Genomic DNA, 57,671 nt, shown 5'->3' on the forward strand with positions numbered 1-57,671 from the left:
TCTACAACACACTAAGTCTGAAGCAATTAACAGCAATCATGGTAGAATGATTGTTAACGAGATGCATAAAAGACGGCTGAATAGAGGATTCTTTCTTGAGCGAATTAAACAAAAATATTCTGATGTGGGTGGTAATCGCCTTGGTTCTGGTTGGAGTTTTCAGTAAATTTCAAGAACCTACAACATCATCTGCTAACATTCCTTATTCGGCGTTCTTGGAGCGTGTCAATAATAAGGAGATCCGCAACGTTGAGATACGTGGTCAGTCTATTACTGGACAAACAAGTAATAGCGAGACGTTTTCGACTTATGCGCCGATCAATGACCCCAAAATGTATGATGAATTATTGCGTAATAACGTGCTGGTCAAAGTTGATCCGCCAGAAGGACGCAATATCCTTGTCGACATCCTGATCAATACAATTCCATTCCTGATTATTGTCGGACTGTGGATTTACATTATGCGTCAGATGCAAGGCGGCGGCGGTAAAGGCGGCCCGATGTCATTTGGTAAGAGCAAGGCTCGCATGATGACTGAAGATCAGGTGAAAGTGACATTTGCTGATGTCGCTGGCTGTGAAGAAGCTAAAGACGAAGTATTCGAACTGGTTGAGTTCTTACGTGATCCGGGCAAATTCCAAAAGCTAGGTGGAAAAATTCCACGCGGTGTTCTACTTGCTGGCTCGCCAGGTACGGGTAAAACATTGCTGGCTAAAGCAATCGCTGGCGAAGCTAAAGTACCGTTTTTCAGTATTTCAGGTTCTGACTTTGTTGAAATGTTTGTCGGTGTGGGTGCTTCCCGTGTTCGCGACATGTTTGAGCAAGCTAAGAAACATGCGCCTTGCATTATCTTCATCGATGAGATCGACGCTGTTGGTCGTAAGCGCGGTGCAGGTGTTGGCGGCGGTCATGACGAGCGTGAGCAAACACTGAACCAGTTACTGGTCGAAATGGATGGTTTTGAAGGCACAGAAGGCGTAATCGTGATAGCTGCGACTAACCGCCCTGATGTACTTGACCCAGCTCTGTTGCGTCCTGGTCGTTTTGACCGTCAGGTTGTTGTACCTCTGCCAGATGTTCGTGGCCGTGAGCAAATCCTGAAAGTGCATATGCGTAAAGTGCCTATCGGCAACGATGTTAAGCCTGCTCTTTTGGCTCGAGGTACACCGGGGTTCTCTGGTGCTGACTTAGCTAACCTAGTTAACGAAGCCGCCTTGTTCGCAGCCCGTGTGAATAAGCGCACTGTGAACATGGAAGAGTTTGAGAAAGCGAAAGATAAAATCATGATGGGCGCAGAACGCAAGTCCATGGTGATGAACGATAAAGAAAAACGTAACACTGCTTATCATGAAGCGGGACACGCGATTATCGGCTTGAAAGTGCCAGATCATGACCCTGTTTATAAGGTAACGATCATTCCTCGTGGGCGCGCTCTTGGTGTAACAATGTTCCTTCCTGAGGAAGATCGCTACAGCCATAGCAAGCAGTCTCTGGAAAGTCAGATCTCTACTTTATTCGGTGGCCGTCTTGCTGAAGAAATAATCTTCGGCAAAGAAAGTGTAACGACTGGTGCATCCAATGACATTGAGCGCGCAACTGAGATCGCTCGTAACATGGTTACTAAATGGGGACTATCTGAGAAGCTAGGCCCGTTGGCTTACAGTGAAGAAGAAGGTGAGGTGTTCTTAGGACGCGCCACAACTTCACATAAGCAAATGTCTGATGAAACAGCTAAGTCTATCGATCAGGAAGTTAGAACGTTTATTGATCGCAACTATGATCGTGCCGAGACTATTTTGCGCGAGAATATTGATGTATTGCATCTGATGGCTGAAGCACTGATTAAGTACGAGACCATTGATCGCGGTCAGATCGATGAAATCATGCAAGGCAAGAAGCCAACACCTCCAGCTGATTGGAATGATGATGATCACTCCGGTAAAGATGATGGAGATAGTGGTGAGACTGCCACGTCAGAAGATCCAGAAGCTAAAGATGATGAGGTCGTGAACGCTAAGCCAGCGAGCTCTCACTAGGCACTAGTTAACAATCTAATTTTACGATCGTAGAGCGCGACAGGAGCAAACCTCCTCGTCGCGTTTTTTTATGTGTGATTATCGGGAAATATAGACCTTATATACTATTTACACTGATTATTAATTAGTTAATGGCTAACAATTGCCTATATAAGATAATTTTGATACAAACACCCTTATATTTAGTAGATTATTTAGGCTAATAAAAATAAACAAAGGAATTTGTGATGGAAAAGAAATACTTCGGTACTGATGGCATTCGCGGCGAGATCGGAACCTACCCAATGACCCCCGACTTTGCACTTAAACTAGGATGGGCTGCCGGAAAAGTTCTGGCTACAAAAAAGAACCCACTGGTTGTTATCGGTAAAGATACCCGTATTTCTGGCTACATGCTTGAGTCTGCGCTTGAGGCAGGGTTAGTAGCCGCTGGTGTTAGCATTCGATTACTAGGGCCAATGCCAACCCCTGGCGTTGCTTATCTAACCAGAACCTTCCGTGCATCTGCAGGCATTGTTGTGAGTGCATCTCACAACCCTTATCAGGATAACGGTGTTAAGTTTTTCTCTTCAGCAGGCATGAAGCTGGATGACGAAACCGAGCTGGCAATAGAGCGCTATTTAGAAGAAGACCTTGTTACCGTAAAGTCTGACAAACTAGGCAAAGTCGTACGTGTTGATGATGCAGCAGGCCGCTACATTGAATTTTGTAAGCGTGCCTTGCCTAATGAAACATCATTAGAAGGTTTAAAGATAGTTGTCGACTGCGCAAATGGTGCAACCTATCATGTTACGCCGCACGTATTATCAGAGCTTGGAGCGGAGATTATTACTGTAGCAAATTCACCTAACGGCTTGAACATTAATGAAGAGTGCGGTGCTACCTCACTCGATATGCTGTCCAAGCAAGTCCTATTACACAACGCCGACCTAGGCGTTGCGCTAGATGGTGATGGCGACCGCTTAATGCTGGTTGACCACACGGGTGCAACGGTTGATGGTGATGAGATTCTAGCCATCATTGCTAAACACCGCCTGAGTACAGATAGTGCTGGCCAAGATATTGTTGGCACATTGATGAGTAACCTTGGCCTTGAGCACGCAGTCCAAGAGATGGGACTTAACTTCCACCGCGCCAATGTTGGCGACCGCTACGTTATCGAACAAATGATCAAAACCGGCGGTGTACTCGGTGGTGAGTCTTCTGGCCATATTATTGTTCGGGACCGCATCGAAACGGGTGATGGCACGATTGCAGCATTGCAAGTATTACAAGCTATTGTAGAAAGTGGGCGTTCTTTGCACGACCTCAAGCAAGTCATGACCAAATACCCTCAAACATTGGTCAATGTTGAGTTAAGTGGTGTTATTGATATTGCGAATAACGCAGCTATCCAGAAAGCTGTCGCTAATGTCGAAGATCAGCTGGCTCATCGTGGACGAGTGCTATTACGCGCGTCTGGCACACAACCACTCATTCGAGTAATGGTAGAAGGCCAAGATGAGACCGAAACAACAATGCTGGCACATAGCATTGCAGAAGTGGTTAAGCAGCAATCTGGCGGCTGATGCCCTAGCTCTGGAGCCTGCCTCTACCGGAAGGTTATCTTCCACTGCCGACAGATAGCTACACAATAAGTAAAGAGCCCAATATTACGCCTAAAGCAATTACCGCTTTAGGCGTAATGCGTTTAACACCACTAACAATGAACTCAGCGACATTCCAATCGCAGCCATCCACGGTGCCAACAGGCCCAGTGTAGCCATTGGCATTGCCAGCAAGTTATACAAAATTGCCCAAGCAAAGTTTTCTCGGATGATAACTCGTGTTCGCTTTGCCATATGAATAGCCTGAGGAATCGACTTTAAGCTATCCGACATTAACACCATATCGGCAGTGACTTGAGCTAATTGACTCCCCTCACCCATTGCAATCGACACATCTGCGGCAGCCAGTACCGGTGCATCATTCACACCATCACCCACCATAATGACCAACTGCCCCGCATCCTGTTTGGACTTAAGGTAAGCAAGCTTCTGATCAGGTAACTGTTCCGCAATAACGGTATCAATACCTAACTTTTTACCGACATGATCTGCAACAGACTGCTTATCACCACTCAGTAAAGTCACCTGCATTCCTGCAGTTTTAAGGGCAGCAACACATTCGACGGCATCAGCTCGCAGCTGATCTTGCAGCTCTAAAATAACCAGTAACTGCTGCTTATTAGCCATGTAAATTCGGGTATTGACTCCTGCAAAGCCCGCCTTCATTTCTAAATCAGCAGACGTAACGCCATCTGCCAACCAAGGCTCTATAAATTCTTTCGTCCCGATACGATAGACAACACCGTCGAATACACCTTCAACACCTCGACCAGGAATATTTTTCTGATCTTTGCAGACCACTGCCTCTAGAGTACTAGCCGCAATAACAGCACGCGCAATAGGATGTTCAGAGGCACTTTCTAAACCTGCAGCCAGCGCCAACAATGCTTGCTCTGGAGAAAACTCCACCGCGACTTTTGATAACTCTCCCGAACTTTCAGAGCCACTAGCACTCCTAGACCAATCATCAGCAAACCACTGCCCAGATACCTGCAACTGACCTGTAGTCAATGTCCCCGTTTTATCAAATACAACATCTGTTGCTTTTGATAGTCCTTCCAATGCATGCCCACGCGTTGTTAGCACACCCATCCTGGTGAGACTACTAGTGGCCGTAGTTAACGCAACAGGAGTCGCTAGCGACAAAGCACAAGGGCAAGTCACCACCAATACCGCAATCGTCACCCAAAATGCACGATCAGGATCATAAAACCACCACGCCCCAAATACCAACGCAGCCGTAATCAAAATAACCAATACAAACCAAGCTGCAACCGAATCGGCTAAACGCGCCAGCTTAGGCTTTTCCATCTGAGCCCGATCAAGCAAGCGAATAATCGAGGAAAGCACCGTACTCTCACCAACCGCCTGCACCTCAAGCACTAGCGGACTTTCAACATTCACCGTACCACCAGTCAGCGCATCGCCACTATGCTTTAACACTGGAACGCTTTCGCCACTCAATACCGCTTCATTCACCGTACTTTCGCCATCAGCCACTAACCCATCAGCCGGAACAGTCTCGCCTGGCCGGATCAATACCCGATCACCAAGCTGCAACTCAGAAACACTCACTACGCTCGTCGAGCCATCTGCAGCCAAGCGCGTGGCAACCGCTGGCAATAAGCGAACTAACTCATCTGCGACTTTACCCGCATGATGCCGAGCATTCATTTCAAGAAAACGACCCAGCAACAGGAAAAAAGTAAACATGGTGACGGAGTCATAATAAACCTCACCCGCCCCAGTCACTGTAGCCCAAACGCTCGCTGAGTAAGCCGTAATCATGGCGATACTAACCGGCACATCCATCCCCAAGCGGAAGCGCTTTAATTCCCGCCATGCCGAACGAAAGAACACACTGGAGGCAAATAACAATACTGGCGTAGTGATAAATAAACCAATCCAGCGCAATAAGTTACGCGCAGACTCACCCATATCGGCTTCGCCAATATACAAGGCGAGCGCAGTCATCATCACCTGCATCATACCAATACCAGCAATGGCAATACGTCTTAGGGAATGTTTACGCTCTCGCTCGTTAATATTGTGCAAGCGATTGGCATCGAATGGGTGGGCTTGATAGCCGATACTGCGAATCTCAGCCAGTATTTTACTTAAGGGAAGTTGGCTTTTATCCCAGACCACATTAGCGCGATGTGTGGTGAGATTAACCCGAAGCTCCAAAACACCCGGAATCTTTTGCAAATGGTGTTCAATTAACCAGACACAAGCCGCACACACAACGCCTTCAATGATTAACGATGCCTCACTGACAGAGTCGTCGGTATCGCGAACAAAGGATTGTTGAACGGTTTCATTATCAAATAAGGTGAGCTGTTGCAGCTCATCCGGCACTACCGAATCAGGTCTGGCAGAGCATTCAGTACGGTGGCGATAAAAATCATCTAAGCCATTATCAACAATAGCTTGTGCAACCGCCTGACAACCCAGACAGCACATTGCCTGAGGCTCATCATCTATTATAACTGAGAAAGTTGCACCATACAGCGGCAGACCACAGTGAAAGCACTCGCCTGCAGCCGGACGCCATATGCCTGAGTCCATTAACTGCCGCTAGTCTCCGGATCAACGTCAATCTGACCTTTCACTTCATGGAAGTCTTCACCACGCTTGACGCTGACAACAACTGTCCAGCGGCCCGGCACATTCAACGCCGTTTCTGTACCATACACACCGGGTGACAACTCCTTCAATACGAACATCTGATCCTGCTTAGGGTCAGCCGTACTCAAATATTTAGCTTGCACCTCAGCTTCGGTAATACGCGCGCCGTCTTTGTCGGTTACCGTCACTTCAAAAGGCTTTACCTGATTGATGACTGGCGTTTCATCCCAGCCTCCGGCAATTTCCCAGCCGCGCTGCTTTTGTGCCTCAAGGCGCGCAAGATACTCATTATACTGATTCTCTTTCTGGCGGAAATCATGTGCAACAACACCTGGTGCATATTTCTGAGCGATGGCAATGATATTGGAGTCAACAATCGTCAACACCAAAAAGAAGCACACAATACTTGCAGGTGCCCAATGAAACCAACCCAGCTTTGAGCGATCTTTCGAGCCATCCCGAATATAGGTCACGATACCTAATCCGTAAGCCGTCATACTGAAGAAGGCAAAATGGATGGCAAACACGTCAATCCCAGGCCAGTACAAATAGGCTAGTGGAAAGTAAACTGCCCACACAATCAAAACAGTCAACACTGCTGATAGACGACCGCTCCACTTAAACCATAGATGGAATAAGAAGAACAGCAAGAAGGCAGAGGCAATACCAGTGCCCATTGTGATCAGTATATTTACATTTTCCATGACACGACTCTACTCAAGGGGTAATGAATTGTGATTTTTGATAAATCGGCTGCGTAAACTCGCCGCTCACAGGTGTTAGCTTAAACCGGATTGGACGTGACTTATCGCCCTGTACGGCAGCACTGGGTTGGCGTAAACGAATAAACATACGCAAACCTTTACCTGGCTCCAGCTTAACGTGCTTTAAGTGCCCCATATCAACAATACCTTCCGGCAAGCCTTCAACCTCAAGGTTAAACACCGCAGGCTTCAATGTCATATTATAGAACTTAAAACGGTAGCTGTTTTGCACCGAACCATCAGACAAAGTTACGTACAATGGGTTCCTTACTTGCGATACATCAACCGTTAGCTTGTCACTGGCAAGCACACTCCAAACCAGCACAGCCGCAGAGATTAATGTTGCCAAGCCATAACCAATTGTACGCACTCCAAAGCGACTCGTCTTTTTCCCTTCCAAATCATTTTCAGAGGTAAAACGAACTAAGCCACGGGGCCAACCTTGCTTATCCATAATGGTGTCGCAGGCATCAACGCACAATCCACAATGAATACAAGCGATCTGCAAGCCATCACGAATATCAATCCCCATTGGGCAGACCTGCACGCAATAACCGCAATCTACGCAATCACCCACGCCAGACGCCGTACGGTCTTCACGGGTTTTCATCCTTTTGACGGGCTTAGCACGACCCTTCTCACCCTCGCCACGGTTCATGTCATAAGAGACAACCGAGGTATTCTTATCAAACATTGCAGTCTGAAAACGAGAATACGGACAAATGTGAACGCACACATTATCTTTGATGAAGCCTGCGGCCAAATAAGTGGTGGTGGTAATGATTAGTGTCGTCAGGTACGCCGCAAATGGCGCTTGTCCAGTGAAGAACTCAACAATTAAAACACGCGCTTCCGCCCAGTACAGCGTAAAGGTAAAACCACTCCAGAATGCCAGCAGCAACCAAAAGAAATGTGTCGAGCCAACTTTTAGAATCTTCTCCCGATCCCATGGCTGTTTCTTCAACCGTAGCCGTGTAACCCTCGTGCCTTGAATCTTTTGCTCAATCAGGCGAAACGCATCCGTCCAGATTGTCTGAAAGCAGAAAAAGCCACAGAAAATACGCCCTGCAACGGTCGTCACAAAGAACAATAGCACCGCTGCCAGGAACAATAACGCTGCCAACGTCAGTATATCCTGCGGGTGAAACACCATATTAAACAGGTAGTATTTATGGTTCGCCAGATCAAACACAACTGCTTGATTGGGACCAATCTCACGTGACCATGGCATCCATGGCAGTAAGAAATAGACCAGATAGGCCAGAATAAGGATAACAGTTTTGATATTGCGGAAGCGTCCCTTGACGGAACGTGGCTCAATGATCTTCTGATATTCAACGAATTGCAAAGGTGCTTCGTTCATTTCAATCACCGCACGACTTATCTACGGGGCAACGGCGTCACCCCGCAGTAAGTCTATTGTCTAGTTGTTACTGGCCGCCTGCTCGCTTGTTCAGCAGATAAGCGGTCAACACTTTGATTTCAGTATCACTCAGACGAGAACTCCAAGCTGGCATCACACGGTTAACACCATTGTGAATAACCTGCTTAACTAATGCCAAACGCTCAGGGTAAGTCTCAGCAGCAGGTACATTGGCAATCGTCCAGATCTTGTCTGTCAAATTAGCCGAACCTTGAGATTTCATACCCGTTCCAGCTGGGGTATGGCAGTAGTAGCAACCACCTTCCTGGCCTTGGAAAATCTTCTCACCTGCTGCGATTAACTCTGGCTCATCGCCATTGTCACCGGACATGCTTAACACATAGCTGGCAACCTGAGTTAACTGCTCTTCATTAAAGGTTTCTTCGTACGCTGGCATAAAGCCGTTACGACCAATCTTCAATGTTGTTTCAATATCGTGGGCGTCACCACCCCATAACCAATCATCATCGATCAGGTTAGGATAAGCACCCACCACGCCGCCAGCACCACTTTGGTGGCAAGCCGCACAGTATTCACCAAATACACCGTTACCGTAAGACTCAACAAACGCTAGCTTGTCAGCATCTTCAGCAATATTTTCGTAGCTGCTGTTAGCGATAACTTCTAAGTAGCCTTTTTGCGCCATGGCGCTTTTGCCGGTCTGCATATCTTTGGCTAATAGCGCACGCGTGTTCCAGTGAGAAACAACCTCTTCACCTGCATCAGTCTGATAGGTAATCGTGTTGAAACCTTTGAGGAAGCTTCCAGCTACTGGCCAAGATGGATACATAATCCAATAGACTAGGGCAAACACCATCGTCGCGTAAAAAGTCCACAACCACCAACGAGGCAACGGATTACTAAACTCCTGAATGTTCTCGTCCCAAACATGGCCCGTCGTTTTAGCGCCGGTAATGGGGTCTTTATCAATCATTATCTACCACCTTTCTGGGCTGTATCATTCTTGTCATCATCGAGAGGAATATTTTTATACGATTCCAATCGCTCACTCCGTTGCTTGCCGGTATACACATACAGCAGCATACCGATGAACAATGGGAAGAAGATTACAACTGCAGCAACCTTGCTATTTCCCAGATCAGTAAACCACATAAATATCTCATTCATTCCGGCCACACTCCATCACAATGATTATCGGGTTTTAATAAACTCATGCTCATCGTGAGCCTTAAAGTCGATCATGGTGCCCAACACTTGCAAGTAAGCAACCAAGGCATCCATTTCCGTAATCCGCTCAGGAATACCATCACGATTAAAGTTTTGAGCATCATTAATCAGATTCTGATCTGCACGAGTGATGTCTAACTTATCCGCAACGGTCTGACCGAATTTCTTCACGTTCGCATCGTATTCTTCTTTAGTCAGTGAGTAAGGAACACCCACCTTCTTCAGAGCAACCATACGCTCCTGAATATCAGAATAGTCCAGATCGTCTTCCAGCAACCAAGGGTAGTTAGGCATGATCGACTCAGGTACAACCGAACGAGGGCGAACCAAATGCTTTACATGCCATGCATCAGAGTACTTACCACCTACGCGAGCCAGATCAGGACCAGTACGCTTTGAACCCCATTGGAACGGGTGATCGTACTGAGATTCTGCTGCTAGTGAATAGTGACCATAACGCAGCGCCTCATCACGGAACGGACGAATCATTTGCGAGTGACAGTTGTAGCAACCTTCACGAGTATAAATATCCCGGCCACGTTGCTCCAAAGGCGAATAAGGTCTGACCGCTTGAGTACCATCCGCATTACGCACATCTTCGACCGTGTCGTTGATGTAAAATAATGGTGTGATTTCAACCAATCCACCGATACTGATCGCAATCAAAGTGAAGACAATCAGTACGCCGATATTCGTTTCAAAAATTTCGTGTTTCAGTTTCATGTTTATTCCAGCTTCCTTTATGCGTTAGCCGTTTGTCCGAGCGAAGTCGCAGACTCACGCTTTGCCAAACTAATGGTCATATAGATATTGAAAGCCATAATCAACATCCCGCTTACAAAGAACATTCCACCGATTGCACGAGCCACTAACGGAGCATGCATAAAGGTTACGGTTGAAATAAAGGTATTGGCCAAGTTTCCGTATTCATCAAACTCGCGCAACATCATGCCCTGGCCGATACCAGAGGACCACATTGCCGTGATGTACAAAATGATACCCAGTGTCGCAATGAAGAAGTGAATTCTTACCAATTGCGTGCTGTATAGCTCTGTGTTCCAAAGCCTTGGGATCATGTGATAGAACGAACCAATAGTAATCAGAGCAACCCATCCCAACGCACCAGAATGTACGTGTCCTACCGTCCAGTCAGTGTAGTGAGAGAGTGCGTTAACTTCTTTCAGCGCCATCATCGGGCCTTCAAAAGTCGACATTCCGTAGAATGACAATGCAGTGATCATGAACATCATGATTGGGTCAGTACGTAACTTATCCCATGCGCCAGATAGCGTCATAATACCGTTGATCATTCCACCCCAAGATGGCATCAACAACAGGATTGAGAAAACCGCTGCCAGTGATGAGGTCCAATCAGGAATCGCAGTCCAGTGTAGATGGTGAGTACCTACCCACATGTACATGAAGCCCAGCGCCCAGAAGTGAACGATCGATAAACGATACGAATAAACCGGACGACCCGCCTGCTTCGGTACGAAGTAGTACATCATGCCTAGGAACGCTGCTGTCAGGAAAAATCCTACTGCGTTGTGCCCATACCACCACTGTGTCATTGCATCCTGTGCTCCGGAGAACAGGCTGTAAGACTTAGTGCTAGTGAAGCTGACTGGCATCGCCAAGTTGTTGAAAATATGAAGAATTGCAGTCGCGAGAATAAACGCCATATAGAACCAGTTCGCGACATAAATGTGCGGTTGGTTACGACGCATAATCGTCATTGTGAAGACCAGGAAGTAAACCACCCAGACTGCCGCAATCATGATATCCACATACCACTCTGGCTCTGCGTATTCACGCGCCTGAGTGATACCCATGGTATAGCCGATACCGGCGATGATCAGAGCCAAATTCCATCCGTAGAACATGAAACTATGGGCTGATTTGCTACCTGCCAGTCGAACCTGACAAGTGCGTTGAACGACATAAAACGACGTTGCAAATAGTGCGTTACCACCAAAGCCGAAAATTACACCACTGGTATGAACCGGACGCAGACGACCAAATGTGATCTGTGCGATATCGAAATTCAAAAACGGCCACGCAAGTTCTGAAGCGATCCAGACCCCGGTAGTCATCCCCAGTACACCCCAAATGATGGATGCAATTGCGAACTTTTTTACAATGTCATAGTTATATTGCTCAAGCGAGCCGGCAGTACTATGAGCCATGCTATTACCTCAATTTAATTAATCCGTAGCCGAATAAGTGCTAGATTCTTACACTCATAACAATTGAACGTTTTCAGGGCGGCAAGAATACAACACTTCATCTATATCTGTCTTTAGGAACGCGGGATATACTTCCCTAATATCGCAAAAATTCATAGGAATGATGAAAAGCATTGAATTACTAAATGCTAACCCCGATGGCTTGCATTCTATCAGCGGAACAATATCAGCAGCCAGACCAAGCCTGCATTGATCGAAATCAATAAAACGGCAGCTGATCCCATATCTTTTGCACGCCCTGATAGTTCGTGCATTTCCCCACCAAATCGATCAACAACTGCTTCAATGGCCGAGTTTAACAACTCGACCACCAAAACCAGTAACACACTGCCGATCAATAGAATCAACTCGATTGCATCTGAGGCAATCCACAGCGCCAAAGGGATAGCTAATAATAGTACAAAAACCTCTTGCCGAAACGCCTCTTCACCCTGGTAAGTGGCTTTTAATCCCTTCATGGAATATCCAAAGGCATTTACCAGACGTTTCAATCCTAGATTTTTACTATCAGCCATCAATTCAGCACTCTGTTTACGCTTAAAGACTTATCGGTAAGCGTCGATTCCCGGGCAAGAACACACCAGATTACGATCGCCAAATACGTTATCAACGCGACCAACAGTAGGCCAGTATTTGCTGCAATGCAATACACCCTTAGGAAAAACAGCCAATTCTTGTGCGTATGGATGCTCCCAATTGCTGGTCAAATCTTTCAGCGTGTGCGGTGCATTCACTAGAGGATTATCATTAGCCGGCCACTCACCCGACTCTACCTGACTAATCTCTTGGCGAATGGCAATCATCGCATTACAGAAACGGTCGATTTCCATTAATGACTCCGACTCAGTCGGTTCAATCATTAAAGTACCCGCCACCGGGAATGACATGGTTGGAGCATGGAAACCGTAATCGATTAAGCGCTTAGCAATATCTTCTTCCGAAATACCAGACGCAGCCTTCAAAGGACGTATATCGATTATACACTCATGTGCAACCCGACCTTGTGCTCCCTCAAACAAAACAGGGTAATGCGGTGCCAAGCGATGCTTGATGTAGTTCGCATTCAAAATCGCCAACTCAGTTGCACGTTTTAAACCCTGCGCTCCCATCTGTTTAATATAAACCCAGGAAATTGGCAAGATGGCCGCACTACCATAAGGGGCAGCAGACACAGCACTATTCTCTGGCTGCTTACCATCGACTGAGCTTACAACGTGGCTGGATAAGAAAGGTGCCAAATGCGCTTTTACACCAATCGGTCCCATACCCGGCCCACCACCACCGTGAGGAATACAGAATGTCTTATGCAAATTCAGATGCGATACATCAGAGCCAAACTTACCCGGTTTGCATAAACCAACTTGCGCGTTTAAGTTCGCGCCATCCATATAGACCTGACCGCCGTGCTTATGAGTGATTTCACACAACTCAACCACAGCTTCTTCAAATACACCATGGGTGGATGGGTAGGTAATCATCACCGATGACAGGTTTTCAGAATGCAGTTCCGCTTTCGCGCGGAAATCATTCAAATCCACGTTACCATTTTTATCGCACTCAACAATCACCACTTTCAAGCTAGCCATTGCCGCTGAAGCAGGATTAGTCCCGTGCGCCGAGCTTGGAATCAAACACACATTACGATGTGCTTCGCCACGACTGGCATGATAACGGCTGATTGCCACCAAGCCTGCATACTCACCTTGCGCGCCAGAGTTAGGCTGCATGGAAATTGCATCGTAGCCAGTGACTTCCGCTAAGTAAGCATCCAGCTCCGCAATCATGGTGCGGTAGCCGACGGTTTGATCTTTCGGTGCAAACGGGTGGATATCGGCAAACTCAGGCCAAGTCACCGGCAGCATTTCACTGGTCGCATTCAACTTCATGGTGCAAGAGCCCAGAGGGATCATGCCATGCGTCAGTGAGAAATCTTTATTTTCAAGGCGCTTTAGGTAGCGCAGCATCTCTGTTTCAGAGTGATAAGAGTTAAATACCGCATGCGTCAGGTATTCACTTTCACGCTGATAAGCCGCTGGAATACCAGCTTCAGCTTGCTCCATGCACTGCTTGTCTAGCGCATCAATGGATAAACCATGGTTATCGCCCAATAAAACAGTCAGTAATAATTCAATGTCTGCACGGGTTTTGCGCTCATCAAAGCTCACGCCCAGCTTGTCATCATCCAGCAAACGCAGGTTGATGCCTTGCGCTAAGGCTGCCTGATAAACCGCATCGCGCTTGTCGCCCAGCACCAACGTTAAGGTATCAAACCACGTATCATTTAATAACGTGATACCCTTTTGCTGCAAGCCCAGTGCCACCAAGCTTGTCATGCGGTGAATGCGTCCAGCGATTTGCTTCAAACGCTCTGGCCCATGATAGACCGCATAAAAACTTGCCATATTTGCCAGCAACGCCTGCGCTGTACAAATATTGGAGGTCGCTTTATCGCGGCGAATATGTTGCTCGCGAGTTTGCAATGCCATACGTAACGCGGTGTCGCCCTTACTATCGACCGATACACCGATCAAGCGACCCGGCATGGTGCGTTTGAATTTATCGCGAACCGCAAAGAATGCCGCATGTGGACCACCAAAGCCCATCGGTACACCAAAGCGCTGCGCAGAACCCAGCACCACATCCGCACCCATTTCACCCGGTGCTTTTAATACCAGCAAGCTCATTAAATCAGCTGCCACACACACTAGAGCATTTTGCTCATGCGCCTGCGTGATTAGGGGCTCAATATCAACCACCGCACCTGTCGTATTTGGATATTGCAGCAATACTCCGAACACTTCGTGATTGGCTAATTCTGTTGCCGCATCACCAATAATTAGCTCATAGCCAAAGTATTGTGCACGGGTTTTAAGTACATCTAAGGTTTGCGGATGCACTTGCTTATCCGCAAAAAATGCATTGCTTTTAATACGGTTAGAACGCTTACACAGTGCCATTGCTTCAGCAGCAGCCGTGGCCTCATCCAACAAAGAAGCATTGGAAATGTCCATGGCCGTTAAATCCATCACCATTTGCTGGTAGTTCAGTAGGGCTTCCAAACGGCCTTGCGAAATCTCCGGCTGGTAAGGCGTATACGCCGTGTACCAACCCGGATTTTCCAACACATTACGTAAAATAACCGGTGGCACGATCGTGTCGTAATACCCCATACCAATGTATGAAGTATTGACTTGGTTCTGATCTGCCAAACCGCGCAGATAGCCTAAAGCTTCCTGCTCGGTACACGCCGGTTCCAGCGCCAATGGCTCTTTCAGCAAAATTTGTTTTGGCACAGTCTGGCCGACCAGCTCATCCAACGAGCTTGCGCCAACGGCATCAAGCATCGTTTGCACATCGGTGTCGTTCGGACCAATGTGGCGAGAAACGAAGTCATCGGACTGCTCAAGTGTTTGCAGAGAATACTGGGCTGAATTATTCATAAATTACCTTTGTGTCGGGTTTAAACTGACTGACTTAAGCATCAAGCGAAGCAAGATATGCATCCGCATCCATCAGATCGTCTAATTGCTCTGGCGATGACAGCTTCACACGGAACATCCAACCACCTTCAAACGGTGCCGTGTTCACTAGCTCAGGCTCACCATCCAAATCGCCATTGATCGCAACTACTTCACCAGAAACTGGCGCGTAAACATCAGATGCTGCTTTTACAGACTCAACCACGGCGCACTGCTCGCCTGCAGTCAGCTCAGCGCCTTCTTCTGGCAGCTCAACAAATACTAAATCACCCAGTAATTCTTGTGCGTGATCAGTAATACCGACAGTCACAGTGCCATCATCATTGCTTTTAACCCATTCGTGGGAAGCGGCATATTTCAGATCAGTTGGAAGGTTGCTCATTGTGTATCTCCATAGGATAGTTGGTAGCGGATGCCACCAGTCAAAAGGGGTTATTATATAAGCTTAGAGCTGGGATTGCCCATGTCGAACGAATACTGGCTTCACGACTTGAGCCGCCAAGCGCTTACCACGAATTTCAACTTCGCAAGTATCGCTAATGCCAACAGGCACACGAGCCAAGGCAACCGATTTGCCTAAGGTTGGCGAGAAGGTACCACTAGTGATTTCACCCTCACCGGCTACGCAATGCACTTTTTGATGACCACGAAGCACCCCTTTTTCCAGCAATACCAGTCCGACCAGTTTTTGCTGAACACCTGCTTCACGCTCTGCTTGAATCGCATCACGGCCAATAAAGTTACGATCTGCTGGCTCCCATGCAATCGTCCAGCCCATGCCGGAGATCAATGGTGACGTGCTGTCATCCATATCGGAACCATATAAGTTCATACCCGCTTCTAAACGCAAGGTATCACGCGCCCCTAAACCAATCGGCGCTACGCCAGCGGCCAACAACTGATCCCAGAATGAGCCAATCTGCTCATTAGGCACCATGATTTCATAGCCATCTTCACCGGTATAACCCGTGCGTGCCACAAAGTAGTCACCCGCTTCAGCCGCATAAAATGCACCTAGAGCAGAAACCGCTTCAAGGCTTGATTCAGGCAATAAGGACTGAACAGTTTTGATCGCATCCGGGCCTTGAACAGCCAACATAGATAAGTCATCGCGAATGGTAATAGTGACATCGAACGCGCCACTTTGCTGATTTAGCCAAGCAAGGTCTTTATCACGCGTACCGGCATTCACGACTACGCGGTAAAACTCGTCATTGAGGTAATAAACAATCAGGTCATCAATCACGCCACCTTCAGGATTCAGCATGGCGCTGTACAGGGCTTTTCCGGAAGTTTTGAGTTTGGCAACGTCATTGGCTAGCAGGTAACGGAGAAATGCTTGAGATTGAGCACCAGTGATATCAACAACCACCATGTGCGAGACATCAAACATACCCGCTGCAGTTCTGACTTGATTATGCTCCTGAACTTGCGAGCCGTAGTGAATCGGCATTTCCCATCCAGCAAAATCAACAATCTTTGCGCCAGCTTGTAAGTGGTGATCGTATAGTGCAGTACGCTGTGTCATCGGTATCAGTCTCCATAAAAAAGGGGCGGCAGATGTTTTATCATCTGCCGCCCCTCTGTCCTGATACCTGAGATATTCCCTGCGCTGACAGCACAGGTTAAGCCCTTCGGTAGAAGCGGTTACCGCTTCACTCTCCAGAGTTAGCACATCCAACAGTCTTTTATGCCTGAGCGTTTCCGGGCGGAATTGCGTCTTCGGCGGCCGTACACACTAGGTGACGACGCTCTCCTGTATCGTGTAATGCTAAAATCCGAGTATACCTAAGCCCTCAAATAATTTAAAGCGAATTGCTCTGTTACTGGTTAAAAACGGTCTTTGGCGCATCAGCATCCAACATGGCTGCTAAACGATCTGCAGGCATATAACCTGGAATTAGCTGACCTGTTTCAGTCAATAATGCAGGGGTTCCGTTTACACCTAAACGCTGGCCTAACTCGTAAGCATCTTTGACAGGGTTAGCACAGGTTTTGTTTTCAACTGGCTGACGGGCTTTTGACTTAGTCATCGCTGCCTGCTGGTCATCTGCACACCACACGCTAACGATTTTATCGTAAGACGGTGAGTTCAAACCGGCACGTGGAAACGCCAAGTACTCAACAGTGATGCCCTTGTCATTAATCTGCTCGATTTCACGATGCAATTTAGCGCAGTAGCCGCAATCAATATCGGTGAATACGCGCAATACGTGCTTCTCATCCTTCGCTTTAAAGACAACCGGCTTACCCGTAAACTCATCCATCATCTTTTTACGAACATCACGCTGAGCCAGCTCAGACATGTTTTGACGGGTTTGCAGGTCTAACAAGTCGCCACTAATAAAGTACTTCGCATCGGAACTCAGGTAAACGATTTCTGTACCGTACATGACCTGATACAGGCCCGGAATCTGACTTTCGCCAACTGAATCTGGCGGTGATTTAAACGTCTTAATCAGCACTTCATTCAGCTTTTGTGCCACCGCATCTGAATCAACTGCTTTAGTCGTCGACTCAGCCGCAAAACTTATTCCCGCAACCAGACAAAAACTGATTGTCAGTGCCAATTGTTTTAAATTAATCATTGTTAGTTTTAATACCCTGTTTTTTTAAATACGTTAATCAGAATACGCTGTCAGCAGGCTGAATGGATACATTAAAACCATTACCGTCATTTAATAGTCAGCCGCGGGGGTGGTGCAGCTGATGAACTTCCTGCAGACGCGCTTGTGCGATGTGCGTGTAAATCTGAGTGGTTGACAGGTCGCTATGGCCTAACAACATTTGTAAGACTCTTAAATCAGCCCCATGGTTCAATAAATGTGTCGCAAAAGCGTGCCGCAAGGTATGTGGTGACAGCGTTTGTTCAATACCGGCCAGTACGGCATAGCGCTTAATTAGGTACCAAAATGCCTGACGACTCATCCCTGCACCGCGCCGAGTCACAAAGACATCATTGCAAACGCCATGACCTCGCATCAGCTCCGGACGTGACACACTGAAGTATTCATTCACCCAATCAACCGCCACATCACCCAAAGGCACCAATCGCTCTTTACTGCCTTTACCAATCACTCTGACGACACCCATTTGCAAATTAATCTGCGATAAGCTTAGCGTCACTAATTCGGATACTCGTAAACCAGTGGCGTATAGCAATTCAAGCATAGCCCGATCTCGCAGCCCTAACATGTCTTCGATATCGGGCGCCTCCAGCAGCAGATCGATCTGAGTCTCTGACAGCGAACCGGGCAAACTGCGACCAATGCGCGGCGCATCAATTAGTGAAGTAGGGTCTTCGCTGACCGTGCCTTGGCGCACTTGGTAACGATAAAATCGCCGCAAACTGGATAACACACGCGCCATACTGCTGCTCTTAGCCCCCGCTTTACCGCGAAAAGCCAGATACTGCTGCACATTCACACTATCGGCTTCAGTCAACGTGAGCTTGGGCTCTTTTTCCAGCCACTCTCCCCACGCTTTAAGATCACGTCCATAAGCCGCGAGCGTGTTTTGACTGAGGCCGCGCTCCGACCACAGTGCATCCAAGAAGCTTTCAATTCGCTGCTGAGTATCCAAGTGCTGCTTACCTCAAGCCCTTGGGCTGTTATAAATCGTCACTAGTCAGAATAGCGTCATCCGCCGGACTTGAACGCACGATTTTGCCGTTAAAGTCGCCGCCGCCATAGAAATCAACCGTTTTAATACTTGGGAATACTTCAGCAAAGGTGATTTGTATACTTTTCAAAGAGTCTAAACAGTCATACACATACGTTAGCTCAAAGTCGCTATGACCATCAGCATCACCCACCTTGTGCGAGCCATCTTCTTCATCGGCATGCTCATGATCGTCATCTTCGTGCTTATGATAGGTCAACATATCTGATTCCATATGTGAGCTATTTGGCACACAAACGCCCGCCGGAGAGACCTTAAATAAAGCTGGTAATGCAGACTCCTGATACAGCTTTTCATACTGCATGTTAAGCCATTGCTGACGCTCCACGCCTTCCGGAGAATCTTCAAAGCCGAGCAAGTCAATCGATGGGATAGCCATCTTGAAGGTGATCATTGAGTCCTGCTTAGTCACTGCAACCGCCATGGTGCCGTGCTCATGTGGGCCATACAAAGCTTGCGCACTCACTGCGGTCAGTGTCAGAGGTAATACTACAGCCGCTAATCCGGTTAAAAATTTCATGCATTTATCTCAGTAATTAAAATTATCAATTGTGCAGCCAAATCTGCAATGGCAGAACAGGCACGCATTTGTCATTATTTTCAGTATAATACCGCAGCCAATTTATCTAAGGAATTTTAGCATGTCACCGTTTCTGAAAACAGCGATCGAAGCCGCTCAAGCCGCCCAACTGGTTATTGATAAGTACTATGCCGGCGAGTTTGAAGTAGAAATTAAACCCGATCAAAGCCCCGTCACCATTGCGGATGTCGAAACGGAAGAAACCATCAAGCGGATCATTTTGAATGCATTCCCTGACCATGGCTTTTTTGGTGAGGAAACCGGCAAAGTAAATGAAGATGCGGACTACAACTGGTTAATCGACCCCATTGATGGCACCAAGAGCTTTGTGCGCGGCTACCCTTTCTTCTCTACTCAAATTGCACTGATGTATAAAGGTGAGCTGATTGTCGGCGTCTCAAACGCGCCAGGCTTTAAAGAAATGGCCTATGCGGAAAAAGGCCAAGGCGCTTGGCTTAACGGTGAAAAAATACAGGTCAGCGACATTCAAGAGCTAAGTAAATCCACATTATCGCTGGGTAATATCGCGACTATCGCAGGCAAGCCACAGTGGCAAACGCTTGGTGGACTGATTCAGGATGTGCATCGCATTCGCGGATACGGTGACTTCTACCACTACCACCTGCTAGCCAGTGGCAAGATCGACATCATTATCGAATCAGATGTAAACATTCTGGATATCGCCGCCTTGTCCGTTATTGTTAACGAAGCAGGCGGCTGCTTTACGGATTTGTCTGGCAATGTACTGACGTTAGACACAACAACAGTATTGGCTTGTAACACGAAAGCCATGCACCAAAGCATGCTAGATCGCGTGCAATACAGCTAAACCATCAACGCATTACCCCGCGGGGCTCTAGCTTTCTTTAGAGCCCCCACTATCCGTTAAATTCTTTTTCTTTCCACTTTTAAAATCTGTCTCGTACCAGCCGCTACCACTTAAACGGAAGCCCGCTGCCGCAATCTTCTTCTTTAACGCTGGCTTGCCACAGGCAGGACAAACGGTTAGCGGTGCATCGCTTATTTTCTGAATAAACTCTTCGGAATGCTCGCACTCGGCACATTGATATTCGTAAATTGGCATGCTTAACCTCAAAAAATACAATAGAACTTCAGTCACTGAAATATTGGCGCGAAGCATAGACTTTTCAAGGCTATAGAAGCAACCAAAATACTTTATTACTCGCCCGTTAACGTCACGCCAGCGCTCCCTCTAGCGCACACTTTACACACTCTCGTCGCGCAGAGTTTAAGCACTCTCTCTGAGTACAAAATCACCTACCGACCATCCGGCTCCCTTTTCGCTACCGTCTGATAGTAAATGCATTCCAAATTAACGGCAGCTGAATTAACTATAGCGAAAAACCTACTACCCCCACCCCTCAAATTATAACTATCTACGAGGATAGACAATGGAAAAAGTGACGGCTCAATGGAAGGGCTCCAGTATAGACCTTGGCAATAATATGCTAAAAAGAACGGTGGACTGTATTGGATCACTAGTATTAATAATAATTTTTTCCCCTATCTTGGCCATTATTGCACTGCTGATTCGCCGCGACGGTGGCTCAAGCATCTATAAACAAGAACGGATTGGCTACGGCGGAAAAACCTTTAAATGTTACAAGTTTCGCAGCATGGTGATGAACTCCAAGCAACGCCTGGAAGAAGTATTAGCAGCAGACCCTAAAGCGCGTGAAGAATGGGAAAATGACTTCAAACTGAAGAATGATCCTCGCATTACGGCGATTGGTAACTTTCTGCGCAAGACCAGCTTGGATGAGTTGCCACAGTTATTCAATGTACTGCAAGGCGACATGAGCTTAGTTGGCCCACGTCCGGTTGTGCCTGATGAGTTACCACGCTATGGCGCACTGACTCAAAAATATCTCTCAGCCCGTCCGGGTATGACAGGTCTTTGGCAGGTTAGCGGCAGAAATGATGTCACCTATCGTGAGCGTGTAAGTCTTGATTGTTATTACATCGAAAACTGGAAGTTGCACACCGACTTCGTATTGATGCTAAAAACTGTCACCGTTATTTTTCATGGCAAAGGTGCTTACTAAAGCCTATGTCATCTGGTTTGTGTCCGATACCCCACGTCGGGCGCAAATCTCCCGTTTACTGCTCACCACCTAAATCCGCCTTTGTAACACCCTCACCTCCTCTCTGATGTTTAAATACCATCGCTCGTAGCAATGATCTGTTACTGATTTTCTAAAGGACTTTCTGGTAGGATTATCCGCATGAAAACTATACTGATTACAGGATGCTCAAGTGGCATCGGCTACTGCGTGGCCAAAGGCTTGCAGTCCAAAGGCTACCGCGTATTGGCAACCACTCGAAAGCCTGACGATGTAGCGCGCCTACAGCAAGAAGGGCTAGAAAGCTTTGTGCTGGATGTCAGTGATTCAAACAGCATTATCAATGCCGTTGAGACCATTGAAACCTTATGCAATGGCGAGCTGTATGCGGTATTCAATAACGCCGGCTACGGACAAGCCGGTGCTGTTGAAGACTTAAGCCGAGAAGCCATGGAAAAGCAATTCGCTACCAATGTGTTTGGCGCGATGGAACTGACCAATCGCTTGATCCCCTTACTCAGAAAACAAAGTGCTGCGCGAATTTTATTTAATAGCTCCGTGTTAGGCCTAATCACTCTGCCATATCGTGGCGCTTACAATGCCAGCAAGTTTGCCATGGAAGGTTTTGCCGACACGCTGCGCTTAGAACTTCACCGCACTAAGATTGACGTTAGCTTGATCGAGCCAGGCCCGGTCACTAGCCATTTTCGCCCCAACTCTCTGGCAGCCTTAAAAGCGAATATTGATATCGAAGGCAGCGTTCACCGCAAACAGTATCAGCGACAAATAAAACGCATGGAAACCGTTGGCCCCAGCGCGCCATTTACACTACCGCCCGAGGCCGTTTTGGCAAAAGTCATTCATGCATTGGAAAGTAACAAGCCAAAGCCTCGTTATTACGTCACCTTCCCCACTTACTTATTTGGGACTTTGCGCAGAATTCTCCCCACCCGCTGGCTGGATAAGGTACTTTTGTATGTTTCAAAATCGGAAATGCAATAACTATGGGCTATCTAAGACATATCCGGCAATGCAATCAATTCGCAGCTGAAGACTTTTTACCGTTCTACATTGGTCAACAGTGTTACGGTTTAACCCATAAAAATCACATTAGTCATCTGTTGGATTGGCCTGAGGTGTTTGATGCTGATGGCGAAGGTTTGTACCTGAATCCAGCTCTGGATACTCCGGAAGCTCGCACTCAGGCAGTTGACCCCATTATGCGCAGCCTGCACCAGCAAGGCGTAATCGATTCATGGGTCGGTGAGCAATACAGCATTAGTACGACCTTTGGCGGTAACTCGATGATGTTGATCGAGCGGGCCGCTGTCGCGTTTCTTGGCATTAAGGGCTACGGCATTCACATGAATGGTCTGGTGCAAAAAGCGGATGGTGTTTATGTGTGGGTTGCGGTGCGCTCATTAAGCAAACCTTTCTGGCCGGGCCAATTAGATCAAATGGTCGCTGGTGGCCAACCTGAGGGCATCGGCTTGCTCGATAACTTAGTAAAAGAGGCCGGTGAAGAGGCCGCTATTCCAGAGTCCGTCGCTCGAACCGCCAGCTTCGAAGGTGAAATTCATTATTGCGCAGCCACTCATCGCGGCATTAACAATGATGGCATTTTCATTTATGACCTGTGGCTGGACGAAGACTTTGTACCGCACAATACCGACGGCGAAGTTGAGTCTTTCCAATTGATGTCACTGAAAGAAATGGCGGAGATCGTCGAAACCAGCGATAAATTCAAAGATAACTGCAACTTAGTCAATATTGACCTGTTATTGCGACAAGGTGTTATTGACCAATCACATCCGGAGTATCAGGCAATTACTGATACGCTATACCAACAAAACAATGCGCTGAGCAATTAAGCCAACAACCTGACCCGAGCACCTACTATGCCTTATACCAGTGACCTCACTCATGACTACATCCCACTTACGCCGGTTCCAAAAAGCCAGCTCGACTCACTGATCAAGCTCTCTAAACCGGTCGTTGCTAACTGGATTAAACAATCAGGCTTTCAGGCCGGCGAAGGTGAGTTTTGTCTAATCAGCAATGAACACGGCGATTTAAGCGAAGTACTGATTGGCATTCCGGAAACCGGTGAGCGACGCTGGGCGCTGGCTGGACTGCCATCCAAGCTACCCGCTAAGCGCTACCAACTGCATTGCAACTGGAGCGAAGCCGAACAGACCCAAGCGCTGATTGGTTGGGGACTGGGTTGTTACCAGTTTGATCACTTCATTGATAAGGATAAACGCAGCGCATTAATTCATTTGCCTCAGTCAATGAAAACGACCGTGATGGCTTTTTATGAGTCGCTATGCACCGTACGCGATCTTATCAATATGCCAGCGAACCACATGATGCCAGAGCATTTATCCCAAGAGCTACGCACGCTAGCCACGGAATATCATGCCCGCTTTAGTGAAGTAGTTGGTGATGAATTATTGCAGCAGAACTACCCAACAATTCATGCTGTTGGCCGCGCGAGCGACCATGCTCCACGCTTGCTGTCATTGCATTGGGGTGACCCTGAGCATAAGAAGCTTATTTTAGTGGGCAAAGGTGTGTGTTTTGATACTGGTGGATTAGACCTGAAGCCATCTTCCTCAATGCGCCAAATGAAAAAAGACATGGGTGGTGCGGCGCATGTACTTGGCCTTGCTAAGCTGATTATGTCGCTTAAGCTTCCTGTGTCGTTAGAAGTCTTGATCCCAGCCGTTGATAATGCTGTTTCCGGCGATGCCTTTCGCCCTGGCGATGTGATTGTGACCCGCAGTGGTATCAGCGTCGAGATTGACAATACTGATGCCGAAGGTCGTCTAGTACTTTGTGATGCGCTAACGCAAGCCTGTGAAGACGAACCTGATCTGATTCTGGACTTTGCCACACTTACTGGCGCTGCCCGCGTGGCATTAGGCACCGAAGTGCCAGTATTATTCAGCAACCATGATGAGTTAGCTCGTGATATTCATCAGCAATCGATTAAAAGCGAAGAGTTGATCTGGCAATTGCCTTTGTATAAGCCTTACTTTGGCGGACTCAAAAGCACTGTTGCTGACATGATGAATGCAACGTCTGGTGGCTATGGTGGCGCAATCACGGCTGCTTTATATCTAAATGAATTTGTGGATGATGATATTGAGTGGGGACATATTGATCTGATGGCCTTTAATATTCGTGATCGCCCCGGACGGCCGATCGGTGGAGAAGCTATGGGATTGTTCTCAGTATTTGATTACTTGCAGAGTCGCTACACAGAATAAATGTTAGCAAAACCTGCCTGATACACTATCGGGCAGGTTTCTAAAAAGATCAGCGTAAAAGCGTCATGTAAGCTTTAGGATGAGCTAGGCCACCCGATACATGGCTTGCTTGAGCGCTGTTTGCTCTGCCGCTCTTTTCCGCGAATAGTACAAACCATGAGCGCCGATCACCGCCCATACAAACCAGATTTCTTTCAGGTTTTGTGAGTGAAGCGTCATCTGGGACACCGCAATCGTCACCCATAAGGTCAGCAAAAAGAACTTTGTTTCAATATCGCACTTCAGCGCGTAGTAAAGCAAACTACCAACCATCAGCAAATAAATCGCCAAGCCAATGAGCCCATTCTCAGTCAGAATTTGCACGTAGGAGTTGTGCGCCCAAGCAAATTCAACATGATAAGGGTTTAGCACTACGCCTAATGAGCCAGTTCCATTCCCCAAAAGCGGACTGTCCTTCCACGCATCGATACTGTGCTGCCAAATAACTTCCCGATAGTTCAAATCCCCTGACTTCAAAGACTTACCTAGTGAGAAAATGCGCTCTACCGAAGCCGCTGGCGCAAGACTAACAACGCCTATCGCCCCCCCAATTACACCACCGGTATAAATCATTTTCAGATTGAACGACGCTTTGCGTTGTGTGAATGCCAGATACATTAAACCGATCACTCCCGTGACCAGACCAGTTCGGGTACCGGTTAAAAAGATTCCGTAGAAGATGATGGGAATGCTGGCAACATTAAATAACCTAGCCAGTGGGTGCCGATATTGTGTGTAAAGCCACACCGCCATTGGAATACCTAATGACAGAATAATGGCCATATTATCGGTTTCGATATGCTCAACCGTGTAACGGTTGTAATAAGGGCCGGTCACACCGTTTAAAAAATTGTTAAAGATAATGCCGGTTGCGGTCAAAGTCCCGCAGACATAAGCCTGATACGCCCAGCGAAACTTATAAGGAATATTAATCAAGTAGGTAAACATAAACGACATCATGATAAGCATGAAGTACGTTTTCAGAATTTCCGGCCCCCAACTCATGGCTGGCGTCCACCAAATCCCGACTAGATACCAAACCGCCAGCAGCAGTGCAAATAGGTTGAATGCTGAAAAATCACGATGTGAGCCATGCAGCACTACCATTAGCAGTGTTAATGCCAGTGTCGGCATTGCGACAACTTTAGCTAAACCATCGTAAAGCCCCTCACCCCATGGGATCAGGAAAATCATCAACAATAAAAGCATCCACGTCATTTTATGCACGATGCCCATCGGTGGTGCGACCACAATCGGTATTGAAGCGTTTGCACGTGAAACTTTAAAGAGACTGGCCATTGCGTATGTTTTCTTTAATTATTTTTATATCAAAACACGATACCCCAGATTTGCAGAGGCCTAATAGCTAGCCTGATAAAACCTGCTATTTTTCCGAAGGATGGATTTACGACCCACCCAACATCGTCAAAATACAACCGCTGGTTGCTGGCATTCAGCTTTCTAACAACGATCAACGCTAGAATCACGGACAAGCTGTCTATGACCTTGTACTAATAATGAAAACAATTAAAACATTACTGTTTATTCTAATGCTTTGTGCATTACTGCTGTTAATCACCGTTGCACTACTGATTCCAGATCATCGTTACGAACAATTTCTGAACCAGCTTAACAACACAACACATTCCACAACTGAACAGCAAGCTCCTGTGGTTACCCCTAGCGGGATAACAAGGCAATCAACACCAGCCATATCACCAGCTACTGCAGCACCGGTAGCCAGCAAGCAGGCACCTACAACAAGAACAGCACCCAAGCCCGTCGCCACAGCTAATGTTGAAGTTATTAATGGTATGGACTGGCGCTTACCAAGCTATGCTAAACGTAATCGGCTCGGAGGTTTAGCCTCAGAAACTCGTGGTGACGACGACTATATTGCAGCTGATTTTCACATTGTCCGCTGGGACAAAACCAATCCCGCGCCAGGCGTTTATAACTTTGATGAACTGGAAAGTGCCATTAGAGACCGCCCCGCCCAACAAATTGTGTTGCGTCTAGAAACTTATTCAAAATGTGAAACGCCAGACTGGGCGCTTAGCCAACTACGCCACACTAAAGCTGGCACTCTGATTTTCTGGGACTCCCAATACCTCAAGCTACTCACGCCATACATTAAAGAATTTGCGAAACGGTTTGCTGGAAAGGCACAGGTCGTTGGTGTGCAATTGGGAATTGGTGATGGTGAGTACCGCGGCGACTGTCGTAACTTCGCACTTAAAGATGGCTGGGGCGAATTTAATATGTCCCCTACCCAACTAAGCGAAGCACAAAATAACTTTGGGCTAACTCCACAAATATTAGAAACGTCTACCAAGCGCATTGTTGATGTTTATGCAGCGGCTTTTGCGAGAAACGTTTGGAAGCTCGCTTTTAACAACGTTGACCAGTTTTCATGGGAAGCAATTGCCGACCCTTACAATCAAAAGATTCCGGAAATTGCCCGCTATGTATTAGAAAAGGGTCTCGGTAATCGTGACGGCCAAGTTGAGCACTGGATGCGTTACATACAACAGGTGTATGGCATGCAGGTCACTCCAGCCAACAATGGTACTTGCTCGCTAGATATGGATGAGCGCGTTGCTGACCGCTTCGCAGGACGCTACTGGGGAACTGAAAATGAGTTCTATGGGGATTTGGATTATGTCCGTGCAGAGCATGGTAGCTATCAGAATCAGTCATATCGGTTTTTTGTAAGCTCATTAAGGGCACTACAGATGCGCCGCAACTACTCTCTACTGTTTGCTCGTGGCATGAAAAAGCTTGATGATCCTGTTTATAAAACGCAGGATTTTTTGCACTATTTAGATAAAACCATGGGTAAGCAACACGCTAACACACCAGATGCCTTTATCTTGCTGGGTGAGCGTTATGTCGCTGATTATCGCTTGCCAGAATACCCACAACGCGCCGAGTGCCGCACTCAAGATCGTGTTTCTTTCCGCTCCTTTGGGCGTTGGATTACCGAAACCAGCGATAGCCAACCTGCTGTGAAAATTCGTATGCCAGCTTCTGATAAATACTGGGGACAAGGCTTTTACTTGCCTACAGGAATTGATTATGAGTATGCCGCACGGGCATCCAAGCGCTTTACATTTAACTTAAACGATGAGCTGATCAAAGCTCGCTGCTTGAGTGGCTGCTCTGTTCAAGTCAAACTAAGCTACAAGGATGATAATCAAACCAAATTATGGCTTAGCAGCGCAGCTGGCAACACGGGAGCACTAGTGACCAAAGGGGATGGCAAGATTAAAACAGCCACCTTCGAGCTCAACACAACCTTCAACAATCAGCTACAAGGAAAGGACCTGATTGTGCAAACGGATGGCAATCCACTGAGCTTAATGATGCTGCGAATCAATTTTCTCAACCCTTGATCAGAAGGATTGAGCACTCGCTACCCATTCATCAAGAAATCGTTTACGTACACAGTCGTTGCTCTTAACATTGTAAATATATTATTCCAATAATTCGCATAAGACGAACTTTAGCCACATACCATACCCCTCGGCCGAAGAACGTTAACGAGAAGATAATAAAGAATTAGGATCACATCATGTCAAGAGTCCCGGCGGTACACCAGCGGGCAGGGGCGCAGAATATCGCGCCCGTAACTGCCCCTCACATACAGGCTATGCAGCCACCGCAGGAGAAAGAACTCTCCTTGCGTGATATTTTTGCGATTCTAGCCCGCCGCAAATGGACAATACTGTTCACAACATTATTCACACTGCTGTTTGCCTTGCTATTTACCTTCTCCACCAAGCCTAGCTATGTTGCTCATGCGACAATCCAGATTGAGCGTGAAGGCCCGCAAGTTGTTAGCTTTGGGCAAACTGAAGCCAGAACAACCAGTGTTGACTCGCTGCAAGACCCTTTCTTCCGTACTCGTTATGAGATGCTGAAGAGCCGTGTGCTGGCAGAAAAAGTCATCGCACAAGAGAACTTGGAACAAAGCCTGAGAACGGCTGGCGAACCACCAGAAAGCATGGCCGGATTCTTCAAATTATTCTCATTACCAGACTTTTCAAAGCTGACCAAAACAGATTCCTCTGCGAGCTCTGCACCACCACGTCAGGAAGATATTACTGAGATTTTTGGTAAGCATCTGCAAATCCAACCGATTGATGGCACGCATCTTGTAAAAATATTCTACGAGGGAAGCTCTCCGAGTGAATCACAGCGCGCAGTTAATAGCGTTATCAATAACTTCATTCAACTGCAGATTGATACCAAAAGTGAAACCGGCGAATATGCCAAAGAGTTCCTGAGCCGCGAGCTAGAGAAAGCCCGCCAAAGCCTGCAAGACTCTGAGCAACGATTGGTTGATTACTCCAACAAGAACGGCATTCTAAGCATTGATACGGGCCAAAGCCGCTATGTTAGAAAGTTGAATGACCTGAGCTCAGCACTTGTACAAGCCGAAATACGCCGCACTGCTGCAGAAAGTATGTACCGTGAAATGCAAAACACTGGTTCCGTATCAACTGTACTAAATAATCAGGTCGTTATTAGCCTGAAAGGCCGTTTGGTTGCACTGGAAGGCGAGTATCAGGAAAAGCTTAAGCTGTTCAAACCTGGTTATCCCGATATGCAGCGCCTACAGCAACAAGTGAATGATACGCGCGCCAAGCTACAAACGGAGATGAACACCATCAGAGGCTCGCTAGAATCTGACTTTGAGTCTGCTCGTCGTCAGGAGCGTAAACTGCGTTCCGAGCTGGCTGGATTTAATAAAGAGCTTTACTCGCTGCAAGGCAATAGCATCAACTACAACACCCTAAAGCGTGAAGTAGACTCCAGTGGTAAGCTCTACAATGGCTTGCTGGAGCGTCTGGAAGAAGTTGAAGTGGCAGCATCAGCCAACTCAAATACCAGCAATATCAGCATTATTGACCCTGCTCGTGAGCCATTCAAAAAATACCGTCCAAATCCAAAGTTGAATATTTTGGTTGGGACTTTAGGCGGAGTATTGCTGGGCCTTGGTTTTGCATTCCTACGTGACTCGCTTGATCAGTCGATTAAGACTCCAGATGACTTGCACAAATTTACCGGCATCTCAGTACTGGGCATGATTCCTCGCCCACAACGTGCGGTAAAGCGCAACCTGGCCCTAGCTTGTAAAACAGCGCCCAATAGTCAGTTCGCCGAAGCTTATCGAGTGTTTGCTGCAAATATGCGCTTCCAAAGCGACCAAGGTGAAGATCAGGTGTTACTGATTACCAGCGCCATGGAAGAAGAAGGCAAAAGTACTACTGCCTGCAACTTGGCTTGTGCCTATGCTCAGATGGGTATGCGTGTGCTATTGATTGATGCCGATCTACGCCATCCAACAATCCACACTAAAATCGGCATTCCAAACGATGTAGGCCTAACCGATTATCTTGGCAATGAAACCGACCTGATTGGTATCACCAAGACGATTAAAGCGATTCCAAATCTGTACGTCATTACTGCCGGTGGCTTTGATGATGACCCAATGCGCATGTTGAGTAGTGAAAAAATGGCCTACTTGGTCTCACAAGCTTCGCAACGCTTTGATTTTGTGATTATTGACTCGGCGCCAGCATCAGGGCTTGCAGAGACACTAGTATTGTCCTCACTAGCGACTCGCACACTGATCGTAACCAATGAAAACAATATGAAGACACAGTCCGCCCGAATTAAGCGCACAGTGGAATCATTAAGCCGGATTAAGCAGAACGTAACAGGCTTTTTATTGGTTAATGCTAAAATAGCACCACAGGATCGCAAGTATCACCAAAAATCACGTCGCCGCAATAGCCAAAAGCTACTACGAGAAGCTTGATTAAAATAAAGTATGGTCGCTGCGCTGGTTAATCAGCGCGCGTTCTGCTCTAATTATCTTTTCTACCGATCAGGATAGGCAAGGTTGCGTTTGCATGAAATTTAAATGGATTTTCTGGACACTGGTTATAGCAGCTATCGTGTTCTTTTCTGTCGTTTACTTCGGCATTAAGTACAACTGGGTTAATCAGGCTGCTCCCAAGTATCCAACTTCTGACTTCGTCAAACAAACAGATGCCACCGGCACCCTCCCCTTGGGGGTTCCCACGATCGAAAATGACGGCCAGGCAACAACCACAGCACCCAACTCAGGCAATGGCGTTAAGCCAGAGTTACTGGATGAGGAGCCTGTTGCCATAGACTCTCAAATATTAGGCTCTGCTTCTCTCAACATCGAACAGATTGTTGATCAGTGTCATAGCATTGCCACTAATGTCGGCATTCCTGCTGAGCAATTCGATCAAGCTGTTTTGGAGTGTATTGAGCGCAACAGTAATCACCTGAATGATGACGCGCCTGAAGCTCTAAGTGAACGTGAAATATTGATTAGAGAGCAATGCGATCTGGCGATCACACAGAAAGAACTTCTGTCAGAAGAGGAAGTAAAAATGTTGGTCGATGAGTGTGTGGCTTCAATGCAATAAGCTGAAGCCGCTCATGAGGTGAATACTAACCTAACTACTACTGCTTAAGTAGCTTCAGTATTTCTTCCAGCTCAGTAATGTACTGACGAATCAACTGCTTAGACTTGGTTGTATCATCTTCAGCTTCTTCACCGCTCAACTTAAGACGCGCACCACTAATGGTATAGCCATGCTCATACAGCAAACTGCGAATCTGCCTAATTAACAACACATCTTGGCGCTGATAATACCGGCGATTTCCGCGACGCTTCATTGGGTTCAGGTTTGGAAATTCCTGCTCCCAATAACGAAGCACGTGCGACTTTACGCCGCACAACTCGCTTACTTCACCTATCGTGAAATAGCGCTTCCCCGGTATTGGGGGAAGCTCCTGATTATTCGACGGTTCCAGCATAGTGTTCTACCCGCTGTTTCAGTTTTTGTCCGGGGCGGAAAGTTACCACCCGTCGCGCACTTACAGGGATTGCTTCGCCAGACTTAGGGTTTCTCCCAGGACGTTGATTCTTGTCCCGCAGAGTGAAATTACCAAAACCTGATAATTTCACACCTTCACCGCGCTCTAAAGCACCACGCACTTCCTCAAAAAACATCTCGACGAGCTCCTTGGCTTCACGCTTGTTTAAACCAAGTTCATCAAATAAATGTTCGACCATTTCTGCTTTGGTCAATGTCATTACTTTAGCTCCTACACCTACGAGAATTGAGAGTTTTTAGTGGGCCAATACGCCTTCACGAACGAAGTACTGCACCTGTTTGCTTTTCCAGCAATTGCACGATCTCAGCGACATGTGCATTGATGTCCGCATCCTCTAGGGTGCGTGAAAAGTCTTGGAAAATCAAGCCTAAAGCCAAGCTTTTTTGCCCTGCTTCGACCCCAGGACCTTGATATACATCGAAGATTGCGTGACTCTTAAGCGCGTCAATTCCCGCCATATCAAGCGTCTGACTAATCGCAGCAGCCGTCACCGACTGATCCAAAATCAAGGCAAGATCCCGACGAATGGATGGGAAGCGAGACAGTTTCTGATAAGCCGGCAACGACTTCTTCGAAACGTAATCCAGATCCATCTCAAACAGATACACGTTCTGAGAAATTCCCAACGCTTTTTCAAGGCGCGGATGCAGGCACCCAACCCAGCCAACAACATGATCATTGTCCAAGATCTGTGCGGACTGACCAGGGTGCAATGCAGGGTGAGCGACTGCTGCGAAGTGATACTTCGTTTCAGTAGCTTCAGCCAGCAAACGCTCAACGTGTCCTTTGATATCAAAGAAGTCGACAGCGCGTGCTTTAGTATCCCAGTTCTCAGGATTCAAGGTACCTGTAATGACGCCAGCTAACTGCTTGCGCTGCTGAATGCCTGACTCACCATTGACAAAGTTCAGGCCCATCTCGAACAAGCGAACGCGAGTCTGCTGACGGTTAAGATTCTTAACCAGTGCCGGCAACAACCCAGACCACAGCGTGCTACGCATAATGGCCAACTCTTCTGAAATCGGATTAGCCAAACGAATCTGCTGGTGTGCAGGATTGAGCATCAATTCCATCTCAGCAGGCACAAAGCTGTAAGTCACCGCTTCGCGATAGCCTTCAGAAACTAGAATACGACGCAACACATCTTCACGAACCTGAGTTTCAGGAACGGCGGTAATGCGTGGTGTCATTGGGCGTAGCCGGGATGGAACCTTGTCGTAGCCATAGATACGCGCGACTTCTTCAACCAAATCCACTTCACGCGCAATATCAAAACGGAATACTGGAGGTACTACTGACCACTCTGCATCCGAAACCTCAACCACACAACCTAGGCGCGTTAAAATATCGGTTACACGCTCAGCATCGACCTCAATGCCTAGGTGACGCAGGATGTCGGACTTTTTCAGAGTAATTGCAGAGCGCGTTAACAACTCTGGGTTACTAATCACATCGTTAACCGGCCCAACGTCACCACCACAAATCTCAACGATTAACTGTGTTGCGCGCTGCAAAGCCTTAACTTGCAAGTCTGGCGACACACCACGCTCAAAGCGATGTGATGAGTCAGTATGCAAACCATAAGTACGCGACTTGCCCATAATTTTCTCAGGCACAAAATACGCGCTTTCTAAGAAGATATGCTTGGTATCATCGGTGACAGAGCTTAGCTCTCCACCCATAATTCCGGCCAGTGCCAATGCTTTTTCCTGATCCGCAATAACCAACGTATCTTCACGTAGACTTACATCACGACCATCAAGCAATTTCAGTGGCTCACCGGCTTTACCCTGACGCAGCTGAATACCACCGGATAACTTATCCAGATCAAAACCATGCATTGGCTGACCTAATTCCAGCAATACATAGTTAGTCACATCAACGACCGGGCCAAGACTACGAATATCCGCACGACGCAAACGCTCAACCATCCACAATGGCGTTTCCGCTTTTACATTGAGGTTGCGAATAATACGTCCGGCATAGCGCTGGCAACCTTCAGTGGATTGAATCTCTACCGGAAAGGCCTCATCCAATGACTCGGTAACATCAACGATCTCAGGCTCGGTAACTTCTGCCTGAGTCAATACACCAACTTCACGAGCGATACCAATCATGCTCAAGCAATCTGCGCGATTAGGCGTAGCGTCCAATTCCAGCACGACATCATCTAACATCAGATAGTCACGAACATCCGTACCGACTGGCGCATCTGCTGCAAACTCGTACAAACCATCAGAGCTATCAGCTAAACCAAGCTCACTGGCAGAACACAACATGCCATGAGAAGGTACACCACGTAGCTTTGACTTCTTAATTTTAAAACTACCCTCACTATCGCCTAAAACCGCACCAATCATTGCCAGAGGCGCTTTTAAGCCTGCGCGGGCATTGGGTGCACCACAGACAATCTGAAGCATTTCTTCGCCACCACAGTCAACCTGACAAATCTGCAACTTGTCAGCATCCGGATGCTTTTCTGCACTAATAATCTGACCGACAACCACATTGGTAAATGGATTAGCCACCGGCTCAATACCATCTAACTCAACACCGGCCATGGTAAGCTTGCTACCAATTTCAGCGGCATCAATTGCGGGGTTAACCCATTCGCGTAGCCACTTTTCACTGACTTTCATTCGTTTATCCCCTTAGCTGAATTGTTGTAGGAAGCGTGTATCGTTATCAAACAGAATACGCAAATCATCAATGCCATAACGCAGCATTGCTAAACGCTCTACACCAAAACCAAAGGCAAAGCCGGTATATTTATCCGAATCAACGCCTGTATGGCGCAGCACTTCCGGATGAACCATACCGCAGCCCATCACTTCCAACCAACCGGTATGACTGCAGACTTTGCAACCTTCACCCTGGCACAATACACACTGAATATCCGTCTCGGCAGATGGCTCAGTAAATGGGAAGTAAGATGCACGGAAACGAACAGGTAGCTCATCCACTTCAAAGAAGGCTTTGAAGAAGGCATCCAAAACACCCTTCAGATCAGCGAAAGTCACATCCTTATCAACCATCAAGCCTTCAACCTGATGGAACATTGGGCTGTGTGTAATATCGGAGTCACAACGATAGACACGACCCGGCGCAATCACCCGATACGGTGGCTCCTGATCTTCCATGGTGTGAATCTGTACTGATGAGGTGTGCGTGCGAAGCAGCAGACCACTATCAAAATAGAAAGTATCGTGCATGGCACGAGCCGGATGGTGCTCCGGTACATTTAACGCGGTAAAGTTATGGAAGTCGTCTTCAATTTCAGGGCCTTCAACAACGTCAAAACCCAACTGTGCAAAAATAGCTTCGATGCGCTTAATCGTCAGCGTGATCGGGTGCAGACTGCCAGCATCGCTATCGCGCCCGGGCAGTGTGACATCAACACGCTCAGCCTGAAGCCGCGCATTGAGCGCCTCTTCCTGCATGCTCTCTTTGCGCGCATCTAGTGCGGCAGCCAGTGCTTGCTTGCACTTGTTGATTTCCTGACCTGCTTCACGACGTTCTCCAGCGGGTAACTGTCCTAACTGCTTTAACTGCTCAGTTAGAATTCCTTTTTTCCCCATGTAACGAACACGCACTTCATCCAGCGCTGCTAAACCCGCAGCGGCAGCGATCTCTTCGTGCGCCTGCCCCATGAGCTCCAGTAATTGTTTCACAAAAAAACTCCCAGTAACTTCCGTTTTGGTCTTTCTAAAACCAAAAAAGCGGAGAAAGGCATCACCTTTCCCCGCTTTTCAGTTTGACTCGATACTATTGAATCAAGCAGCTAGGGCGGCTTTAGCCTGCTCTGCTACCTTACCAAAGGTATCAATATCATGTACTGCTAGGTCAGCCAGCATTTTACGGTCTACTTCGATACCAGCTTTGTTGATACCGTTGATTAAGCGACTGTAAGACAGATCAAACATACGTGCTGCCGCATTGATACGAACAATCCACAAACGACGGAATTGGCGTTTCTTTTGACGACGGTCACGGTACGCATACTGACCTGCTTTTGTAACTGCCTGAGTTGCGACGCGATATACACGGCTACGTGCGCCGTAATAACCTTTCGCTTTTTTCAGTACTTTTTTGTGCTTTGCACGGGCTGTTACACCCCGTTTTACTCTTGCCATTATCTAGTCTCCAATTAAGCGTAGGGCATCATTTTACGAACGGAAGGTGTATCGCATGCTTCTACGATATCGCCTGCACGTAGGTGACGCTTACGCTTAGAGCTCTTCTTGGTCAGAATATGACGTAAATGCGACTGCTTGCACTTGAAAGTGCCATTAGCCTTTTTGCGGAATCGCTTTGCAGCACCGCTGTTAGTTTTGATCTTAGGCATCTTTATCTCCGTTGATAACGGTTAATCAAACACCCCCCAAGAGTGCCCTCCTTGTAGGGGTGCGCAAAAATCGTGTTACTGTTTTTCTTTACTGATCGGGGCCATAACCATGATCATTTGTCGGCCTTCCATTTTCGGGAACTGCTCAACAACGGCGTATTCAGCTAAATCAGCTTCTACGCGCTTCAACATAACCATACCGAGATCACGATGAGCCATTTCACGTCCGCGGAAACGAACCGTTACTTTAGTCTTATCGCCGGCTTCCAGGAATTTCACCATATTACGCAACTTAATGTTGTAATCGCCGATATCGGTAACAGGACGGAATTTAATTTCCTTAACCTGTGTTTTCTTTTGCTTCTTCTTCGCGGCACCCTTCTTCTTGCTACTTTCGAACTTGAACTTTCCAAAGTCCATAATTCGGCAAACAGGGGGCTCTGCATTAGGTACAATTTCTACCAAATCCAATGTTACTGATGCAGCCATGCTCAGCGCTTCTTCTATCGAAACGACACCTACGTTTTCTCCTTCTGCATCAATCAACCGTACCTCAGGTAAAGTAATTTCCTCATTGACACGGTTCTTTTTCTGGTTGCGAGCGATACGCGTACCCTCCAAAACATTAAAAAATGGCGGAAACCTTAACTATCAGTTTCAAGCCGACTGCACTTCATTCAGATCACCACGGCTTTCAATCCCGCGTTGCAGGAGATCGATCGCAGCATCAACAGTCATTGTGCCAAGATCTTCACCGGTGCGTGTCCGCACGGCAACTGAATCCGCCTCTACTTCACGGTCACCTACTACTAATAGATAAGGGACTCGTTGTAAAGTGTGCTCGCGGATTTTAAATCCAATCTTCTCATTTCTCAAGTCCGATATCGCACGAATACCAACTTTTTTCATCCGTTTTTCAACAGTTTCGACAAAATCAGCCTGAGAATCGGTAATATTCATGACCACAACCTGATCTGGCGACAACCATAATGGGAATCGGCCTTCATGATGTTCGATCAAAATTCCGATGAAACGTTCAAATGATCCCAAAATTGCACGATGCAACATAACCGGCACTTTGCGCGAACCATCTTCTGCAACATACTGCGCATCAAGACGAGCAGGCATTGAGAAATCAACCTGAATTGTGCCCAACTGCCATACACGGCCAAGGCAATCTTTCAGTGAGAATTCAATTTTCGGACCGTAGAAAGCACCTTCACCCGGCAACTCTTCCCAATCCAGCTTCTGAGCATCCAGCGCGTCGGCCAGAGCCTTTTCAGCTTTATCCCAATCCTCATCACTACCAACCCGATTATCAGGGCGTGTAGATAGACGATAGATCACCTCGTCAAATCCGAAGTCACGATACACATCATGCAGGAAGTCGATAAAATCTGCGACCTCTACCTGAATCTGATCTTCAGTACAGAAAATATGACCATCATCCTGAACAAATCCGCGTACCCGCATCAAGCCATGCAACGCACCAGACATTTCATTACGATGACAAGAGCCAAATTCTGCTAAGCGCATTGGCAAATCACGGTAACTTTTCAGCCCCTGATTAAATACCTGCACATGACAAGGACAGTTCATTGGCTTCAGAGCGAATTCACGCTCATCGGATACCAACGAGAACATATCTTCTTTATATTTTGCCGCGTGACCAGAGCGCTCCCACAACGAGAAATCCACCAACTGCGGTGTTTTGATTTCTTTATAGTTGCGCATGCGCTGTTGTTCACGCATGTACTGCTCAATTGTTTGATAAACAGTCCAGCCTTTCGGATGCCAGAATACCTGACCCGGTGCTTCTTCCTGAATATGGAACAAATCCAACTGACGACTCAAACGGCGATGATCACGCTTCTCTGCCTCAGCCAAATTGTGTAAATACGTTTTAAGGTCTTTCTTGTTGCCCCAAGCCGTGCCGTAGACACGTTGCAGCATTTCATTATTTGAATCACCGCGCCAGTAAGCGCCTGCCAACTTAGTCAGCTTAATCGCAGGAATTTTGCCAGTACTTGGCACGTGAGGACCACGACACAAGTCGATGAAGTCACCCTGTCGGTACAAAGACAACTCTTGATCAGCCGGAATCGACTCGATAATTTCAGCTTTATACTCTTCACCCATCTCACGGAAGAACACAACAGCCTCATCACGCCCCATCACTTCACGCGTAACAGGAATATCCTGCTTCATTAACTCTTGCATGCGCGCTTCGATCGCGTCCATGTCTTCAGGTGTAAACGCACGCTCGTAAGCGAAGTCGTAGTAGAAACCATTCTCGATCACAGGACCGATCGTTACCTGAGCCGTTGGAAACAACTGCTTTACAGCCTGCCCCATTAAATGCGCGGAGGAATGACGAATCACTTCCAAACCAGCTTCATCTTTAGCCGTCACAATGCTTAAGGTCGCATCATCAGTCATTACATGACTTGCATCGACTAATTCATCGTTCACACGACCAGCTAATGTGGCTTTAGCCAAACCAGGGCCAATATCGAAAGCAACGTCGTAAACGGATACCGGCTGGTCAAAGCTACGTTGACTACCGTCAGGAAGAGTTATAACAGGCATATTCTAGAGTTCTCCAGTGGTGACCAATACCAATGGCCACATGATGTTTTCGCCCTATTAGAGGGCGTTGGTAAATTAGGCGGCAAGTGTAACAATATAAAACGCCTAGGTTAACCGTGTTGTGTGATTTTTCTCATGAGCGGTCGGTTCAAATATTACTTAAATGGCATCACTAACAGCTTCCACAGCCCAGTCTCGCCACCTTTATATTGATCCAGACCAATCTTCATTTCATCATGACCTAACTTCGGTTGCGCGACATAGCTACCAAACAGGCGATCCCACCATGGCACGTTAAAGCCATAGTTGCTGTTCGTCTCGCCACGAATGACGCCGTGATGCACACGGTGCATATCCGGCGTCACAATAAACAGACGCAATACCTTATCAAATGGCACCCGAATATTACTGTGATTAAACAAGGCGCAGCCGTTTAGGATGATTTCAAACAACACAACGGCCAACACCGGAATCCCGAAAATCAAAATCGCCGCAAACTTTATCAACATCGACAGCACAATCTCAATCGGATGAAAGCGCAACGCTGTACTAGTCTCTACCGCGTTATCGCTATGGTGCACCTGATGCAAACGCCACAGTAATGGCACGGTATGAAACAAGCGGTGCTGCCAGTAGATAATCAAATCCAACAGAATGATGGCTAAAATTACTGGAGTATTAAACCCCAGCAACGCCCTATCCTGCTCCGCCACCCAAACTGCAAACAAACCAGCCGTCATTGGTAATAAGATCTTTACAGCCAAGCTATCAATCACTACCAGCGACAGGTTAGCCGCGATACGTTTCGACTTACTGCCTTCCATTTGGCGACGCGGAATCATCCATTCCAAGCTACTAAATAAGATCAGCAGACCTAGAAAGACAGAGAGGCGAATTATGTTTTCATTTTCCATAGCGAGTTGTATCAGTCAATGCGATAAGTAATAAACGCAGCATAGCGAATATCAGATCACATTACGCTGAACAAATATTTGGAAAAGGGATTTAAGGTACTGCAAGGAATAAAATGGTGGGGCGTGAGCGATTCGAACGCTCGACCAATTGATTAAAAGTCAACTGCTCTACCGACTGAGCTAACGCCCCTAAATAGGGATTCTTGAGATGGTGGGGCGTGAGCGATTCGAACGCTCGACCAATTGATTAAAAGTCAACTGCTCTACCGACTGAGCTAACGCCCCACGTCAAGAACGGCGTATTATAAAGACCGAGAACTCATTTACAAGTACTTTTTTAAACTAATTACACTTTCTCTAATTGACGCCAACTGGCAGGCAATAAGTGCATATCCGCCAGAGAAGCAACTAAGGCTTTGAAAAAATTAGATTCTTCCTCATAAACCATGCCGTAATATTGTATTTTCATGGTCAATGCGCTGCCAAAAATGATCGCAAAAAAAGTGATAAATGAACCCAGTGCCAGCGTAGAAGCACCCGTTACTGCCTGCCCGATAGTACAACCCATCGCCAAAACACCACCAATCCCCATTAGCAAGCCACCAATGACATGCCTCACAAAGTCTTTACCATTAGCGAACCACTCAACTTTGAACTTCTTGGTGAATACACTATAAATTAGTGAGCCACTCGATACGCCAACAGCTGCGATCAATGCAAAGGTTAGCATTTGAGAGGAAAAGCCGGTTTCGATCCAGCGCAGAAAATGCGCTGATGGCTGAACAAAGGTAAAGCCCTGCGCACCAATGCCATAAGGGCGCTCGTCCATCATCTCAGCTTCATCCAGCAAACTGACACCCAACTCACCTGTCGTCACCCACCATGCGGCAACCACTAGAATTGCCAGTGTGACTGCTGACAGTACATTATCAAAACTCGCGGTAAACTCTTTTGAGGCTAGCGACCAGAGCACTAAAGCACTGCCAATCAAGACCGCTACAACGATTCCTGTTATTTCTGCATCAAAACCACCAAGACCACTAATAATAGCGCCAATGCTTTGATCGCCCACTCCGTGATCTGTCAGATTGATAAATGCAGGTTCCATCCAGCTCAGAAAAAAGTCATAACTAAAGTTGGTGAATATCATGAGATAAGCCGCCGCGCCCATTACCAGAAACACCACCACCGACTTAAGGTTACCGCCACCAATACGAACCAGCGTCTTATTACCGCAACCAGAGCCTAAGGTCATACCGATTCCGAATAACAAACCACCCAGCACATTACGAGGCCAGGCAAATACAGCGGTACGATAAGGCGGGTTAGCCGTGTCATTATTAGCAGTCAGCGACATATCGACTAAGCCTAACTGTCCGGCAACGAGCACGCCCAAAATCGAAGCTCCGATCGCGAATACCCAAGCACGCATGCGCCCCGTGGTGCCGATATTCACCCAATCCGACACTGCGCCCATGGTACAAAAGCTGGTTTTAGTGGCGACGATGCCAAGGATTACTGCGAGGCCGAACGCCCACAGCAGAACATGTGTTGTGATTTCCATAATTTTCTCGAATCAGTACCAACGATGCCACTTGCTTCATCCGCAAAGCGACCTAAAGGCAATATACCTGAATGCTTAGGTAATTTAGTGACTAATAATCTCGTGAGCGATTGAGGCAGGAAAGCCTCGCATTAACAGAAAACGTATTTGTTTAGCGCGTGCTTTTAAATCTGTCGGGTATTCTGCCCCGAAGCGTTTTTCACGTTGCCGCTCGGCCAGATCCCACCAATTCACTTCGGCTTCACTTAACGCGATATCTACCAGTGAACGACTCACACCGCGCTGCATTAATAATTGCCGAATCTTAAGCTCACCCTGCCCTTTAAGAATTCGGGAACGAACAAAGCTTTCGGCATAGCGACTATCGCTTTGATAATTCGCCTCTTCCAAGCCATCCAGCAAGGCCTCTAAATCGACCGAGCTGGAAAACTCTTTTTGCTGTAACTTTTGGCGAAGCTCCAGACGTGAGTGCTCACGCCTGGATAGATAATCAATCGCCGACTTCCAGCAGCGAATCTCATCTTCGCTTTTTTTAGATGTCGGCGTCGTCTGCATCTTCCGCTACATCAGTGCTTTCCGCTGCTGCACCATTTTTTGGCTTCAATAGCTTTTCACGCAATTGCGTTTCAACCACTTCAGCAATTTCAGGATGCTCAGTCAGGTACTTAACAACGTTGTCTTTACCTTGACCAATTTTATCGCTCTGATAGCTGTACCAAGAGCCGGCTTTATTAATCAGGCCTTCTTTAACGCCCAGATCAATCAGCTCACCCATGTGAGATACACCTTGGCCGTACAAAATCTCAAATTCAGCTTCTTTAAACGGAGGCGCCATTTTGTTTTTAACAACTTTAACGCGCGTGCTGTTACCAACAATTTCATCACCCTTCTTGATACCACCGATGCGACGAATATCTAAACGCACGGAAGCATAAAACTTCAGCGCATTACCACCAGTAGTGGTTTCAGGGCTACCAAACATCACACCAATCTTCATACGAATCTGATTGATGAAAATAACCATGGTGTTTGATTTTTGGATATTTGCAGTCAGCTTACGCAATGCCTGAGACATTAAACGCGCCTGCAGACCCATGTGTGAATCACCCATGTCGCCTTCGATTTCAGCACGTGGCGTCAATGCCGCAACCGAATCCACAACAACCAGATCAACACCGCCAGAACGCACCAGCATGTCAGCGATTTCCAACGCCTGCTCACCGTTATCCGGCTGAGAGACCAACAGGTCATCAATCTTCACGCCAAGCTTTTCAGCATAACCGGGGTCAAGCGCGTGCTCCGCATCGATAAATGCAGCTGTTCCACCCATTTTTTGACATTCCGCAATGGTGTGCAGTGTCATTGTGGTTTTACCGGAAGACTCAGGGCCGTAGATCTCGATCACACGTCCGCGTGGCAGACCACCGATGCCTAAGGCAATATCCAGCGTTAAAGAACCGGTTGAAATCACATCAATATTGCGAACTGCGCCAGCATCGCCCATGCGCATAACTGCGCCCTTGCCAAATTGCTTCTCAATCTGACCTAATGCAGCAGCCAACGCTTTTTTTCTATTATCGTCCACGCGTAAATTTCCTTTAAGCTAATGGCAAATCATATTTGCCGGATTATTATCATTTAATTTCAAGCCGTATCTTAACCACGACTCAATCAATCACCCAAGCAATTCACGACACCCTGCATCGCATGCACCGCTGATTGATAGCGAACGGCATCCCGATCACCCTGAAAATGGCACGTTTCTGTGTGTACTGACTGACCGCGAACCGCCCATCCGAAACATACGGTTCCAACCGGCTTGGCTTCAGATCCGCCAGTAGGTCCTGCAACGCCAGTAATGGATACAGACACCTCTGCCGCAGAGTGCTCTAAAGCCCCACTAGCCATTTCAGCGGCCGTTTGCTCACTCACCGCCCCGTGAGCAGCTAAGGTGTCAGCACTAACGCCAACCATTCGCTGCTTGGCTTCATTGCTGTAAGTGACAAAACCACACTCCAGTACAGCCGAGCTGCCAGCTAAGTCAGTCATCGCTTTAGCCACCCAACCACCCGTACAAGACTCCACTGTTGCCAGCCGATACGAACGCGCTAGTAGCCGCTGCATCAGCGCTTCAGCCATCTGATTAAGTTGTTGTTGATTCATGAGCGGTATCTTACATGATGTGTACAGGGCATGCATTATTACCCCTGCGAATTAAAAATATCCTGATCGCCTCATGACATTTATTCGCCCTCCTGCTAAATTCCCCGCATGGCCAAAACTAGCAGCAAAAACCTCCCCCAGCACACCCCGATGATGCAGCAATACCTCCGGATTAAATCAGAACATCCGGATCAGATGCTGTTTTACCGTATGGGTGATTTTTACGAATTATTTTTTGACGATGCCAAGCGCGCCGCTGAGTTACTCAATATCACACTCACCGCTCGCGGCAAGTCAAATGGCGAGCCAATTCCAATGGCGGGTGTGCCCTATCACGCTGCCGAGCAATATTTACCACGCTTATTAAAGCTGGGTGTTTCGGTCGCAATTTGCGAACAAGTCGGCGACCCTGCCACGAGCAAGGGCCCCGTTGAACGCAAAGTAGCCCGTATTCTCACACCAGGTACGGTCACAGATGACTTCCTACTGGATGAAACCCGCGATAATTTACTGTTGTCTATTTTTGAGCATGATGGCGCCTTTGGCGTCGCTCACATTGATCTAAGCAGTGGTCGCTTTACATTGGTACAGCTTGATAGCGCAAGCGCCTTAATCAATGAAATTGAGCGCCTACAACCTGCTGAAATATTATTGGCAGAAGATCAAAATCCACTACAGAGTAAGCGTCATTCAATTACCCGACGCGCCATCTGGCACTTTGATGCAGATACGGCGATGCAACTACTGACCAAACAGTTTGGCACGCATGATTTGAGTGGTTTTGGCTGTAATGACCTGCCTGTTGCCATTATCGCTGCCGGTGCGTTACTTCAATATGTTCAGGAGACTCAGCGCGCGGCCCTACCCCATATTACTGGCATGCAGGTTGAGTCTACCGATGACAGTATTGTATTGGATGCTGCGAGCCGTCGAAATCTGGAACTGGAAAAAAGCCTGACTGGTGACCATAAAAACACGCTGATTTCTGTATTGGACCATACCGCTACCAGCATGGGTGGCCGCCTACTTAGCCGCTGGCTTAATAAACCACTGAAAGACCAGAAAGTCTTGCGCAATCGCCATCAATCGGTCGACAACCTGATTCAAGACTATCGCTATGATAATCTCAAACCGCTGCTGCGGCAGGTCGGTGATATTGAGCGTATTGTTTCACGTATTGCTTTGGGTTCGGCACGCCCGCGTGACTTATCGACCCTCAAGCGCTCACTGGAAATCGTTCCTGATCTGCACCAAGAGCTAAGCACGGTTGAATTGCCTTATTTGATAGGCCTGCGGGAACAGATTGAACTACACCATTCCTTACTGGAACTACTGGCTCGCGCGATTATTGAAGAGCCACCAGTACTGATTCGTGATGGTGGCGTAATTGCCGAGGGTTACGATGAAGAGCTGGATAAGTTACGCAACTTAAGCCAAAACGCAGACCAGTATCTATTGGAGCTGGAAATTCGCGAACGCCAGCGCACCGGCATTCAAACACTGAAAGTCGCTTACAACCGAGTGCATGGCTTTTACATTGAAGTGTCGCGACTGCATTCTGATCAAGTTCCACCCGAATATGTGCGCCGCCAAACCCTAAAAGGGGCTGAGCGCTTTATTCTTCCAGAGCTAAAAGCTTTCGAAGACCAGGTACTGTCCTCCCGTGAACGTGCGCTATCTCGTGAAAAAGTACTCTATGAAGCCCTGCTGCAAACGCTCGCTGAGCACCTACAGCCACTGCGTAGCACCGCACAGGCAATTGCCGAGCTGGATGTACTCAGTAACTTTGCTGAACGCGCCATTACGCTTAATTACGAACGGCCAGAACTGACCAGCACACCCGGCTTAAATATCACCGGTGGCCGCCACCCTGTTGTTGAAACCACGCTAGACGCGCCATTTGTTCCTAATAATCTGCAAATGAACGCGCAGCGACGCATGCTGATGATTACTGGCCCAAATATGGGCGGTAAGTCGACCTATATGCGTCAGGTTGCGCTCTTGGTTTTAATGGCTCATGTCGGTAGCTTTGTGCCTGCTAAAAGCGCCGTAATTGGCCCAATAGACCGGATTTTCACCCGCATCGGTGCACATGATGATCTTAGTACTGGCCGCTCAACCTTTATGGTCGAAATGACTGAAGCCGCCAACATCCTTAATAATGCCACTTCTAACTCATTAGTTTTGATGGATGAAATTGGCCGTGGCACGAGTACTTTCGACGGCTTATCACTGGCTTGGGCCTTTGCCGAGTATCTAGCTAAGCAGCGCAAAGCATTCACCCTGTTTGCGACTCACTATTTTGAGCTGACAGCATTGCCTGAGAAAATCAACACCATTGCTAACGTGCATATTGATGCGGTTGAACATGCAGATAAAATTGTATTTTTGCATAGGGTAAAAGATGGTCCTGCCAATCAAAGCTACGGCTTGCAGGTTGCACAACTGGCGGGTGTACCAAAAAGTGTCATTGATCAAGCTAGAAACAAATTACACAGCCTCGAAACCGATGCTAACCAAGGCGTTAAGGAAGGCGGCACACTGCCATTGGCATTAAACTTTGAAGCTGAGCCAGATCCGGAAGCAGAAGCGCTTAAGCAAGCATTGGCAGAGATTGATCCGGATGAACTGACGCCACGCGAAGCGCTGGATGCGCTATACAAACTTCGGCAAATGATGAAATAAATTCACAGCATACTCGTGAATATAAACGGTTTTATGGTAGGATTCCGCGTTCGTAATACATGATGTCTCGGTAGCTCAGTTGGATAGAGCGGCCCCCTCCTAAGGGGCAGGTCGGGGGTTCGATCCCCTCTCGGGACACCATTTATTATTCTCGAGCAAACCATATTTCAAATTGCTAGCCATTCCTACAATTTGAAAGAGAAGTATTTCTTTCATAATCACAACTCGGTTGACCATCTACTGGCACTAACAGGATCTCTCGTCGGGCACCCCGACCAAAAAGGACGGTACGTATTATTTACCCCTCTCCTTTAGACTACGAACTCATTTCGACCATAAAGCAGAACTCAAACAAAATACTGCAAACTAAGAAAATAGAAACAATAAATCATGGCCGTGTAAATACCTCCTACCCGCATAAATACCTTTTACTTAATAGGTTTTTTGTATCGTGGAGAACTCTATGATCTAAAACACAGATCACCTCTAGCTAGCATACAAGTGGGTCTAATTACAAACTTGAGGCACAAAATACCAGAGCCGCAGGCATTTTACGGATTAAAAACATCATCCGTGTTCAAAATTCACCGTTGGGCGAGTAGAATCCACCGATACACATCTAATTGCTCTGGAGAGAACCATGCCCGAATATCGCTCACGTACCACAACCCACGGACGAAATATGGCAGGCGCACGTGCCTTGTGGCGTGCGACTGGCATGAAAGACGGCGACTTTGACAAGCCGATTATTGCCATTTCAAACTCCTTCACACAGTTCGTACCGGGCCACGTTCACCTAAAAGACTTAGGCCAACTGGTCGCTCGAGAAATCGAGAAAGCCGGTGGTATCGCTAAAGAATTCAATACGATTGCCGTGGATGACGGTATCGCAATGGGCCACGACGGCATGCTGTACAGCCTGCCATCCCGCGAAGTTATTTCTGACGCTGTGGAATACATGGTAAATGCGCATTGCGCCGATGCACTGGTTTGTATTTCTAACTGCGACAAGATCACACCGGGCATGTTAAACGCTGCCTTGCGTTTGAATATTCCAGTGATCTTCGTATCTGGCGGCCCAATGGAGTCTGGTAAAACCACTATTCAAGGCAAAGTCATCAAGCTGGATTTGGTTGATGCCATGGTTACCGCGGCTGACCCTAGAGAAAGCGATGAAGATGTAAATAATATCGAGCGCTCTGCCTGCCCAACGTGCGGCTCTTGCTCCGGTATGTTTACGGCTAACTCTATGAACTGCCTGACGGAAGCACTGGGTTTATCGCTTCCAGGTAACGGTTCATTGCTAGCCACTCACGCCGATCGTAAGGAATTATTCCTGCGCGCGGGTCGTGAAATTGTGAGCTTGGCTAAGCGCTATTATGAAGAAGACGATGAGTCGGTATTGCCGCGCAACATCGCTAACTTCAAAGCGTTTGAAAATGCGATGAGTCTGGATATCACCATGGGTGGTTCCACCAACACGATTCTCCACCTGCTGGCAGCGGCACATGAGGGTGAAGTCAATTTCACCATGGACGATATCGATCGTTTGTCTCGTAAAGTGCCTAACTTAAGTAAAGTGGCTCCGGCGACTCAACTATTCCACATGGAAGATGTACACCGTGCCGGTGGTGTTATGCGCCTGCTGGGCGAGCTAAATCGCGGTGGCTTGCTGCATACCGATACCCCAACGGTTCACAGCCCAAGCATGGGTGAAGCACTGAAAAAGTGGGATATTGCGCAATCAACTGACCCAGAAGTACTGAAGTTCTACAGCGCTGCACCGGGTAATGTACCGACTCAGCAAGCCTTCAGCCAAGATAAGCGCTGGGAGCTGGATCTGGATGCGGAGCATGGTTGTATTCATGACATGGAACACGCTTACTCTAAAGATGGCGGCTTGGCTGTCCTCTACGGAAACATCGCAGAAGATGGCTGTGTGGTTAAAACCGCTGGTGTTGATGAGCACATTTTAAAATTCACTGGTCGTGCCCGTATCTTTGAATCTCAGGATGCTTCGGTCGCTGCGATTTTGGCTGACGAGATTGTCGCTGGCGATGTTGTGGTTATCCGCTACGAAGGCCCTAAAGGTGGCCCGGGTATGCAGGAAATGCTGTATCCAACCAGCTACCTGAAATCTAAAGGCTTGGGTAAAGAGTGCGCCTTGATTACGGATGGTCGTTTCTCTGGTGGTACTTCAGGCTTATCCATTGGTCATGCATCTCCGGAAGCAGCTGAAGGTGGAGCAATTGGTTTGGTTGAGGAAGGCGATACTATTGAAATCGACATCCCGAACCGCAAGATTAACGTAGTTATCTCAGATGAAGACTTGGCACACCGTCGTAGAGCGATGGAAGCTAAAAGCTCTGCCGCATGGAAGCCGGTTAATCGCGACCGTAAGGTCAGCGTTGCACTGCGCGCATATGCGGCCATGGCAACTTCTGCGTCTCGCGGTGCAGTCCGCGATGTAACGCAGGTCGAGAAGTAATTACGAGAGTACCGTATAAGGCCCCGGCTTTGGTCAGGGCTATTTTTTTAAGATCCATGTACGTTCAGGGGCTACGCTTTGTACACATTACTGAATCAGCGCATTCGCTATATAGAAGATAATAACGCACAGCGACTGCTGAAAAAATCACTGACCGGATTGGAAAAAGAAAGCCTGCGGGTAACCGACGATGGCCGTATTTCGCAAAGCCCGCACCCCAAAGCGCTGGGCTCTGCCTTAAAAAATGATTGGATTACCACTGACTACTCAGAGTCGTTATTAGAACTGATTACGCCTCCTTGCGATCAGGCCTATAAGTCATTGGATTTCCTGCAAGACGTAGAAACCTTTGTTTATAAAAAGCTGGATAATGAACTGCTCTGGACTTCCAGTATGCCGTGCATTATCAACGGCGAAAGCGATATCCAGATCGCAGATTATGGCACCTCCAATGGCGGCAAGATGAAAAGCATCTACCGCAATGGTTTGGCTTGGCGCTATGGCAAAATGATGCAAGTCATCGCTGGTATTCATTTTAATCACTCGGTTGCGGAAGACTTCTGGCCTTTCTTCAAGCAAATGGATGATGACTCCCGCACTCCAATCGAATTCAGCAATGACCGTTACATGGGCATGACCCGTAACATTCAGCGCTATGGTTGGATTATTCCGTATTTGTTCGGCAGCTCGCCCGCCATCTGCAAGTCGTTTTTAGGCGGCAGAGAGCCAACCGAAACCATGGAAACCTATAACGGGAATACCTGTTATGAACCCTGGGGTACCTCGCTGCGCATGGGCGATATCGGCTACACCAATCGCAAATCCAGCAAAGTCGGCATTAAAGCAGACTACACCTCGGTAAAAACTTATACCGACAGCCTACGTGAGGCAATTGAAACCTCCTATGCACCTTATGAAGAAATTGGTGTAAAAGTGGGCGATGAATACCGCCAGCTCAACACCAATATTCTGCAAATTGAAAATGAATACTACAGTACCGTACGTCCTAAGCAGATTTTGCGCGGCTTTGAAAAACCAATCGACTCCTTGTTAAACCGTGGCGTTAAGTATGTCGAATTGCGCTCGGTAGATATCAACGTATTCCACCCAGCAGGTATTTCGCATCTGCAGCTGTTCTATCTTGAGATTTTCATGTTGTTCTGCTTATTGCAGGATAGCCCGGTGATTGATGATGAAGAACGCAGCGCGATTGACCGCAACCAAAGTACGGTTGCGCATCGTGGCCGTAAGCCAGGCTTAGAACTCAACCGCCTTGGCGAAATGGTTTCACTGAAAAGCTGGGGTCTTGAGTTGATGGAAGCCATGTTACCCGTTGCTAAATTACTGGATCAGGCGCACAGCAATACCTGCTACCAAAAAGCGCTTCAGGCACAAACGGAACTATTTGAAAACTCAGAATTAACGCCTTCAGCCCAAGTGCTATCGACGATTATGAGTGAGCATGACAGTTATTACTCCTTTGCTCGCCATCAATCACAGCAGCACCGCGATTATTTTATGCAGCGCGATCTGAATCAGGCAACGTGGGACAGCATGGAAGCAAAAGCGAAAGACTCTTTAGCTGCCCAAGCAGCATTGGAAGCTGAGCCACAAATCGACTTTGATTTATTCTTGAAAAAGTATTTTGCGGGCGAGCTATAAGCTACCCGTTTAATCCGGATACTCTAATGAAAAAAATAATGTCCATTCTTCGGAATAACCGCGGCTTCCTGATATTTTTGGTCCTGCTGTTTGCCATGCGTGGCTCACTGCTGGACTGGCACCCAGTGCCGACTGGCTCAATGAAGCCGACCATTTTGGAAGGCGATGTGATTGTTGAAAACAAACTCGCCTATGATATCCAGATCCCCTTTAGCAGTATCTCACTCAAGCGAGTGGGTGAGCCTAAGCGTGGTGAAATCATTGTTTTTACCTCAGAAAAATCGGGCAAGCGGCTGATCAAGCGCTTGGTAGGGTTACCGGGTGAAACCTTTGAAGTAGTCAATAATCAGCTTGTGATTAATGGTAAGTTCGCGCAATACATTAAGCTTCCAGAGGATGACCCGCGCATTCCGGAAACTGCGCCAGACCGTGAGCCTGGCTTTTATGCAATGGAAAGTACGGATGATATGGCTCCGCACATCGTGCACATGCAGCCGGGAAAATATAATCCAAACTTGAATTTCGGGCCGATCACGATTCCAGAGGATGAATATTTCTTTATGGGTGATAACCGTGATGACAGTGCCGATTCGCGCTACTACGGCCCTGCCCCGCGCTCAGAATTACGCGGCAGAGCCTTTACCATTATGCTGTCGTCACGCATTAAAGAAAACTACGCGCCACGTTGGGATCGTTTCTTTAAAACGCTTTATTCCGAGTAAAACATCAAGCTGAGTTCGTTGTGCTTCAGCTTGATTTGTTTGGCTAGGACTTCACCTTAGCTTGATGTATTTATCTCTGGCCTCAATTCAGCTTTGCTTGCTTGGCTCAGCTTTTGATAAATACATCGCATCGCCATAGCTGAAGAAACGGTATTTCTGCTCAACCGCATGCTCATAAGCCTGCATCATCGTGTCATAACCAGTGAATGCAGACACCAACATTAGCAGCGTTGATTTTGGCAAGTGGAAGTTGGTAATTAAGCGGTCAACTACCTGAAACTCATAGCCTGGCGTGATAAAGATATCGGTATCACCCTGAAACGGTTTTAGCGTTCCGGAAGCCGCTGCAGATTCCAAACTACGCACCGTTGTCGTACCCACCGCTACCACTTTACCGCCACGGGCATGGCAATCACGTACGGCTTGGCAAACTGCCTCCGGCACATCAACCCACTCCGAATGCATCACATGCTCAGATAAATCTTCACTGCGCACCGGCTGGAAAGTCCCAGCACCAACATGCAAAGTCACTTGTGCAGTCTTCACACCCTTGGCCTTTAAAGCATTAAGCAATTCCGATGTAAAATGCAGACCCGCTGTTGGAGCCGCTACCGCGCCAAGGTTATTGGCATACACCGTTTGATAACGCTCACGATCATCAGCCGTATCACTGCGCTCAATATAAGGCGGCAGTGGCATGCGACCAAACTGCTCCAATAAATCAATCGCTTTGCGGTGATCACCAGACTTAAAGCACAACTCAAACAACGCACCTTGACGCCCCATCACCTCAGCCTCAAACGCGCCTTCAATCGTTAAGGTCGTACCAACTTTAGGCGACTTACTGGAACGCACATGCGCCAATAAGCGATCTTCATCCAGCAAACGCTCCACTAACACCTCGATCAAGCCACCCGTCGCTTTTTGCCCGAACATGCGCGCAGGCAGTACTTTGGTATCGTTGAATACCAGCAAGTCTTCCGGTTGAATCAAATCCACAATGTCACGAAAGGTTTGATCCTTAAATACATTATCCGGCTCGACAACCAATAAACGGCTCGCATCCCGGTTGCTCAACGCCTCCTGAGCAATTAACTCTGGCGGCAATGTATAATCAAAATCACTCAATTTCATGACAGGTTTCACGCTTATAAAATCCTTTCGTTAGATTGTACTAAGAAAATCCAGATAGTCTGGCAAGTCCTCGACTTTCGGCACTGGTGTCGGTTTCCCGTCATCATCTACCGCCACAAATTTAAACTTCGCTTCGGTCACTTTTTCGCGAATACCAATTCGACCGCGACGCACCCAAGCTTCTACATGTACATCAACCGACGTGCGCCCTACCCGATCTAAATCGGTATACACGCCCAAAATATCGCCCACCTTGACTGGCTTGATAAAGCTCATGCTGTCTACTGCGACAGTCACGACCCGGCTCTGTGCGCGTTGACCGGCACAAATACCGGCAGCAATATCCATCTGCGACAGTACCCAGCCCCCGAAAATATCGCCAGATGGGTTAGTATCCGACGGCATTGCCATCGTACGCGTGGTAATCCGACCTCGCGTCGCTTCTGATTCAGACATTCTCTCTCCTCATAATTAAACCAGTATTAACTGGCACTCTTTTCTAGTGTGCGAATGACGCCTTGGCCAACGCGCTTACCCGTCGCTAAACAGGCTGTGAGCAAATAGCCACCGGTTGGCGCTTCCCAGTCCAACATTTCACCAGTACAAAACACACCCGGCAACTGCTTTAGCATCAACTGTTCATCCAACGCTTCAAACGGTACACCACCCGCCGTACTAATGGCTTCATCAATCGGCCGCATGCCGGTAATCGTGATTGGCACGGCTTTAATTAATGCGGCTAATGCTTTTGGCTCAGTAGGTATGCCAGTGGTTGTTTTACTCGCTTCAAAGACTAACGCACTCTTCGCGCCATCCAGCTTTAAACGCCCTCTTAAGAAGGCTCCTAATGACTTTTTGGCTGGCTTACTCTCCAGAATCGCTTCCAACTGCTGATGGCTATGGTGAGGGCACAAATCCAAGTAAAACGTAGCACTGCCAGTGGCTAAAATAGTTTCTCGTAAACGAGCGGAAAAAGCATAAATCAAACTACCTTCCACGCCATATTCACTCAGAATCATCTCACCTGAGCGCTGCTCGGATTGGCCAGCCAGATCAGTAAACTGCAATGATACCGACTTTAAGGGCGACCCCGCAAATCGACTACGTAAATGCTCACTCCAGTCGCTTAGAAATCCACAGTTAGCAGGCTTTAGCGGGTTAGTCTCAATACCTCGCTCAGCCAATAACGTCACCCAACTGCCATCACTACCCAGCTTCTTCCAACTCGCGCCGCCTAATGCCAATACAACCGCCAGATAGCCACTACTTACCTCACCATCCGGCGAGCTAAACACCAGCTGCTGTTGCTCATCATCCCAGCCTAGCCAGCGATGACGCGGATGAATGCGTAAGCCTTGCTGTCGTAATTGAGCCAACCACGCCCGCAGCAATGGTGCGGCTTTCATTTCCTTTGGGAAAATACGGCCTGAAGTCCCGATAAAGGTTTCCACGCCAAAGCTCTGACACCACTGGCGAATAGCATTTGCATCAAAGGATTCCAGCATTGGTCGCAATACATCACTACGCGCCTCGAAACGACTGCAAAAATCATCAAATGGCTCAGAATGAGAAATATTCAAGCCACCAATACCTGCCAGTAAAAACTTACGTCCCACCGATGGCATAGCATCGTACAAATCCACCGAGTAGCCTGCCGCCGTTAGCTCACTCGCTGCCATTAACCCTGCGGGGCCACCGCCAATAATGACAATCGGTAAATCGGAAGACAATGTGGGTGACTGGCTGCTCAAGCTGGAAAACTCATGTGAAAAATCAGCGCGCATCATAACACGATCAGCCTACTTTGCTGCTGGGAATTGAGCTAACAAGCGGAAGCATTTATTGTGTAAATACCCGATAATACGCAGCTTCTCCAAACACAAACCACCGGCCCGTTTATGACTCCTGATCAGCTCATCGCATACGATAAAACCCACATTTGGCACCCATACACCAGCATGCAAAACCCCATTCCGGCGTTTCCGGTGGCTTCGGCGCAAGGTGTTGAAATTACCTTGGAAACTGGCGAAGTACTGGTCGATGGCACCTCCTCCTGGTGGACAGCGCTGCATGGCTACAACCATCCCGTATTAAATGAGGCAGTTACCGAACAGCTAGGCAAAGTGGCGCACGTGATGTTTGGTGGGCTAACGCATGCACCAGCAGTAGCACTGGCCAAGCAGTTAATAGACATCACCTCAGAGAATTTACAGCATGTGTTTTTTGCTGACTCCGGCTCGGTAGGCGTCGAAGTTTCAATAAAAATGGCACTGCAATACTGGCTAGCGCAAGGGCGCAGTGAAAAGCACCGCTTACTGACTGTGCGCAGTGGCTATCATGGCGATACCTTTGCCGCGATGTCGGTCTGCGATCCAGTCAATGGCATGCACGACATGTTTACCGGCGTGCTCATCAAACATTTATTTGCCGAGGCGCCACCCCGCTCTGCCAGTCCCGCTCAATGGCAAGACAGCGATATTGATGCGTTTAAAACCATGATCACTGAACATCATGCTGAGATTGCCGCCGTGATACTGGAGCCGATTGTGCAAAATGCGGGTGGCATTCGCTTTTACCATCCTGAATATTTACGGCAAGTTCGGGCGCTGTGCGATGAATTTGATGTGTTATTGATTTTGGATGAGATCGCCACCGGCTTTGGCCGTACGGGTAGTTTGTTTGCTTATGAGCAAGCCGATATCGAGCCGGATATTCTAGTGTTGGGTAAAGCGCTGACTGGTGGCTATATGACCTTATCTGCGGTACTAACCAGCCGCAAGGTTGCGCACGGCATTGGTAGCGATGGGCAAGGTGTATTGATGCATGGGCCGACCTTTATGGGTAACCCGCTGGCCTGTAGTGTGGCAGTGGCGAGTATCAAACTATTACTGGAATCTGATTGGCAAACGCGGGTCATGTCTATTGAAACGCAAATGCGCGAAGAGCTTAGTGCTTGCCTTGAACTGGATATTGTTGCAGATGTTCGTACCAAAGGCGCGATTGGCGTAGTGGAGCTAAAGCAAGCCGTGGATATGCATTGGATTCAACCGCGCTTTGTTGAACTGGGTGTGTGGATACGGCCATTTGGAAAACTAGTGTACATTATGCCGCCATTTGTTATTGAGCCCGCGCAACTGAGTAAACTGACTCAGGCTATTTTTACGGTGGTTTCGGAGTTTGATCAGCAGGCGATGCAAAATAATTCTGGAAAATGACGGTTGAGTTAAAAAAAATCATGACAAATTATTTTATTCAGGTAGAATGCGCCTCTCAATTAGAGCAGTACTGCTCTTTGCCGGGATGGCGGAACTGGTAGACGCGCCGGATTCAAAATCCGGTTCTGGTAACAGAGTGGGGGTTCGATTCCCCCTCCCGGCACCAAATATCAAACTAAGGTTTTCTAACTTAGTACAAAAAGCCTTACAGTTAACGCTGTAGGGCTTTTTTATGACGGCAACTTTTACACCGCTACTGAGCAAGCACCTGCCACTTCCCCGCCATTCGCAGCATTGATTCTTCACGAGTAAAGTCCGCTAAGTTTCCAATCTCAACCCAGCTTAAATCGTACGACTCTTCACTCACGATATACTCATCACTACCAATCGCCCTCACGGCAAAGCGTACATCATAATGATAGTGCTCTGGCTCATCACCCCGCGCCGGTATAGCATGAATATCAATATCAAAAATCTCAGCTGAAACCGGCTCAAATGCTACCAGACCAGACTCTTCAGCCACTTCTGTCAATGCAGCCTTGAGAATATCGGACTCCCCATCAGCATGGCCACCGAGTTGAAACCATTGATTCAGCTTTTTATGATGAGTCAGTAGTACATGAGTACCCGCCCCATTCACAACCCAAGCCGAACCGGTAACATGTCCGACTTGTTGAGAGCGCTCAAAACAATCAACATAGCTCGTTACGAAATCTTTAAAGCGGGTAACGGTTGGCACTTCCTGAGGGTGTTTAATGAGGTAGGTATTTAGTAACGTTAAAATGGGTTCTCGCTTCATAGTGGGCTCTCCTGAAATTTGAGGTGGAACACACCACCCTACTTCACTCAAGTCAGAGGAAAACCCACATAGATACAAGACCTTACCTTATCCATTAAGCCATTTACTGCTGAAAGGTAATTACTAGCAGATTTAAAGCCTTAAACACCTTTAATTTTGACTTTCTCGTTACCTCTAAAACCTGTATTTAAGCCAAAAACAAGAGCGCCCTAAAGCCGGGGGAAGCGTTAGGGCGCGGGGGTTGAGATAGGCGATGACCTTATTTTTATTATTGATAGGTCGCTCTTCTCGGGGCTTGCTGGTAAATCTTTTATTATTATTTTGTTGTTTTTGTTTTGTTGTTGATTAAGTAGTTGCACATCGCGTGCCAACTTTTCAATAAAACACCAAGCCATTGATTAGTAACAACTTAAATAAAAATAAAATAAGATTTTCATCCTAAACATATCAAAACACCCTGTCGCTAAGTGACACTCTGACGACTAAAATGCGTCACATGTTAACGTTGTCACTTATTTGGCAGAAGAAATGTCAGCGTTAGGGTAATACCGGTGATCAGTAGCAGAAAAGTTGCGGCAAAAAGGCAAAGGGAATTGCACAAAAGCAAGCGCAGAGGAATAGGAAAAGCAGCCTGAGATGGGCTATTTTAGAAAAATGTAGAAAACTTAACGTTTATTCATGTACCGTTCATCGGGAATTTATATAATGAACCCACTTCAACGGATAGCCAAGCAGTCGACGATAACAACAATAAATATCACAATAATAAGAATAAACTGACTGGTACTAATAAAAACAAAACGCTGCTCCGCGAAGTGATCGAAATATCGGGATACATAATAAGAAGATTCTGGGGTGAATTTCACCCCACCCACTTTCTCCTAAAGCCAACCAAATGGCTACCTACCTTGCAGATACGATGCACCCGAATCCACAACAAAGCGATTTCGCATCGCTGTACGCCCTAGTAACATTCTGAAGCGCATATTATCGCGATTACTTAGGGTGAGTTCCGCATCAAAAGTATGCTCACCAATCACCAACTTTGAGCTAATCACATAGCGCATTTCTGTATGTCCACCAGAATCCGTCACCGGACGACAATCAACTACTTTCGCCTCACACCACTGCTCTGTCACAGTATCCTTTTGATTAGGATGCACACCAAAGCGCACCCAATTTTCACCATCCTTCTCAAAAGGCTCTACGGTAAATGCATGGATACAAGAAGTTCGTGCGCCTGTATCAATTTTAGCCTTTACCCGACTAATACCCAGCTCAGGCAGTCCAATGTATTCACGCCAGCCAAGCCCTGCTAATTGCTCTGCCATAATTTAATCATCACCCATATTAAGTTAATCCAAAATTACCACAAGCCACCCTTACTGAGCAGTAATTTCTCTAACGATAGCCACTTCT

50 protein-coding genes, 4 tRNA genes and 2 riboswitches (1 of these 56 running past the window's edge) are annotated in these 57,671 nt (G+C 47.4%); of the genes, 18 read left to right on the top strand and 36 right to left on the bottom strand.

Translation table 11 applies throughout. The annotated features are described in order from the left end of the window. The 3 genes from rlmE to glmM all read left to right on the top strand — a co-directional run. On the top strand, positions 1 to 15 hold the final stretch of the coding sequence (rlmE, locus tag LEUMU_RS0114040; protein ID WP_022952924.1) for a 23S rRNA (uridine(2552)-2'-O)-methyltransferase RlmE. 615 nt of this gene lie to the left of the window's left edge; only the last 15 of its 630 coding nucleotides appear in the window; its start codon lies beyond the left edge, outside the window; it ends in the stop codon at positions 13 to 15. A gap of 80 nt (positions 16 to 95) precedes the next feature. Beyond that, entirely contained in the window at positions 96 to 2,036 is a 1,941-nt protein-coding gene (ftsH, locus tag LEUMU_RS26125) for an ATP-dependent zinc metalloprotease FtsH (protein WP_022952925.1), read from the top strand. A gap of 227 nt (positions 2,037 to 2,263) precedes the next feature. Next, positions 2,264 to 3,604: a phosphoglucosamine mutase gene (gene glmM, locus LEUMU_RS0114050; RefSeq protein ID WP_022952926.1), complete on the top strand. Its 1,341-nt coding sequence runs from the start codon at positions 2,264 to 2,266 to the stop codon at positions 3,602 to 3,604. Between the two features lie 99 nt (positions 3,605 to 3,703). Here the strand turns inward: glmM and LEUMU_RS0114055 are convergent, their stop codons facing one another. The 14 genes from LEUMU_RS0114055 to LEUMU_RS0114120 all read right to left on the bottom strand — a co-directional run bounded on the left by LEUMU_RS0114055 (position 3,704) and on the right by LEUMU_RS0114120 (position 19,572). After that, entirely contained in the window at positions 3,704 to 6,211 is a 2,508-nt protein-coding gene (locus LEUMU_RS0114055; protein ID WP_022952927.1) for a heavy metal translocating P-type ATPase, read from the bottom strand. Continuing rightward, positions 6,211 to 6,975, bottom strand: coding sequence for a FixH family protein (locus LEUMU_RS0114060; RefSeq protein WP_022952928.1), 765 nt, complete (start codon positions 6,973 to 6,975; stop codon positions 6,211 to 6,213). Before LEUMU_RS0114060 ends, LEUMU_RS0114055 begins: the two co-directional genes overlap by 1 nt. 13 nt (positions 6,976 to 6,988) lie before the next feature. Next, positions 6,989 to 8,398, bottom strand: a complete 1,410-nt coding sequence (gene ccoG / locus LEUMU_RS0114065; protein ID WP_022952929.1) for a cytochrome c oxidase accessory protein CcoG — start codon at positions 8,396 to 8,398, stop codon at positions 6,989 to 6,991. A gap of 67 nt (positions 8,399 to 8,465) precedes the next feature. Then, on the bottom strand, positions 8,466 to 9,392 hold the full coding sequence (gene ccoP, locus LEUMU_RS0114070; RefSeq protein WP_022952930.1) for a cytochrome-c oxidase, cbb3-type subunit III: 927 nt from the start codon (positions 9,390 to 9,392) through the stop codon (positions 8,466 to 8,468). Further along, complete coding sequence (locus LEUMU_RS0114075) at positions 9,392 to 9,586, bottom strand: cbb3-type cytochrome c oxidase subunit 3 (RefSeq protein WP_022952931.1); 195 nt, start codon at positions 9,584 to 9,586, stop codon at positions 9,392 to 9,394. The genes ccoP and LEUMU_RS0114075 overlap by 1 nt, the downstream gene beginning before the upstream one ends. Positions 9,587 to 9,610: 24 nt before the next feature. Then, the gene (gene ccoO, locus LEUMU_RS0114080) at positions 9,611 to 10,369 is read right to left on the bottom strand and encodes a cytochrome-c oxidase, cbb3-type subunit II (protein WP_022952932.1); all 759 of its coding nucleotides are present in this window, start codon (positions 10,367 to 10,369) and stop codon (positions 9,611 to 9,613) included. 17 nt (positions 10,370 to 10,386) lie between these two features. Next, on the bottom strand, positions 10,387 to 11,832 hold the full coding sequence (gene ccoN / locus LEUMU_RS0114085; protein ID WP_022952933.1) for a cytochrome-c oxidase, cbb3-type subunit I: 1,446 nt from the start codon (positions 11,830 to 11,832) through the stop codon (positions 10,387 to 10,389). Between the two features lie 212 nt (positions 11,833 to 12,044). Continuing rightward, on the bottom strand, positions 12,045 to 12,407 hold the full coding sequence (locus LEUMU_RS0114090; RefSeq protein ID WP_022952934.1) for a diacylglycerol kinase: 363 nt from the start codon (positions 12,405 to 12,407) through the stop codon (positions 12,045 to 12,047). Between the two features lie 30 nt (positions 12,408 to 12,437). Beyond that, entirely contained in the window at positions 12,438 to 15,332 is a 2,895-nt protein-coding gene (gcvP, locus tag LEUMU_RS0114095; RefSeq protein ID WP_022952935.1) for an aminomethyl-transferring glycine dehydrogenase, read from the bottom strand. A 34-nt stretch (positions 15,333 to 15,366) separates the two neighbouring features. Further along, the gene (gene gcvH / locus LEUMU_RS0114100) at positions 15,367 to 15,753 is read right to left on the bottom strand and encodes a glycine cleavage system protein GcvH (protein ID WP_022952936.1); all 387 of its coding nucleotides are present in this window, start codon (positions 15,751 to 15,753) and stop codon (positions 15,367 to 15,369) included. Between the two features lie 63 nt (positions 15,754 to 15,816). Further along, the gene (gene gcvT / locus LEUMU_RS0114105; RefSeq protein ID WP_022952937.1) at positions 15,817 to 16,899 is read right to left on the bottom strand and encodes a glycine cleavage system aminomethyltransferase GcvT; all 1,083 of its coding nucleotides are present in this window, start codon (positions 16,897 to 16,899) and stop codon (positions 15,817 to 15,819) included. A gap of 53 nt (positions 16,900 to 16,952) precedes the next feature. Continuing rightward, positions 16,953 to 17,039, bottom strand: a riboswitch (glycine riboswitch). 3 nt (positions 17,040 to 17,042) lie between these two features. Further along, positions 17,043 to 17,140, bottom strand: a riboswitch (glycine riboswitch). A 54-nt stretch (positions 17,141 to 17,194) separates the two neighbouring features. Further along, complete coding sequence (locus tag LEUMU_RS26130) at positions 17,195 to 17,959, bottom strand: DsbC family protein (protein ID WP_022952938.1); 765 nt, start codon at positions 17,957 to 17,959, stop codon at positions 17,195 to 17,197. Between the two features lie 97 nt (positions 17,960 to 18,056). Next, a complete protein-coding gene (xerD, locus tag LEUMU_RS0114115; RefSeq protein WP_022952939.1) occupies positions 18,057 to 18,953 on the bottom strand; it encodes a site-specific tyrosine recombinase XerD in 897 nt (298 codons plus the stop codon). Between the two features lie 28 nt (positions 18,954 to 18,981). Further along, entirely contained in the window at positions 18,982 to 19,572 is a 591-nt protein-coding gene (locus LEUMU_RS0114120) for a ZrgA family zinc uptake protein (RefSeq protein ID WP_022952940.1), read from the bottom strand. A 121-nt stretch (positions 19,573 to 19,693) separates the two neighbouring features. Between LEUMU_RS0114120 and LEUMU_RS0114125 the strand changes: the two genes are divergently transcribed. Next, positions 19,694 to 20,461, top strand: coding sequence for an inositol monophosphatase family protein (locus LEUMU_RS0114125; protein ID WP_022952941.1), 768 nt, complete (start codon positions 19,694 to 19,696; stop codon positions 20,459 to 20,461). A gap of 27 nt (positions 20,462 to 20,488) precedes the next feature. Here LEUMU_RS0114125 and LEUMU_RS0114130 read toward each other — a convergent pair whose 3' ends face one another. Beyond that, positions 20,489 to 20,716 (bottom strand): FmdB family zinc ribbon protein, encoded by a 228-nt coding sequence (locus LEUMU_RS0114130; protein WP_026744784.1) that lies wholly within the window; start codon positions 20,714 to 20,716, stop codon positions 20,489 to 20,491. 328 nt (positions 20,717 to 21,044) lie between these two features. On the opposite strand from LEUMU_RS0114130, the gene LEUMU_RS26135 reads away from it, so the two are divergent. The 4 genes from LEUMU_RS26135 to LEUMU_RS0114150 all read left to right on the top strand — a co-directional run bounded on the left by LEUMU_RS26135 (position 21,045) and on the right by LEUMU_RS0114150 (position 24,988). After that, a complete protein-coding gene (locus tag LEUMU_RS26135; protein ID WP_022952943.1) occupies positions 21,045 to 21,698 on the top strand; it encodes a sugar transferase in 654 nt (217 codons plus the stop codon). A gap of 180 nt (positions 21,699 to 21,878) precedes the next feature. Next, the gene (locus LEUMU_RS0114140; protein ID WP_022952944.1) at positions 21,879 to 22,718 is read left to right on the top strand and encodes an SDR family NAD(P)-dependent oxidoreductase; all 840 of its coding nucleotides are present in this window, start codon (positions 21,879 to 21,881) and stop codon (positions 22,716 to 22,718) included. A 2-nt stretch (positions 22,719 to 22,720) separates the two neighbouring features. After that, positions 22,721 to 23,587 carry a DUF4743 domain-containing protein gene (locus LEUMU_RS0114145; RefSeq protein ID WP_022952945.1) on the top strand — a complete coding sequence of 289 codons (867 nt, stop codon included), beginning with the start codon at positions 22,721 to 22,723 and terminating at the stop codon, positions 23,585 to 23,587. A 27-nt stretch (positions 23,588 to 23,614) separates the two neighbouring features. Then, complete coding sequence (locus LEUMU_RS0114150) at positions 23,615 to 24,988, top strand: leucyl aminopeptidase family protein (protein WP_022952946.1); 1,374 nt, start codon at positions 23,615 to 23,617, stop codon at positions 24,986 to 24,988. Positions 24,989 to 25,072: 84 nt separating this feature from the next. On the opposite strand, the gene LEUMU_RS0114155 is transcribed toward LEUMU_RS0114150, so the two are convergent. After that, entirely contained in the window at positions 25,073 to 26,326 is a 1,254-nt protein-coding gene (locus LEUMU_RS0114155) for an O-antigen ligase family protein (RefSeq protein WP_022952947.1), read from the bottom strand. A gap of 218 nt (positions 26,327 to 26,544) precedes the next feature. On the opposite strand from LEUMU_RS0114155, the gene LEUMU_RS0114160 reads away from it, so the two are divergent. The 3 genes from LEUMU_RS0114160 to LEUMU_RS0114170 all read left to right on the top strand — a co-directional run bounded on the left by LEUMU_RS0114160 (position 26,545) and on the right by LEUMU_RS0114170 (position 31,497). Continuing rightward, on the top strand, positions 26,545 to 28,422 hold the full coding sequence (locus LEUMU_RS0114160) for a hypothetical protein (RefSeq protein WP_022952948.1): 1,878 nt from the start codon (positions 26,545 to 26,547) through the stop codon (positions 28,420 to 28,422). Positions 28,423 to 28,601: 179 nt separating this feature from the next. Continuing rightward, on the top strand, positions 28,602 to 30,854 hold the full coding sequence (locus LEUMU_RS0114165) for a GumC family protein (protein WP_022952949.1): 2,253 nt from the start codon (positions 28,602 to 28,604) through the stop codon (positions 30,852 to 30,854). Positions 30,855 to 30,948: 94 nt separating this feature from the next. Further along, positions 30,949 to 31,497, top strand: coding sequence for a hypothetical protein (locus LEUMU_RS0114170; protein WP_022952950.1), 549 nt, complete (start codon positions 30,949 to 30,951; stop codon positions 31,495 to 31,497). A 37-nt stretch (positions 31,498 to 31,534) separates the two neighbouring features. On the opposite strand, the gene LEUMU_RS0114175 is transcribed toward LEUMU_RS0114170, so the two are convergent. From LEUMU_RS0114175 to LEUMU_RS0114245, 15 genes are all read right to left on the bottom strand, one after another. Next, positions 31,535 to 31,891 (bottom strand): MerR family transcriptional regulator, encoded by a 357-nt coding sequence (locus tag LEUMU_RS0114175; protein ID WP_022952951.1) that lies wholly within the window; start codon positions 31,889 to 31,891, stop codon positions 31,535 to 31,537. Next, positions 31,872 to 32,171, bottom strand: coding sequence for an integration host factor subunit alpha (ihfA, locus tag LEUMU_RS0114180; protein WP_022952952.1), 300 nt, complete (start codon positions 32,169 to 32,171; stop codon positions 31,872 to 31,874). Before ihfA ends, LEUMU_RS0114175 begins: the two co-directional genes overlap by 20 nt. Positions 32,172 to 32,226: 55 nt before the next feature. Beyond that, positions 32,227 to 34,611 carry a phenylalanine--tRNA ligase subunit beta gene (gene pheT / locus LEUMU_RS0114185; RefSeq protein ID WP_022952953.1) on the bottom strand — a complete coding sequence of 795 codons (2,385 nt, stop codon included), beginning with the start codon at positions 34,609 to 34,611 and terminating at the stop codon, positions 32,227 to 32,229. A 12-nt stretch (positions 34,612 to 34,623) separates the two neighbouring features. Further along, complete coding sequence (pheS, locus tag LEUMU_RS0114190; RefSeq protein WP_211223088.1) at positions 34,624 to 35,622, bottom strand: phenylalanine--tRNA ligase subunit alpha; 999 nt, start codon at positions 35,620 to 35,622, stop codon at positions 34,624 to 34,626. Between the two features lie 123 nt (positions 35,623 to 35,745). After that, the gene (gene rplT, locus LEUMU_RS0114195; protein WP_022952955.1) at positions 35,746 to 36,105 is read right to left on the bottom strand and encodes a 50S ribosomal protein L20; all 360 of its coding nucleotides are present in this window, start codon (positions 36,103 to 36,105) and stop codon (positions 35,746 to 35,748) included. Positions 36,106 to 36,119: 14 nt separating this feature from the next. Further along, the gene (gene rpmI, locus LEUMU_RS0114200) at positions 36,120 to 36,317 is read right to left on the bottom strand and encodes a 50S ribosomal protein L35 (protein WP_022952956.1); all 198 of its coding nucleotides are present in this window, start codon (positions 36,315 to 36,317) and stop codon (positions 36,120 to 36,122) included. 75 nt (positions 36,318 to 36,392) lie between these two features. Beyond that, positions 36,393 to 36,938: a translation initiation factor IF-3 gene (gene infC / locus LEUMU_RS0114205; RefSeq protein WP_022952957.1), complete on the bottom strand. Its 546-nt coding sequence runs from the start codon at positions 36,936 to 36,938 to the stop codon at positions 36,393 to 36,395. 36 nt (positions 36,939 to 36,974) lie between these two features. Further along, positions 36,975 to 38,906 carry a threonine--tRNA ligase gene (gene thrS / locus LEUMU_RS0114210; protein WP_022952958.1) on the bottom strand — a complete coding sequence of 644 codons (1,932 nt, stop codon included), beginning with the start codon at positions 38,904 to 38,906 and terminating at the stop codon, positions 36,975 to 36,977. A gap of 155 nt (positions 38,907 to 39,061) precedes the next feature. Continuing rightward, positions 39,062 to 39,820 (bottom strand): sterol desaturase family protein, encoded by a 759-nt coding sequence (locus LEUMU_RS0114215; RefSeq protein WP_022952959.1) that lies wholly within the window; start codon positions 39,818 to 39,820, stop codon positions 39,062 to 39,064. A 114-nt stretch (positions 39,821 to 39,934) separates the two neighbouring features. Then, positions 39,935 to 40,010, bottom strand: a tRNA-Lys gene (locus LEUMU_RS0114220). Positions 40,011 to 40,029: 19 nt separating this feature from the next. Then, positions 40,030 to 40,105 (bottom strand) — tRNA-Lys (locus tag LEUMU_RS0114225). Positions 40,106 to 40,166: 61 nt separating this feature from the next. Continuing rightward, the gene (locus LEUMU_RS0114230; RefSeq protein WP_022952960.1) at positions 40,167 to 41,384 is read right to left on the bottom strand and encodes a YeeE/YedE family protein; all 1,218 of its coding nucleotides are present in this window, start codon (positions 41,382 to 41,384) and stop codon (positions 40,167 to 40,169) included. 84 nt (positions 41,385 to 41,468) lie between these two features. Beyond that, positions 41,469 to 41,939, bottom strand: a complete 471-nt coding sequence (locus LEUMU_RS0114235; RefSeq protein ID WP_022952961.1) for a regulatory protein RecX — start codon at positions 41,937 to 41,939, stop codon at positions 41,469 to 41,471. Continuing rightward, the gene (recA, locus tag LEUMU_RS0114240) at positions 41,917 to 42,969 is read right to left on the bottom strand and encodes a recombinase RecA (protein WP_022952962.1); all 1,053 of its coding nucleotides are present in this window, start codon (positions 42,967 to 42,969) and stop codon (positions 41,917 to 41,919) included. Before recA ends, LEUMU_RS0114235 begins: the two co-directional genes overlap by 23 nt. A gap of 86 nt (positions 42,970 to 43,055) precedes the next feature. Beyond that, on the bottom strand, positions 43,056 to 43,547 hold the full coding sequence (locus tag LEUMU_RS0114245) for a CinA family protein (protein ID WP_022952963.1): 492 nt from the start codon (positions 43,545 to 43,547) through the stop codon (positions 43,056 to 43,058). 108 nt (positions 43,548 to 43,655) lie between these two features. Here LEUMU_RS0114245 and mutS point away from each other — a divergent pair, with 108 nt between their 5' ends. The 5 genes from mutS to lepB all read left to right on the top strand — a co-directional run bounded on the left by mutS (position 43,656) and on the right by lepB (position 51,104). Then, positions 43,656 to 46,232, top strand: a complete 2,577-nt coding sequence (gene mutS, locus LEUMU_RS0114250) for a DNA mismatch repair protein MutS (protein ID WP_022952964.1) — start codon at positions 43,656 to 43,658, stop codon at positions 46,230 to 46,232. Positions 46,233 to 46,296: 64 nt separating this feature from the next. After that, a tRNA-Arg gene (locus tag LEUMU_RS0114255) sits at positions 46,297 to 46,373 on the top strand. A 499-nt stretch (positions 46,374 to 46,872) separates the two neighbouring features. Beyond that, the gene (ilvD, locus tag LEUMU_RS0114260; RefSeq protein WP_026744786.1) at positions 46,873 to 48,720 is read left to right on the top strand and encodes a dihydroxy-acid dehydratase; all 1,848 of its coding nucleotides are present in this window, start codon (positions 46,873 to 46,875) and stop codon (positions 48,718 to 48,720) included. 78 nt (positions 48,721 to 48,798) lie between these two features. After that, positions 48,799 to 50,382, top strand: coding sequence for a glutamate--cysteine ligase (gene gshA / locus LEUMU_RS0114265; RefSeq protein WP_022952966.1), 1,584 nt, complete (start codon positions 48,799 to 48,801; stop codon positions 50,380 to 50,382). 26 nt (positions 50,383 to 50,408) lie between these two features. Next, complete coding sequence (gene lepB, locus LEUMU_RS0114270; protein ID WP_022952967.1) at positions 50,409 to 51,104, top strand: signal peptidase I; 696 nt, start codon at positions 50,409 to 50,411, stop codon at positions 51,102 to 51,104. Between the two features lie 87 nt (positions 51,105 to 51,191). Here lepB and queA read toward each other — a convergent pair whose 3' ends face one another. Genes queA through LEUMU_RS0114285 form a run of 3 tightly spaced genes read right to left on the bottom strand, consistent with a single transcriptional unit; the run spans position 51,192 to position 54,025 of the window. Continuing rightward, positions 51,192 to 52,238: a tRNA preQ1(34) S-adenosylmethionine ribosyltransferase-isomerase QueA gene (gene queA / locus LEUMU_RS0114275; RefSeq protein WP_022952968.1), complete on the bottom strand. Its 1,047-nt coding sequence runs from the start codon at positions 52,236 to 52,238 to the stop codon at positions 51,192 to 51,194. Positions 52,239 to 52,268: 30 nt separating this feature from the next. Beyond that, positions 52,269 to 52,694, bottom strand: coding sequence for an acyl-CoA thioesterase (locus LEUMU_RS0114280; protein WP_022952969.1), 426 nt, complete (start codon positions 52,692 to 52,694; stop codon positions 52,269 to 52,271). Positions 52,695 to 52,720: 26 nt separating this feature from the next. Then, positions 52,721 to 54,025 (bottom strand): TIGR03862 family flavoprotein, encoded by a 1,305-nt coding sequence (locus LEUMU_RS0114285; RefSeq protein ID WP_022952970.1) that lies wholly within the window; start codon positions 54,023 to 54,025, stop codon positions 52,721 to 52,723. Between the two features lie 111 nt (positions 54,026 to 54,136). Here LEUMU_RS0114285 and bioA point away from each other — a divergent pair, with 111 nt between their 5' ends. Then, positions 54,137 to 55,453 (top strand): adenosylmethionine--8-amino-7-oxononanoate transaminase, encoded by a 1,317-nt coding sequence (bioA, locus tag LEUMU_RS0114290; protein WP_022952971.1) that lies wholly within the window; start codon positions 54,137 to 54,139, stop codon positions 55,451 to 55,453. 79 nt (positions 55,454 to 55,532) lie between these two features. After that, positions 55,533 to 55,619: transfer RNA gene (locus LEUMU_RS0114295), tRNA-Leu, on the top strand. Positions 55,620 to 55,706: 87 nt separating this feature from the next. On the opposite strand, the gene LEUMU_RS26140 is transcribed toward LEUMU_RS0114295, so the two are convergent. Together LEUMU_RS26140 and LEUMU_RS0114305 are read right to left on the bottom strand one after the other, a co-directional pair. Further along, a complete protein-coding gene (locus LEUMU_RS26140; RefSeq protein WP_022952972.1) occupies positions 55,707 to 56,252 on the bottom strand; it encodes an NUDIX hydrolase in 546 nt (181 codons plus the stop codon). A gap of 899 nt (positions 56,253 to 57,151) precedes the next feature. Further along, the gene (locus LEUMU_RS0114305) at positions 57,152 to 57,583 is read right to left on the bottom strand and encodes an ATP-dependent zinc protease family protein (RefSeq protein ID WP_022952973.1); all 432 of its coding nucleotides are present in this window, start codon (positions 57,581 to 57,583) and stop codon (positions 57,152 to 57,154) included. Positions 57,584 to 57,671: the final 88 nt, after the last annotated feature.

Source organism: Leucothrix mucor DSM 2157, from assembly GCF_000419525.1.
In the GTDB taxonomy this organism is placed as follows: domain Bacteria; phylum Pseudomonadota; class Gammaproteobacteria; order Thiotrichales; family Thiotrichaceae; genus Leucothrix; species Leucothrix mucor.

What these genes read in the sequence shown, in the direction of transcription:
- LEUMU_RS0114280 (WP_022952969.1), bottom strand. Translation starts at nt 52,694, where the DNA reads ATGTCTGAATCAGAAGCGACGCGAGGTCGGATTACCACGCGTACGATG.
- ccoN (WP_022952933.1), bottom strand. Translation starts at nt 11,832, where the DNA reads ATGGCTCATAGTACTGCCGGCTCGCTTGAGCAATATAACTATGACATT.
- LEUMU_RS26140 (WP_022952972.1), bottom strand. Translation starts at nt 56,252, where the DNA reads ATGAAGCGAGAACCCATTTTAACGTTACTAAATACCTACCTCATTAAA.
- LEUMU_RS0114120 (WP_022952940.1), bottom strand. Translation starts at nt 19,572, where the DNA reads ATGAAATTTTTAACCGGATTAGCGGCTGTAGTATTACCTCTGACACTG.
- thrS (WP_022952958.1), bottom strand. Translation starts at nt 38,906, where the DNA reads ATGCCTGTTATAACTCTTCCTGACGGTAGTCAACGTAGCTTTGACCAG.
- pheT (WP_022952953.1), bottom strand. Translation starts at nt 34,611, where the DNA reads ATGAAAGTCAGTGAAAAGTGGCTACGCGAATGGGTTAACCCCGCAATT.
- LEUMU_RS0114285 (WP_022952970.1), bottom strand. Translation starts at nt 54,025, where the DNA reads ATGATGCGCGCTGATTTTTCACATGAGTTTTCCAGCTTGAGCAGCCAG.
- LEUMU_RS0114125 (WP_022952941.1), top strand. Translation starts at nt 19,694, where the DNA reads ATGTCACCGTTTCTGAAAACAGCGATCGAAGCCGCTCAAGCCGCCCAA.
- ccoO (WP_022952932.1), bottom strand. Translation starts at nt 10,369, where the DNA reads ATGAAACTGAAACACGAAATTTTTGAAACGAATATCGGCGTACTGATT.
- lepB (WP_022952967.1), top strand. Translation starts at nt 50,409, where the DNA reads ATGAAAAAAATAATGTCCATTCTTCGGAATAACCGCGGCTTCCTGATA.
- rpmI (WP_022952956.1), bottom strand. Translation starts at nt 36,317, where the DNA reads ATGCCTAAGATCAAAACTAACAGCGGTGCTGCAAAGCGATTCCGCAAA.
- LEUMU_RS0114170 (WP_022952950.1), top strand. Translation starts at nt 30,949, where the DNA reads ATGAAATTTAAATGGATTTTCTGGACACTGGTTATAGCAGCTATCGTG.
- LEUMU_RS0114075 (WP_022952931.1), bottom strand. Translation starts at nt 9,586, where the DNA reads ATGAATGAGATATTTATGTGGTTTACTGATCTGGGAAATAGCAAGGTT.
- ihfA (WP_022952952.1), bottom strand. Translation starts at nt 32,171, where the DNA reads ATGACATTGACCAAAGCAGAAATGGTCGAACATTTATTTGATGAACTT.
- mutS (WP_022952964.1), top strand. Translation starts at nt 43,656, where the DNA reads ATGGCCAAAACTAGCAGCAAAAACCTCCCCCAGCACACCCCGATGATG.
- LEUMU_RS0114055 (WP_022952927.1), bottom strand. Translation starts at nt 6,211, where the DNA reads ATGGACTCAGGCATATGGCGTCCGGCTGCAGGCGAGTGCTTTCACTGT.
- LEUMU_RS0114175 (WP_022952951.1), bottom strand. Translation starts at nt 31,891, where the DNA reads ATGCTGGAACCGTCGAATAATCAGGAGCTTCCCCCAATACCGGGGAAG.
- LEUMU_RS0114230 (WP_022952960.1), bottom strand. Translation starts at nt 41,384, where the DNA reads ATGGAAATCACAACACATGTTCTGCTGTGGGCGTTCGGCCTCGCAGTA.
- gcvH (WP_022952936.1), bottom strand. Translation starts at nt 15,753, where the DNA reads ATGAGCAACCTTCCAACTGATCTGAAATATGCCGCTTCCCACGAATGG.
- LEUMU_RS0114150 (WP_022952946.1), top strand. Translation starts at nt 23,615, where the DNA reads ATGCCTTATACCAGTGACCTCACTCATGACTACATCCCACTTACGCCG.
- LEUMU_RS0114145 (WP_022952945.1), top strand. Translation starts at nt 22,721, where the DNA reads ATGGGCTATCTAAGACATATCCGGCAATGCAATCAATTCGCAGCTGAA.
- LEUMU_RS0114155 (WP_022952947.1), bottom strand. Translation starts at nt 26,326, where the DNA reads ATGGCCAGTCTCTTTAAAGTTTCACGTGCAAACGCTTCAATACCGATT.
- LEUMU_RS0114245 (WP_022952963.1), bottom strand. Translation starts at nt 43,547, where the DNA reads ATGAATCAACAACAACTTAATCAGATGGCTGAAGCGCTGATGCAGCGG.
- ccoP (WP_022952930.1), bottom strand. Translation starts at nt 9,392, where the DNA reads ATGATTGATAAAGACCCCATTACCGGCGCTAAAACGACGGGCCATGTT.
- ilvD (WP_026744786.1), top strand. Translation starts at nt 46,873, where the DNA reads ATGCCCGAATATCGCTCACGTACCACAACCCACGGACGAAATATGGCA.
- LEUMU_RS0114160 (WP_022952948.1), top strand. Translation starts at nt 26,545, where the DNA reads ATGAAAACAATTAAAACATTACTGTTTATTCTAATGCTTTGTGCATTA.
- LEUMU_RS0114305 (WP_022952973.1), bottom strand. Translation starts at nt 57,583, where the DNA reads ATGGCAGAGCAATTAGCAGGGCTTGGCTGGCGTGAATACATTGGACTG.
- LEUMU_RS0114235 (WP_022952961.1), bottom strand. Translation starts at nt 41,939, where the DNA reads ATGCAGACGACGCCGACATCTAAAAAAAGCGAAGATGAGATTCGCTGC.
- rplT (WP_022952955.1), bottom strand. Translation starts at nt 36,105, where the DNA reads ATGGCAAGAGTAAAACGGGGTGTAACAGCCCGTGCAAAGCACAAAAAA.
- queA (WP_022952968.1), bottom strand. Translation starts at nt 52,238, where the DNA reads ATGAAATTGAGTGATTTTGATTATACATTGCCGCCAGAGTTAATTGCT.
- pheS (WP_211223088.1), bottom strand. Translation starts at nt 35,622, where the DNA reads ATGGGGCAGGCGCACGAAGAGATCGCTGCCGCTGCGGGTTTAGCAGCG.
- LEUMU_RS0114140 (WP_022952944.1), top strand. Translation starts at nt 21,879, where the DNA reads ATGAAAACTATACTGATTACAGGATGCTCAAGTGGCATCGGCTACTGC.
- glmM (WP_022952926.1), top strand. Translation starts at nt 2,264, where the DNA reads ATGGAAAAGAAATACTTCGGTACTGATGGCATTCGCGGCGAGATCGGA.
- LEUMU_RS0114090 (WP_022952934.1), bottom strand. Translation starts at nt 12,407, where the DNA reads ATGGCTGATAGTAAAAATCTAGGATTGAAACGTCTGGTAAATGCCTTT.
- LEUMU_RS0114060 (WP_022952928.1), bottom strand. Translation starts at nt 6,975, where the DNA reads ATGGAAAATGTAAATATACTGATCACAATGGGCACTGGTATTGCCTCT.
- ccoG (WP_022952929.1), bottom strand. Translation starts at nt 8,398, where the DNA reads ATGAACGAAGCACCTTTGCAATTCGTTGAATATCAGAAGATCATTGAG.
- LEUMU_RS26130 (WP_022952938.1), bottom strand. Translation starts at nt 17,959, where the DNA reads ATGATTAATTTAAAACAATTGGCACTGACAATCAGTTTTTGTCTGGTT.
- gcvT (WP_022952937.1), bottom strand. Translation starts at nt 16,899, where the DNA reads ATGACACAGCGTACTGCACTATACGATCACCACTTACAAGCTGGCGCA.
- LEUMU_RS0114215 (WP_022952959.1), bottom strand. Translation starts at nt 39,820, where the DNA reads ATGGAAAATGAAAACATAATTCGCCTCTCTGTCTTTCTAGGTCTGCTG.
- gcvP (WP_022952935.1), bottom strand. Translation starts at nt 15,332, where the DNA reads ATGAATAATTCAGCCCAGTATTCTCTGCAAACACTTGAGCAGTCCGAT.
- LEUMU_RS26135 (WP_022952943.1), top strand. Translation starts at nt 21,045, where the DNA reads ATGGAAAAAGTGACGGCTCAATGGAAGGGCTCCAGTATAGACCTTGGC.
- bioA (WP_022952971.1), top strand. Translation starts at nt 54,137, where the DNA reads ATGACTCCTGATCAGCTCATCGCATACGATAAAACCCACATTTGGCAC.
- LEUMU_RS0114130 (WP_026744784.1), bottom strand. Translation starts at nt 20,716, where the DNA reads ATGCCAATTTACGAATATCAATGTGCCGAGTGCGAGCATTCCGAAGAG.
- LEUMU_RS0114165 (WP_022952949.1), top strand. Translation starts at nt 28,602, where the DNA reads ATGTCAAGAGTCCCGGCGGTACACCAGCGGGCAGGGGCGCAGAATATC.